Genomic DNA, 50,557 nt, shown 5'->3' on the forward strand with positions numbered 1-50,557 from the left:
AGGCCCGCGCGGCGGAGGTCGGCAGGCTGCTGGCCACCCGGGCGCGCGAGGCCGGGGTCACGAAGGTCGTGTTCGACCGGGGTGGCTACGAGTACCACGGCCGCGTCGCTGCGCTGGCCGACGCCGCCCGCGAGGGCGGTCTGGAGTTCTAGATGACGACACTGCTCTCGATCCACTCGATTCACTCGATTCACACTGAAGGGAACGTCTGATGCCGGGACGTGCACGGCGTGACGGCGGAGGTCCCGGGGGCGGCAGCGGGGACAACCGCGACCGCCGGGACCGCCGCGACGGGGGCCGTGGCGGGGCGGCCCAGGACAAGACCCCGTACATCGAGCGTCTGGTGACGATCAACCGTGTCGCCAAGGTCGTCAAGGGCGGCCGGCGGTTCAGCTTCACCGCGCTGATGATCGTCGGTGACGGCGACGGCCTGGTGGGCGTCGGCTACGGCAAGGCCAAGGAGGTGCCGGCCGCGATCGCCAAGGGCGTGGAGGAGGCGAAGAAGAACTTCTTCCGCGTCCCGCGCATCGGCGGCACCATCGTGCACCGCGTGCAGGGCGAGGCGGCCGCTGGCGTGGTCATGCTCCGCCCGGCGAGCCCCGGTACCGGCGTCATCGCCGGTGGCCCGGTGCGTGCCGTGCTGGAGTGCGCCGGCATCCACGACGTCCTGTCGAAGTCGCTGGGCAGCGACAACGCGATCAACATCGTGCACGCCACGGTGGCCGCGCTGAAGCAGCTGCAGCGTCCGGAGGAGGTCGCGGCCCGCCGCGGCCTGCCGCTGGAGGACGTGGCTCCTGCCAAGATGCTGCAGGCCCGGGCCGCCGCCGCGGCGGCGTCGAGGGCGTGATCGGCGTGGCTGAATCGACAGGCAAGTTGAAGATCACGCAGGAGCGCAGCTCCATCGGGTGCAAGCTGAACCAGCGCGAGACGCTGCGTGCGCTCGGACTGCGCAAGATCCGCCAGTCGGTGGAGCGGGACGACACCCCGCAGATCCGCGGCATGATCCGGACCGTCCGGCACCTCGTGGCGGTCGAGGAGGTGACCTCCTGATGGCGCCCATCAAGATCCACCACCTGCGCCCGGCCCCCGGGGCAAAGACCGAGAAGACCCGCGTGGGTCGCGGTGAGGGCGGCAAGGGCGGCAAGACCGCCGGTCGCGGTACCAAGGGCACGAAGGCCCGCAAGACGGTCCCGGCCACCTTCGAGGGCGGGCAGATGCCGCTGCACATGCGGCTGCCCAAGCTCAAGGGCTTCCGCAACCGCTTCCGCACCGAGTACCAGGTCGTGAACGTCGGCGACCTGGCGCGGCTGTTCCCGGACGGCGGCGAGGTCGGCCCCGCGGAGCTCGCCGCGGCCGGCGCGGTGCGCCGCAACGAGCTGGTGAAGGTGCTGGGCGACGGTGACCTCGAGGGCGTGGCCCTCACGGTCTCGGCCCACAAGTTCTCCGGCAGCGCCCGCGAGAAGATCGCGGCCGCGGGCGGGAGCACCACCGAGCTGTAGTCGACGGCCGCGCCCGCTCCCCGTGGGCGGGCGCGGTCGGGCGGCTCGTTAGAGTCGGGACCGTTCGGCCCCAGGCCGGCTGCTCCGGCCGCCATGTCAGGAGGATCCACTTGCTCAGCGCCTTCCGGTCGGCCCTGGCCACGCCGGATCTCCGGAAGAAGATCCTCTTCACGCTCGGGATCGTGGCCGTCTACCGTCTCGGCGCAGCCATCCCGTCGCCGGGGGTCTCCTACCCGAACGTGCAGGAGTGCCTGCGCCAGGTCGAGGGTGGCGAGAACTCCAGCGTTTACTCGCTGATCAACCTGTTCTCCGGCGGAGCGCTGCTGCAGCTGTCGATCTTCGCGCTGGGGATCATGCCGTACATCACGGCGAGCATCATCGTCCAGCTGCTCACGGTCGTCATCCCGCGCTTCGAGCAGCTGAAGAAGGAAGGGCAGTCGGGTCAGAGCAAGCTGACCCAGTACACCCGCTACCTCACCATCGCGCTGGCGGTCCTGCAGTCCACGGGCATCGTGGCGCTGGCCGACCGCGGGCAGCTGTTCGGCAACTGCACGCTGCCGATCATCCCGGACTCCAGCGTGTGGTCGCTGTCGATCATCGTCATCGTGATGACCGCGGGCACGGCGGTCATCATGTGGCTGGGCGAGCAGGTCACCGAGCGCGGGATCGGCAACGGCATGTCGCTGCTGATCTTCGCGTCGATCGCGGCCCGCATCCCGGCCGAGGGTGCGAACATCCTGCAGAACTCCAGCCCGCTGGTCTTCGCGGGCGTCTGCGTGTTCGGTCTCGCGATCATCGCGAGCGTCGTGTTCGTCGAGCAGGGCCAGCGCCGGATCCCGGTGCAGTACGCGAAGCGGATGATCGGCCGTCGGATGTACGGCGGCACCTCCACCTACCTCCCGCTGAAGGTCAACCAGGCGGGCGTCATCCCCGTGATCTTCGGTTCGTCGCTGCTCTACCTGCCGGACCTGATCTCACGGCTGGCCGGCGCGACGGGTGGCGGGATGCAGCAGTTCGTGCAGACCTATCTGGTCGATCAGTCCAATCCCGTGCACATCCTGTTGTATATCGCACTGATCATCTTCTTCACCTACTTCTACGTCGGCATCACGTTCAACCCCGAGGAGCGGGCCGACGAGATGAAGAAGTTCGGCGGATTCATCCCGGGCATCCGCCCGGGGCGCCCCACCGCCGAGTACCTGCAGTACGTCCTTTCCCGCATCACGTTGCCCGGATCGCTCTACCTGGGCATCGTCGCGGTGCTGCCGAACTTCTTCCTCGGCATCACCGGCTCGGGCGCCAACCAGAACTTCCCGTTCGGCGGCACCGCGGTGCTGATCATGGTCGGTGTGGGGCTTGACACGGTCAAGCAGATCGAGAGCCAGCTCATGCAGCGTAATTACGAGGGATTCCTGCGCTAACGTCGGTCGTTCCGGCCCTCCGCGACGGTGTGGGCCGCGGTATCCCTTCGGCAACAGGAGGTCGGTCGCGTGCGTCTGGTTCTGGTGGGTCCGCCCGGTGCGGGCAAGGGCACTCAGGCGGAACGGCTCGCCGAGCGGCTCGAGGTCCCGCACATCTCGACGGGTGATCTCTTCCGCGCCAACCTCAAGCAGGAGACGGCGCTGGGCGTCGAGGCAAAGCGCTACATGGACGCGGGAGAGCTCGTTCCGGACGAGGTGACGGTCGGCATGGTCCGGGACCGGCTGGACTCCGGCGACGCCGCCAAGGGCTTCATCCTCGACGGCTTCCCCCGCAACGTCCCCCAGGCGGTCGCGCTCGGCGAGCTGCTGGCGAGCCGGGGCGAGGCGCTCGACGCCGTCGTCGAGCTCCAGGTGCCGGAGGAGCTGCTGGTGCAGCGCCTCCTCGGCCGGGGGCGCGCGGACGACACCGAGGAGGTCATCCGGCGCCGCCAGCAGGTGTACCGCGACGAGACGGCGCCGCTGCTCGCGCACTACCGCGACCAGCTGCTCACCATCGACGCCGTCGGGACGGTCGAGGAGATCACCGGGCGCGTCACGGCGGCATTGGGGCGGTAGCAGGCGGTGCGGGTCATCTCACGTGCGCGAGGGGTCTTCGCCCGGTGGCGCGGGCGCGACATCGAGCTGAAGGCTCCCGCCGAGATCGAGGCGATGCGCGTCGCGGGCGCGCTCGTGGCCCGCACCCTCGCCGCCGTCGTCGAGCAGACCAAGCCGGGCGTGAGCACCGGCGAGCTGGACGAGCTGGCGGAGCAGACGATCCGCGACGGCGGCGGCGTGCCGTCGTTCCTCGGCTACCACGGCTATCCGGCGAGCATCTGCGCATCGGTGAACGAGCAGATCGTGCACGGAATCCCGGCGCGGGAGCGGATCCTCGCCGAGGGCGACCTGATCTCGGTGGACTGCGGGGCGATCGTCGACGGATGGCACGGCGACTCCGCGGTCACCATCGGAGTGGGCACGGTCTCGGAGGCCGACCGTGCGCTCTCCGCCGCCTGCCGCGCAGCCCTGGACGCGGGGAGCGCCGCCGTCCTCGCGGGCGGGCGGCTCACCGACATCTCCCACGCCGTGCAGACGGCGGCGATCGATGCCGGCCGCCGCGACGGCGTCACGTACGGGATCGTCGCGGAGTACGGCGGGCACGGCATCGGCACGTCGATGCACATGGACCCGTTCCTGCCCAACCACGGCGACCCGGGACGCGGTCCGCGGCTGCGGCCCGGCATGGCCCTGGCCGTCGAGCCGATGCTCACGGCGGGCGACCCCGAGGCGCTGGAGCTGGCGGACGGCTGGACGGTCGTGACGGTCGACGGCAGCCGGGCCGTCCACTGGGAGCACACCGTCGCCGTCACCGAGGACGGTCCGCGGGTCCTCACCCTGCCGTAACGGCCAGGAGTGCTGGGCCACCTGCACGGTACGTTCCGGGACTTCCTGCACTAGGTTCCTGCCATGACCGCTGATCCAACTGTCGTCGGCGTGCCCCGGGAATCGGGTGCGGGCGAACGCCGCGTGGCGCTGGTGCCCAAGGTGGTGGAACGCCTCCGGTCGCGGGGCGTCGCCGTCGTCGTGGAGCCCGGCGCGGGCGAGGGCGCGTTGATGCCCGACGCCCTGTACGAGCAGGCCGGCGCGACGATCGGCGACCCGTGGTCGGCGGGCGTGGTGGTGAAGGTGGCCCCGCCCACCGCCGAGGAGATCGCGAACCTGAAGCAGGGCACGGCCTACATCGGGTTCCTGGCCCCGCTGACGTCGCCGGAGACGGTCGCGGCGCTCACGGACGCCGGGATCGTCGCGTTCGCGATGGAGGCGATCCCGCGCATCTCGCGTGCGCAGTCGATGGACGCGCTGTCCTCGCAGGCCAACGTCGCGGGCTACAAGGCCGTGCTGCTCGCCGCCGAGCGCTCGACCCGGTTCTTCCCGATGCTGACCACGGCGGCGGGCACCGTGAAGCCGGCGACGGCGCTGGTGCTCGGCGTGGGCGTCGCGGGCCTGCAGGCGCTCGCGACGGCGAAGCGGCTCGGCGCCCGCACCACCGGCTACGACGTGCGTCCCGAGGTGGCCGACCAGGTGCGCTCGCTGGGCGCGCAGTGGCTGGACCTGGGGATCGAGGCGGCGGGCGAGGGCGGGTACGCGCGCGAGCTGACGGAGTCCGAGCGGGCCGAGCAGCAGAAGCGCCTGGAGGACGCGATCACCGGGTTCGACATCGTCATCACGACGGCGAACGTGCCCGGCCGCAAGGCCCCGACCCTGGTCACGGCGGCCGCGGTCGAGGGCATGAAGCCCGGCAGCGTCGTCGTCGACATGGCGGGGGAGAGCGGCGGCAACTGCGAGCTCACCGTGCCGGGCGAGACGATCGTGCGCCACGACGTGACGATCGCCTCGCCGCTGAACCTGCCCGCGACGATGCCCGAGCATGCGAGCGAGCTGTACGCGCGCAACGTGTCGGCGCTGCTGGAGCTGATGCTCGACGAGAACGGCGCCGTCGCACCGGACTGGGACGACGAGGTGCTGGCGAAGTCCTGCGTGACCCGAGGGGAAGGCTGATGGATCACATGCTGCTTGCCGCTGCGGCGGAGGCGGGGGACTCCTCGGAGCTGCTGTCGAACATCGCGATCCTGGTGCTGGCCGGGTTCGTCGGGTTCGCCGTGATCTCGAAGGTGCCGAACACCCTGCACACGCCGCTGATGTCGGGAACCAACGCCATCCACGGCATCGTGCTGCTCGGCGGCATCATCGTCCTGGGGGAGCTGGAGAACCCGGGCGTGGCCGACGCGATCATCCTGGTGGTCGCGATCGCGTTCGGCATGATCAACGTCGTCGGCGGCTTCCTGGTCACCGACCGGATGCTGGGGATGTTCAAGGGCGGGCCCGCCCGCGGCGCGGGGAAGGGTGGCGAGTCCTGATGGACGTCCTGGTCCCGATCCTCTACATCGTCGCGTTCTCGCTGTTCATCTACGGCCTGATGGGGCTGACCGGCCCGAAGACGGCCGTGCGCGGCAACAAGATCGCCGCGGTCGGTATGACGATCGCGGTGCTGGCGACGCTGCTGCTCGTCACGCACAACTGGTTGCTGATCATCGTCGGCCTCGTCGTCGGGACGCTGCTGGGCGTGCCGTCGGCGCGACAGGTGAAGATGACGGCGATGCCGCAGATGGTGGCGCTGTTCAACGGCGTCGGCGGTGGCGCGGTCGCGTTGATCGCGTGGTCGGAGTTCCGCTCCACGGACGGGTTCGCCGAGGAGGCGCTCTACGTCGTCATCGCGTCGCTGTTCGCCGCGATCGTCGGCTCGGTGTCGTTCTGGGGCTCGCTGATCGCGTTCGGCAAGCTCCAGGAGCTCCTGCCAGGGCGCCCGATCGGGTTGGGCAGGGCGCAGCAGGGGGTCAACGCCCTGCTCCTGGTGGCGGCCGTGGTGTCTGCGGTCCTCTCCTACCGCAGCGGCGCGGAGCTGTGGATCATCGCGCTGCTCCTGCTGGCGGCCCTGCTCGGCGTGCTGGTGGTGCTGCCGATCGGCGGCGCGGACATGCCTGTCGTGATCTCGCTGCTCAACGCTCTCACGGGCCTGTCGGCGGCTGCGGCCGGTCTCGCCCTCGACAACACCGCGATGATCGTCGCGGGCATGATCGTCGGCGCCTCGGGTTCCATCCTCACCAACCAGATGGCCGTGGCGATGAACCGCACGATCCCCGCGATCGTCGCGGGCGGTTTCGGTGGTGGCGGGCTCGTCGCGTCGGACGACGGCGTGGAGCGCACCGTCAAGTCGACGAGCGCGTCGGACGCGGCGATCCAGATGGCCTACGCGTCGCAGGTGATCGTCGTGCCCGGGTACGGCATGGCGGTCGCGCAGGCCCAGCACGCGGTGAAGGACATGGCGAAGCTGCTGGAGGCCAAGGGGGTGGAGGTCAAGTACGCCATCCACCCGGTGGCCGGGCGCATGCCCGGCCACATGAACGTGCTGCTGGCCGAGGCCGACGTGCCCTACGAGCAACTCAAGGAGATGGACGACATCAACGGCGAGTTCGCCCGCACCGACGTCACGCTGGTGATCGGGGCGAACGACGTCACGAACCCGGCGGCGCGCAAGGACTCCAGCAGCCCGATCTACGGGATGCCGATCCTCAACGTGGACGAGTCCCGCTCGGTGATCGTGCTGAAGCGGTCGATGAACTCCGGGTTCGCCGGGATCGACAACCCGCTGTTCTACGCCGACAACACCGCGATGCTGTTCGGGGACGCGAAGAAGTCGGTCGGGGAGGTCACCGAGGAGCTCAAGGCCCTCTAGGACCCGGACCGTGGCAGCAGCCGGCCGGACCGCTCCCGAGGCGGTCCGGCCGCGTCCGGCGACGGGGGCTGTCGGGATGCGGAACTCGGCCTGATGGATTGCCCAACTCGGGCTGATGGATTGCGGAACTCGCGGGTCAGGCGGCGGGAACCGGCGCCTCGGCGACGAGGACCCGGCCGGTCCGTTCGGCCAGCACCGCGTCCACCTGCTCGATCCCGCGCCACACCGCGGTGAGCAGGAAGAGCGCCCGGCCGTCCGGCCCGCCGAGGGCGGTGGCGAAGCAGCTGTCCTCCACCGGGACGCGGTCCAGCACCGTGCCGCCTTCGCGCACCCGGATCGCCGCGTTGTCGACGGGCACACCGTCCGGATCGAAGCCGCCCGCGGCGCCCGTCCAGATCGCGCCCTCGGCGTCCAGGCTGATGCCGTCCGGGGCGAGGCCGTCCGCCCACACCCGCCGGTGGGCGAGGCCGCCGTCCGCCTCGATGTCGAACGCGGTGAGGCACCCGGCGAAGGACTCGGCCACGACCATCGTGCGCCCGTCCGGGGTGAGGACCATCCCGTTGGGGAAGTGCACGTCGCGCGCGACGATCCGGGCGCGCTCGTCCGGGGTGACCAGGGCGATCACGCCGGGCTCGGGGGCGGCCCCGCCGAGGAAGTCGAACCCGAAGCCGTTGACGTAGACGCTGCCGTCCGCGGCCACGGCGATCTCGTTCCAGCCGTGGTCGGCGACCGTGTGCAGGTCGCCGTACGGGCGGACCGTGCCGTCCGGTTCGTGCACGACGAGGCGCTCGCCGCTGACGAGCAGCCGCCCGTCGGGCAGGTGGTCCACCGACCAGCCCAGCCCGGGCGGGCCCTCGGCGACCACCTCGCTGCGCCCGTCGAGGTCGACGGCGATGATCTCGCCCGCGCCCCAGTGGGCGAACCAGAGCCGGCCGTCGTGCCAGCGGGGCGACTCGACGTAGGCCAGGCCGTCGAGCAGGACGCGCGGGTCGTCCATCTCTCTCCTCCTCCTCCGACCGGGTACCGGACCCTACGACGGGGCGGACCTCCTCGCGGACCTACGGGTGGGATCGGGTGCCGGTCAGGGTGAGGAACTCCTGACGGGAGCGGGGATCGTCGCGCAGCTGCCCGAGCAGCGCCGAGGTGATGGTGCGGGCGCCGGTGGCGCGGACCCCGCGCATCGACATGCAGTGGTGCTCGGCCTCGATCACGACGCCGACGCCGCGCGGGGCGAGGTGCTCGTCGAGCCAGTCCGCGACCTGGCGGGTGAGGCGTTCCTGGACCTGCAGGTCGCGGGCGAACAGCTCGAGCACCCGGGCGAGCTTGGAGAGCCCCAGGATCCGCTCGCCCGGCAGATAGCCGATGTGCGCGACGCCGGAGAACGGCAGCAGGTGGTGCTCGCACAGCGACTGGACGGGCAGGTGGGTGGCCAGGACGAGCTCGTCGTAGCCCTCGTCGTTGGGGAAGGTGGTCAGGTCGAACTGCCGGGCGGTGAGCAGCTCGAGGTAGGAGTCCACGACGCGGCGCGGGGTGTCGGCCAGGTGCGGCGACTCCGGGTCCCGGCCCAGCGCGCGGAGCAGGTCGGCGACCGCCTCACGGGCCGCTGCGACGTCGATGCCGGTGCGGTCGCGGACGATGCGCAACCGCAGCGGGGAGTCGACCTGCCGTGCGGGCCGGATCACGAGCGGGACCCCGGCGCGAGCCGGTGAGGGGCGGGACGCGCCGCCGGAAGGGCGGCGGCCGGGTCGGGCGCCATCGGGGCCTCCTTCGGGAACCGACGATGGCTAGGAGTAGATCCCCTGCGGCGGCATATTGTCAATCAGAATTGTTTTTAGAGAGCAGTACGCAGCACCGGTCGGGGTTCGGCGCCGGCCGGGCGGTGAGGCCGGTGGGCGCGAGCGCGTCCAGGAGGCCGGCGAGCAGCTGCAGGTTCATCCCGCAGACGAGCTCGGTGTGCGCGTGGGCGAGGGCGTGGAACGGGCAGTTGGTCAGCATGATGTCGCCGTCCTCGACGACGGGGGCGAAGCCGCTCTCCTCCAGCGTCGTGATGAGCTCGGTGCCGGCCGCGCCGAGCTCGCGACCGCCGCGATAGGCCCGCTCGTCCAGAACGGCGCGCGGAGACGACCCGGAGCGCTCGGCCTCGACGACCGCGTCCGCGAGCAGCCGGGCGGCGAGCTCGTAGCGGCGCTCGGGCACGGACACCGCCACCTGGCAGCCGGACCGCCGGTAGAGCTTGCTCGGCCGGCCAGCACCCGGGCCCGACCGGCCCGTACGCCGCCCGAACTCGACGCCGAGCAGGCCCTCGTCGACGAGCCGGTCCAGGTGGAACGCCGCGGTGGTCCGCGCCAGCCCCAGTGCGCCGGCGGCCTCGTCGCGGCTCACCGCCTCGTGCTGCCGCACGACGTGGTCGTAGAGACGGCGGCGGGTCGGTTCGGCGAGCGCAGCGATGGCATCGAGTTGCGCTGCGCGTTCGGGGTTCACGCCATCACTCTAGAACCAATGTGCGTTGGAGATAACGTCGTCGCTCACTCGGGGCCGTGCCAGGCGGGCAGTGCGAGGGCCGAGTTCATCCGGCGCAGCTCGTCGCGGTGCAGCGCCGCCAGTGCGGTCAGGACGCGCTCGCCGCGCGCGGTGGGGACGATGCGGACGGCGCGCGCGTCCTCGGGATGGTCCGCGCGGTCGACGAGTCCCTGGGTCTGCGCCCGGTTGACGAGCTCCACGACGCTGTGGTGGCGCAGCTGCAGCCGCTCGGCCAGCTCGCGCACCGTCGCCCACTCCCGCTCGGGGAAGCCCTTGAGGGCGAGCAGGAGCTGGTACTGCTGCGGCGTGACGCCGTGGCGGCGCACCGTCTCCTCGCTGAAGCGCAGGTAGCGACGGATCGCGAAGCGGAACCGGGCCAGGGCTTCGAAGTCCTGCTTGGTCAGCGGGGCCTGGTCTGCTCGACCGTCCTGCGTCACCGCGTCATGACACCACATCGGCCCGCCTTTCCGTGCCCGCACTTTCATATCGTGTTACGATATTTCATCCTCGGTGCGACGGTCCTCCCCGTGGCGGAGGGAGCGAGATGATCACAATCGTGGCGATCGCGGTGATCGGGGTGCTGGCGGCGGTCCTGCTCCTCCTCGGCACCAGCGTCCGCGTGGTGCGTCAGTACGAACGTGGGGTGGTCCTGCGCTTCGGCCGGGTCCGGCCGCACGCCCTGGGGCCGGGGCTCGCCGTGCTCGCGCCGATCGCGGACCGGCTCTACAAGGTCAACATGCAGATCGTCACGATGCCGGTGCCCGCCCAGGAGGGGATCACGCGCGACAACGTCACCGTCCGCGTCGACGCGGTCGTCTACTACCGCGTCATCGACCCGGTGAAGGCCGTCATCGACGTGCAGAACTACGAGTCGGCCATCGGGCAGGTCGCGCAGGCGTCGCTGCGCTCGATCATCGGCAAGAGCGAGTTGGACGACCTGCTGTCCAACCGGGAACGGCTCAACCAGGGACTGGAGCTGATGATCGACAACCCGGCGCTGGAATGGGGCGTCCAGATCGACCGCGTCGAGATCAAGGACGTCGCGCTGCCCGAGTCGATGAAGCGGTCCATGTCGCGGCAGGCCGAGGCGGAGCGCGAGCGGCGGTCCCGGGTGATCACCGCTGACGGCGAGCTGCAGGCTTCCCAGACCCTCGCCCGCGCCGCCCGGGCCATGGCCGAGCAGCCTGCGGCGCTGCAGCTGCGCCTGCTGCAGACCGTCGTCGAGGTGGCGGCGGAGCGCAACTCCACGCTCGTGCTTCCGTTCCCCGTCGAGCTGCTCCGCTTCCTCGAACGTGCCACACCGGGGGAGACGGGTGGTGGGTCCGGTGCCCAGGCGGCGGGCGGGCAGGAGCCGGTCCGCGAGCCGGGGGCGTCCGACGGGGTCGGGCCGGCCGACCGTGCCGATGCCGGGGCCGATGCCGGCTATCGGAGTGTGAGCGCTCCGGGCAGTCCGTCGAACCACTCCAGCACCGCGCGCTCGTAGCGGCGGCCGAAGTCGAGCACCGCGCGCGCGTACGGGTCCGCGCCGGGATCCGCAGCGTCGTACCCCGCGAGCCGCTCGGCGTGCGCAGCCCGCTGCCCGGCCAGGACCTCCGCGAGGCGCTCCGGCGGGAGGTGGCGGCCGAAGAGCACGGTGAGCAGCAGCGGGAACCGGATCGTCTCCGCGCCCGGACCGCGCTCCAGCCACGCGGCGAACGCCGCGCGCCCGTGCGCGGTCAGCGTGTATGGGCGGGCGTCGCGCCGCCCGCGCGGGCCCGCCTCCAGCAGCCCGGCGGCGGTCATCGCGGAGAGCTCGCGGTAGACCTGGCTGCGGGTGAGCGACCAGAACGGGCCGATCGCCGTCTCCGCGGTCGACACCAGCTCCCAGCCCGTCATCGGACCGCCGTGCAGCAGCCCCAGGAGGGACGCGGCGGTCGGGTTGAGGGCGTCGGTCGCGGTCGTCACCTGTCTATCTTGACATGTCGAAGTGGAAGGTGGAAGGTGGGTGCAGGCGACCAGGGGGAAGGTGCGCGATGAACCAGCCGGTCCGTCCCGAGGACGTTCGTATCGGGGACAGCGACCGTGAGGCCGTGGCCGGCCGGCTCGGCCGGGCACAGGCGGAGGGGCGGCTCGACCTCGCCGAGTACGACGCGCGCCTGCAGGCGGCGTACGCCGCGCGCACGGCCGGGGAGCTCGCCCGCGTCACCGCGGACCTGCCAGCCGAGCGCGGCCCGCAGGCCGTGCAACCTGCGCGGCCGGGAAAGGCGGAGCGCAGACGCACCGCCCAGCGGGCCGCCGTCGCCTCGTGGGCGTCGGTCAGCACGGTCACCCTCCTCATCTGGGCCGTCACCTGCATCGCCAGCGCCTCCTGGATCTACCCGTGGTGGATCTGGGTGGCCGGGCCGTGGGGCGCGGTGCTGCTGGCCGGGTGGATCGGCGGGCGCGTCGCAGGCGTGGGCCCCGACCGGCGCTGACGGCTCACGCCGCCCCCGTGCGGACGGGGGCGCCGGTCTCGCTCTCGGTGTCGAGCGGGTGCGCGATCTCGTCCGCGGGCAGCCGCCAGATGAGGATCGCGGCCACGCCGAGGAACACGGGCACCACACCGGCCAGCACGAACGTCGGGCCCAGCCCGATCGCCTCGCCCACCGGGCCCGCCGCGGCCATCGACACCGGTAGCAGCGCCAGCGACACGAAGAAGTCCAGGCTCGACACGCGACCCATGAGGTGCGGTGGCACGCGCCGCTGCAGCAGCGTCCCCCAGATCACGATCGCGGCGCCGCCCGTCGCGCCGGCCACGAAGGCGGCCACCGCCATGAGCCACAGCCGTTCGGTGTAGCCGATGACGGCGATGGGCGTGATGCCCACCGCCCAGAGCAGGATCATCCACGTGAGGTAGCGGCGCGGGAGCTGCATCGACGACACCGCGAGCGACCCGAGCGCCCCGCCCACGCCGAACGCGCCCAGCACGAGCGCGTACCCGCCGGCGCCTGCGCCCGTCTGGTCGCGCACCGCGAAGGGCAGCAGCACCTCGATCGGTCCCATGAGCACCAGCACGTACAGCGATGCGAACGCCAACGTCGCGAACAGCCAGCCGGTGCGGAACATGTACGCGAAGCCCTCGCGCAGGTCGCCCAGCACCGACCGGGCGACCTCCGGAGCGGGCACGGGCGGAGTGCGGATCAGGGCGACGAGCACGAGTGCGACGAGGTAGAACCCGCCGGCCGCGGCGAGCGCCGCGCCCGGGACGAAGGCGCCGACGACGGCACCCGCGACGGCGGGGCCCAGAGCGTTCTGTGTCGCCGGCCGCAGCGCGCCCTCCACACCGTTCGCGGCGAGCAGCTCGTCCCGGGGCAGCAGTGTGGGCAGCAGCGCCGTGTAGGCGGGGAAGAAGAACGCCTCGGCGGCCCCGACCAGGAAGGTGATCGCCGCGAGCTGCCAGATCTGCAGCTCGCCCAGGAGCGCAAGGCAGCCCGCCCCGAGCGCCGTCACCACGCGGACGCACTCCACCACGACGAGCAGCGCCCGCCGCGACAACCGGTCCGCCGCCACGCCGCCGACCAGGATCGCGCCGAGCATCCCGACGCTCGTCGCCGTGGCGACCACCGACAGCTCCGACGGCGTCCCGCCCATCGCGACGACCTGCCACACCACCGCGACGATCCACATCCCGCTCGCGAACAGCGACAGCGCCATCGAGCCGATGAGCAGCCGATAGTCGCGATGTCGGAAGGGGCGCAACGCCCGTGGGAGGCGGGTCACGCGCGACATGTGACCACCTCGAGGCGGGTTCAGGTCAAGCGTGTTTCCGGCGGGTTCGCCGCCGTCGCAGGCCTCGTCGAGGCCTAGGGTGGCCGCGTGCGCGATCTCGCCCCGCTGCTCGACGTGGCCCTCGACGAGGCCCGGGCCGGCCTCGCCGCCGGCGGTATCCCGATCGGCGCCGCCCTGTTCCGCGCCGACGGCACGCTGCTCGGGCGCGGTCACAACCGCCGCGTCCAGGACGGGGACCCGTCCATGCACGCCGAGACGTCCGCGTTCCGCGCGGCCGGACGCCAGCGCGACTACCGCACCACGATCATGGTGACGACCCTGTCACCCTGCTGGTACTGCTCCGGGCTGGTGCGCCAGTTCGGCATCGGCGCGGTCGTCATCGGCGAGGCGCGCACGTTCCACGGTGGGCACGACTGGCTCGCCGAGCACGGCGTCGCCGTCACGCTGCTCGACGACGAGCGGTGCGTCGCGCTCATGACGGACTTCGTGCGGGAGCACCCCGCGCTGTGGAACGAGGACATCGGCGAGCCGAGCTGACGGCCGGGCTCTGCCGGGCTCTGCCGCCCGGGAGGGCCGGCTCCCGGGGGCGTGTCGATCCCGGCGGTTCGGGCCTGCGGGGTGCGGCGTGGCTCGGCGGGTCGGGGCGTCGCGGGTCACGGCGCGTCGCGGGGTCGGGGCGCTGCGGGTCCGGGGCGCGTCGCGGGCGGTGCCTCGCAGCGGCTTGGTGCGCCTCGCAGAGACTGAGTGCGCGTCGCAGAGGCTGCAGCGTCTGCGAGGGGTGTGCAGGCTCTGCGAGGCGGGCCGGGGGCGTCTGCGAGGGGTGTGCAGGCTCTGCGAGGTGGATCCGCGACCGCCGCGGCGGGATTCTGCCGCGCCGTCGGCGGTGACCCGGCGGATCGGAGACCGAACCGCCGGGTCACCGACCGGCCTCGGGGCTAGCTCATGTCGCCGGGAGGGGTGTCGGTGCCGGGCAGGCCCATGTCGCCGGGAGGGGTGTCGGTGCCCGGGTCGCTCATCGGGTCGTGGCCCGGGTCGCCCATGGGGTCGCTCATCGGGTCGTGGCCCGGGTCGCCCATCGGATCATGGCCCGGGTCGCCCATGGGGCTGGTCTCGTGGCCAGGGTCCGGCTGGTACTCGCCCGGGTCCGGCGCCGGCGCCTCGCCGGAGCCCTCGTATTCGACCGGTGCGGGACCCGGGTCGTCGGACGCCGCGGCGAGCGGATCGCCGACGTCGCAGGTCGCCGCCGGGATGCCGTCGCCGTCCACCAGCACCTCGGTACCGGCGGGCAGGTCGGCCTCGTGCGGGGCGTAGCCGCCGTCCTCGTAGGTGAAGCGGGTGAACGCGGCGTCGCCGTCGAGAGCCACCGGGCTCAGCGTGACGAGGTACCCGCCCGCCTCCTCGGGGGCGATCCCCCGCACGCCCGCCCATGCGGCGGCCCGCTCCGGGTCCTCGGTCAGGGCCGTCGCCAGCGCGGCGACGTCGCAGGCCTGCTCGGGGCTCTCGCCGCCGGAGTCGGTGACACCGGAGGCGTCGGACACGAGGTGCAGGCCGCCGGTCGACGCGGCGGGCCCGCCGGCGAGGCCGAACGCGGCGAAGGCGGCCGTCGCCGCGAGCGCGAGCGTGAGGCCGGGTACGCGGCGGGCGGTGGGCGCGGCGGGGCCGCGGCCGGTGAGGGTCGTGCGGGTCGGCCTGGGGGTCATGGCTGTGGGCTCCTCGGGAGGCTCGGTCCGCCTCTGGAGGCGGCCCACCCAGCGTCGCGATCCCCGCCGCGCGTCACGATGGTGCGCGCACCCGCGCGGCCACCGGCGTCCCCCCGAACCTGCCGCGGGTCCACCCCGGGTGCGGGCCCCACCCCATGTGCGGGGGCCCGTGCAACCGACGTACACTGGTACTTCGCGCGCGCCCGATGGCGCCGGTTCCGTCGTGCCCTCCAGCACTTCGCGGTCCGGGGAGTGCTGTGTCCACCACAGTGCCGTAGGTCTGTCAGGCGTGTCGAACCGACAGAAGCACGCACACCGTCTGCAGGAACGCGGAGGACATGGCCAAGAAGGACGGGGCGATCGAGGTTGAGGGCCGGGTCGTCGAACCCCTGCCCAACGCGATGTTCCGCGTGGAACTGGAGAACGGACACCGGGTCCTCGCGCACATCAGCGGCAAGATGCGGCAGCACTACATCCGGATCCTCCCCGAGGACCGGGTCGTGGTGGAGCTGTCGCCGTACGACCTCACCCGCGGCCGCATCGTCTACCGCTACAAGTAAGAGAGAACAGGGACGTGAAGGTCAAGCCGAGCGTCAAGCCGATCTGCGACAAGTGCAAGGTGATCCGCCGCCACGGGCGGGTCATGGTGATCTGCGAGAACCTGCGCCACAAGCAGCGCCAGGGCTGATCACCCGCACCTCGTCGGCGGCGCGCGTTCCCCGTGGACGTGACGACCGCGGGCAGAGCGGCAGCACCACCAGAGCAACATCCAGAGCAACACCGAGGACCCCGACGCACCTCCCGCGCCACACGGGCGCGGGTCACCTCCGGAGCCAGGCCGGAGCCCGGGAACGAGTCACCCCGGGGCGGGCGTCGGCCAGACCTGGTGAGGACACGACAGGAGAACACGCCTACATGGCACGACTCGTCGGCGTCGACCTCCCCCGCGACAAGCGGATGGAGATCGCGCTCACCTACATCTACGGGGTCGGACGCACCCGCTCCCTGGAGATCCTGAAGGCCACCGGCATCGACCGGGACATGCGCTCGAAGGACCTGACCGAGGACCAGCTCGCCGCCCTGCGCGAGTACATCGAGGCCAACCTCCAGGTCGAGGGCGACCTGCGCCGCGAGGTGCAGGCCGACATCCGCCGCAAGATCGAGATCGGCTGCTACCAGGGGATCCGGCACCGCCGGGGCCTGCCGGTGCGCGGCCAGCGGACCAAGACCAACGCCCGCAGCCGCAAGGGTCCGAAGAAGACCGTCGCCGGCAAGAAGAAGGCAGGTAAGAAGTAATGCCGCCCCGCAGCCGTCAGCAGGCCGGGCCGAAGAAGGTCCGCCGCAAGGAGAAGAAGAACGTCGCGCACGGCCACGCGCACATCAAGAGCACCTTCAACAACACCATCGTGTCCATCACGGACCCGACCGGTGCGGTGATCGCGTGGGCGTCGGCCGGGCAGGTGGGCTTCAAGGGTTCCCGCAAGTCCACGCCCTACGCCGCGCAGATGTGCGCCGAGAGCTGCGCCCGCAAGGCCGCCGAGCACGGCATGAAGAAGGTCGACGTGTTCGTCAAGGGCCCGGGCTCCGGCCGCGAGACGGCGATCCGCTCGCTGCAGGCCGCGGGCCTGGAGGTCGGCACGATCTCCGACGTCACGCCGCAGCCGCACAACGGGTGCCGCCCGCCCAAGCGGCGCCGGGTCTGAGGGGGTAGAGAACATGGCTCGCTACACCGGACCCATGACCCGCAAGTCCCGCCGGCTGAAGGTCGACCTCGTCGGCGGCGACCAGGCGTTCGAGCGCCGTCCCTACCCGCCCGGCCAGCACGGCCGGATCCGGATCAAGGAGACCGAATACCTCCTGCAGATGCAGGAGAAGCAGAAGGCCCGATTCGCGTACGGCGTGCTGGAGAAGCAGTTCCGCCGCTACTACGAGGAGGCCAACCGGCGCCAGGGCAAGACCGGCGACAACCTGCTGCAGATCCTCGAGTCGCGCCTGGACAACGTCGTCTACCGGGCGGGGCTGGCCCGCACCCGGCGGATGGCCCGCCAGCTCGTCAGCCACGGGCACTTCCTGGTCAACGGGCAGAAGGTCGACATCCCGAGCTACCGCGTGTCGCAGTACGACGTCATCGACGTGCGGCCCAAGTCGCTGTCCACCGACCCGTTCATCATCGCCAAGGAGCTGCTGGGCGACCGGCCGATCCCGGCGTGGCTGCAGGTCGTCCCGTCGAACCTGCGCATCCTGGTCCACCAGCTGCCCGAGCGTGCGCAGATCGACACGCAGGTCACCGAGCAGCTGATCGTCGAGCTCTACTCGAAGTAACCGTCGCGAGGGCTCGCGAGCAGTTCCCGGAGTGCTCCGGCACCCCGGTCCCCCCGCTCTGCAGTGGGGCGGGGGGCTCACTGCGGCATCAAATAGTGGTTGCCGCGGCACCCGAAGGAGTCACGTTCCATGCTGATCTCTCAGCGACCCACCCTGACCGAGGACCCGGTCGTCGACACCCGTTCCCGGTTCGTCATCGAGCCGCTGGAGCCGGGCTTCGGCTACACCCTCGGCAACTCCCTGCGCCGCACCCTGCTCTCGTCCATCCCGGGCGCGGCCGTCACCAGCATCCGCATCGACGGCGTGCTGCACGAGTTCACCACCGTGCCGGGGGTCAAGGAGGACGTCACCGACATCATCCTCAACCTCAAGGAGCTCGTCGTGAGCTCCGAGGAGGACGAGCCGGTGACGATGTACCTGCGCAAGCAGGGCCCCGGCCCGGTCACGGCGGGCGACATCGTGCCGCCAGCCGGCGTCACCGTGCACAACCCGGACCTGCACATCGCCACGCTCAACGACAAGGGCCGCCTCGAGGTGGAGCTCGTCGTCGAGCGGGGCCGTGGCTACGTCCCGGCCATGCAGAACAAGGCCACCGGCGCCGAGATCGGCCGCATCCCGGTGGACTCGATCTACTCGCCGGTGCTCAAGGTCACCTACAAGGTCGAGGCCACGCGTGTCGAGCAGCGCACGGACTTCGACAAGCTCGTGCTGGACGTCGAGACCAAGCCCTCGATCACCCCGCGCGACGCGCTGGCCTCGGCCGGCAAGACGCTCGTCGAGCTGTTCGGCCTCGCCCGCGAGCTGAACGTCGACGCGGAGGGCATCGAGATCGGCCCGTCGCCGCAGGAGGCCGACACGATCGCCGCCTTCGCGATGCCGATCGAGGAGCTGGACCTCACCGTCCGCTCCTACAACTGCCTCAAGCGCGAGGGCATCCACACCGTGGGCGAGCTGGTGGGCCGCAGCGAGGCCGACCTGCTCGACATCCGCAACTTCGGCGCCAAGTCGATCGACGAGGTCAAGATGAAGCTCGTCGGCCTCGGCCTCGCGCTGAAGGACAGCCCGCCCGGATTCGACCCGTCGTCCGCGGCCGTCGACTTCGGTACCGACGGCGGCTTCGACCCCGACCGCTTCGGGGACGACGGCCAGGACTACGCAGAAACGGAGCAGTTGTAGCGATGCCTCAGCCCACCAAGGGGCCCCGCCTCGGCGGCTCGCCCGCGCACCAGCGGCTGATCCTGGCCAACCTGGCGACGGCGCTGTTCGAGCACGGACGGATCACGACGACCGAGGCCAAGGCCCGGCGCCTGCGTCCGTACGCCGAGCGCCTGATCACCAAGGCCAAGAAGGGCGACCTGCACAACCGGCGCGAGATCATGAAGGTGATCCGCGACAAGTCGATCGTGCACAAGCTGGTCGTCGAGATCGGGCCGTTCTTCGCCGACCGCAACGGCGGCTACACCCGCATCACCAAGACGCTGCCGCGCAAGGGCGACAACGCCCCCATGGCCGTGATCGAGCTGGTGTCGCAGAAGACCGTGACGAGCGAGGCGGAGCGCGCCCGCAGGGTCGCCGCGTCGCAGTCGTCCGCCGCCGCGGCTCCGGCAGCGGAGTCCGCGCCGGCGGCGGAGGACACCGCCGCCACGACGGAGCCCGCCGTCGAGACCGCGTCGGAGTCCACCGAGCCCGCCACGGACGCCGCCGACGCCGCCACCGACGCCGCCACCGCGGTCGCGGTCGAGGAGAGCGCCTCCACGGCCGACGCCCCCTACGGCGAGGGCAGCCACGCCCCGCTGGAGGACCCGGCGGAGGTCCCGGAGGGCTTCCCGGTGAAGGGCAACGAGGACTCGAAGCTCTACCACACGCCCGAATCCCCGCACTACGACCGCACCGTCGCCGAGGTGTGGTTCGCCTCGCCGGAGGCTGCGGAGGCCGCCGGGTTCTCGGCGCCGAAGGGGCAGCAGAACGATTCCGCAGACTCCGCCGAGGACGAGTCCTGATCCCAGCGCACGATCCGCACGAGCCCGCCGTCGCCGCCGACGGCGGGCTCGTGCGTCTGCGGCTGGACCTCGCCTACGACGGCACGGACTTCTCCGGATGGGCCGCGCAGCCCGGGCGGCGCACGGTGCAGGGCGTGCTCACCGAGGCGCTCTCGACGGTGCTGCGCACACCGGTGGCCGTGACGGTCGCGGGGCGCACGGACGCGGGGGTGCACGCGAGCGGTCAGGTGGCCCATCTCGATGTGCCGGTCGCGGTGTGGGGCGGCCTCGGGTCGCCAGGGCCCGCCAACGAGCGGCGCGTTCGTCCAACTCAGTTGGACGAACGCGCCGCTCGTTGCGTGGGAGGTGTGGGGTCCGTGGATGCTGCGGGGTCCGAGGCCGGGGAGTGGCTGGTGCGCAGGCTCGCCCGGCTCCTCCCCGAGGACGTCCGGGTGCGTGCGGTCGCCGTCGTGCCGGACGCGTTCGACGCCCGGTTCAGCGCGCTGCGCCGCCGTTACCGGTACCGGCTCGCCACCGGGCCGTCGGGCGCCGATCCGCTGCGGGCCCGCGACACCGTCGCCTGGCCGTACACGATCGACACGGTGGACGTCGCACGCATGCAGGCGGCGTCGCGGGAGCTGCTCGGCGAGCACGACTTCGCCGCCTTCTGCCGCCACCGCGAGGGCGCCACCACGGTCCGCGAGCTGCAGCGCTTCGACTGGACGCAGGCGGGTGAGCTGCTCGTCGCCGAGCTCGGTGCCGACGCGTTCTGCCACTCGATGGTGCGCAGCCTCGTCGGGGCGCTCCTCGACGTCGGCCGCGGCCGCCGCCCGGACGGCTGGCCCGCCGCCCTGCTCGCCCGCACGGCCCGCGCGAGCGAGGTGCCCGTCGCCCCGGCGAAGGGGCTCACGCTCGTCGGCGTCGACTACCCGCCCGTCGACGAGCTCGCCGCTCGCGCCGCCGTCACCCGCCGCGTCCGGGGCGAGCTGCGCCAAACCGCCCCGCGAAGGTGATCACGGCCGTTAACGTCGCCGCGTGACCGGACCCGTTCGTGGCCTGCGGGCCCCCGCCACCCGCGACCAGGTGGACGCCCACCGCTTCGGCCTGCGGCGCCTGGAGTCGGCGCTGGTCCGCGGCGACGCCGTGCCGCTGCACGAGCCGCTGCGCACCCAACGGCGTGCCGCGGCGGGCGGGATCCTCCTCGCGGCCCTCGCCGTCGCGGTCTCCGCGGCCGTCGCCCTCGTCGCGCCGCGCCCGGACTGGAGCAGGCAGGCCGTCGTCGTCGGACGGGAGTCGGGCGCGATGTACGTGGTGGCGCGCGGTCCGGACCGGCTCGTGCCGGTCGCCAACCTCGTCGCCGCACGCCTGGTGCTCGGGGCGTTGCAGCGCGGGGGCTCGGCCGGCGGGGAGGCCGCCACGGCCGTCCCCGTCGTGGTGCCGGACGAGGCGCTGGCCGCCGCACCCCGCACCGCGGCCGCCGGGGTGGCCGGGGCCGAGTCCGTGCGGCTCGACGCCGCTCCCCTCCCGTCGCGGTGGGCGGTGTGCGACGAGGTCGAGGCCGGAACCGGCGGGCGTGTGCGGCTGACCGGCACCACCGTCGTGGCCGGTGCGCCGCCGCTCGCCGAACCCGCAGGCGAGGGCGTGCTGCTCCGCGGGCCGGACCGTGCGGTCTGGCTGGTCGCGGGCGGCGTCCGGCACGAGATCGACGTGCGCGACGGCCTGGTGCTCGCGACGCTCGGCCTCACGGGCGCGGTCGCGCGGCCTGCCTCCGCGGCGCTGCTCTCGGCGCTGCCGGTCGGCGTGCGCCTGAGCAGGCCCGCGATCCCCGGCGCGGGGCGGCCCGGTCCCGCCGGGCGCACCGTCGGGGACGTCGTCGCCGTCCGCGCCGCCGGGGGCGCACCGCGTGCGTTCGTCGTGCTCCCCGACGGGCTGCAGCCGGTCTCGCCCGCGCTCGCGGCGTTGCTGGCCGGGCGGGCACCGCGGGAGGTGGACGCCGTCGCGGTGGCGGGGGTCCCGGTCGTGGAACGGCTCGACGTCCGCGGCTGGCCCGACGCGGCACCCCGGCTGGCCGATCTCGTCGCGGCGCCCGTCGCCTGCTGGACGTGGTCGGGGGAGGAGCGCCCGCAGGGCCGGGTGCTGCTCGGCAGGGCCGTCCCCGCACCGCCGGAGGCCCGGACGGTCGACCTGGCTCAGGCGGACGGCGCCGGGCCGTTGCTCGACGCCGTCGTCCTCGGCGGTGGTGGCGGGCCCGTGCGGTCGGTGGCGGCGGCCGGCCCGCTGGACTCGGGCGGGCTCGCGCTCGTGTCCGAGACCGGGGTCGTCCACGGCCTTGCCGACGCCGACACCGCCCGGGCGCTCGGGATCGACGCCGCGTCCCCGGCGCCGCGGGAGGCGCTGGACCTGCTGCCGGCCGGGCCGCGGCTGGACGTGCGGCAGGCCGGAGCGCTGGTCGACGTACCCGTTCCGGCGGGGGGCTGACGCTCCGTCCGTGCGTGACGGCGATCCCGGGCCGACGGGGCTCCGCGGCAGGCGGTGAGGCGCGCGCTCAGGAACGGTCGGGACGCCGGCGCAGCGCCGCGACCCCGGAGCACGCGGCTGCGGCCAGAGCGGCGACGGCGAGCAGCTCCACGGGCGGATCCGGCTCGGCGGGAGCGCCCACCGGCTCCGTCCCGGCGAGCACGGCGGAGCGCGGGCCCGCCGGTGCGTCGGGCCGCAGGCGGGCGGGGACGGCCGTCAGCGCGGCGAGCGGGTCGACGACGCCGTGACCGACCAGCGGGTCGCGACCACCGGCGGGACGCCGCGCGGTGGCGAGGACCCGGTCGACGACCTCGGCGGCCGTCAGCTCGGGGAACCGCTCCCGCACGAGGGCGACGAGCCCGGCGACCCAGGGTGTGGCGAAGCTCGTGCCGTCCAGGCCGCCGCGCAGCCCACCGCCCGCGGCGAGTGAGCGCAGGCCGGTACCGGGAGCGGCGACGTCGACCCACGGACCGGGCACGGTGAACGCCGCGGGCGCGCCGTCGGGCCCGCTCGCGCCGACGGTCAGGACGTCCTCGGCGAACCAGCCGGGGAGGGCGATCTCACCGGCCGGGGCGCCGCCGGTGCAGCCACCGACGCCGAGGTTGCCCGCAGCGGCGACCACGACGACGTCGCGTCGCGTCGCCGCCCGCAGCGCCGCGCGGAGGTGGGCGCCGTCCCGCTCGGCCCGTTCGGCGGTGAGGCACGCGGCCTCGGAGAGGTTGACGACGGTCGCCCCGGCGTCGACGGCGAGCGTGACGGCGCGGGCGAGCGAGTCGACGTCGCCCGCCGGACGGCCGTCCGCGCCGGTGCCGGTCTGGCGGATCGTGATCAGCCGGGCTCCGGGGGCCATCCCGACGAGGTCGTCAGCGCGGCCCGGCGCGGCGGCGAGGAGCCCGGCGACGGCCGTGCCGTGACCGTCGCAGTCGGCGCGGCCGTCGCTCCTGCCCTGGGCGGTGGCGATCAGGTCGCCCGCCCCGCGCAGCCGGGTGCCGAGCCGGGGATGCGGCGCCACCCCGGTGTCGACGACCGCGATCGTCTGGCCGGCACCGGTGGCGAGCCGGTGCACGGCGTCGAGGTGCAGCAGTCGGGCTGCGTCCGTGGTGGCGGCGACGGCGTCCGCCGGCGGGGGCCGGCAACCGGCGGGCAGCGCCGTGCGGTTCGCTGCCGCGAACGGGGCCGGCTGCGGCGCGGACGGTTCCGCGGAGCCGGCGCCCGCCACGACGGCGTGTGCGATCGTGAACGCCGTGTGCGGCGGCCCCGGCTGTACCCCCAGGGGCACGGCGGGGCAGGTCAGGAGCGTCCCCGCCGCCGCGAGCGCGGCGGGCCAGCGCCTGCGGCGGGGGGTCACCGGGCGCGGACCACGGTGTCCGTGACCGCGGCCCTCCGGCGGGCCCTGCGGGCCGTCACAGCGCCCGGACCAGCGCGTAGACGTCCATCACCGCCAGCGCCAGTGGCACGGACGCGGCGAGGAGCGTGCTCTCCAGGAGGTCGACGGCCCGGCGCATCCCAGGACCCCCGACCGGCTCCTCCCGGCCGGTCAGGACGACCGCAGCCGTCGCCGCGGTGGTGAGGACGGCGGCGACGAGCAGCCGGACCACCGTCCCGCCGTCGACGGCGAGGACGGTCGCGACGCCCACGGCCCCCGCGAGCGCGGCGACGAGGCACGCCCGGGCCGACACGACGTCGGCGAACCCGCGAACCCGCAGGCCCACGACCGCCAGGACGACCAGCGCCGTGACGGGCCCGGACCAGCCGGGCGCGGCCGCGATCGGGACGGCGGCCCCGGCGGCCACCGCCGCGCACGCACCGGCGAGACCGGCGAGGAAGCCCCGGGCGAGATCGGTGCGATCGGCGAGCTCGGGGGCGGACAGCCGGTCCAGGCGGTCCTCGGTGACGAGCTCCGCGGCATCCGTCGCCACGGTGGGCCGGGGCAGGCCGGCGAGCCGCAGCGCGGCCCGTGGCAGCGCGGGGCCCGCGGCCAGCGCGAGCGCGGCCGCACCCGCGGCGAGCGCGGCGGGCCCCACCTCGAACCACAGGCGCACCACCGCGAGCCCGGCCAGCGCCGCCGCCGTCGCCACCGCCCCGACCAGCACCGGAGCCACCACCCGGACGAGGACCTGCCCGACCGCCGCGACCGTGCCCACGGCGGCGGCCGCGACCAGGAGCTGCCCGGCGCCGGGCGGGCCGGGCACCGCGATCCAGCCTGCTGCCGCGGCGAACGGCACCGCGCACGTCGCGGCTGCTGCGGCGGCGAATCCGGCGCGTTCGCCCGCACCGTCGTCGCCCGCGGGTCCGGGCAGGCCGGCGGAGGCCGCACCGTGCGCGAGGGCGGGGTCGTGCCCGTTGCGGCCCCGCACGGCGCCGGCACCGGGGGGCGGACCGCCGTCGCGTTCCACCGGCCGCCCGGCCGGGTCCGTGCCGGAGGCGGCCCGCCGTGCCCGCGCGTCGGCGACCCTGGCGGCGGCCGATGCGGCCGCCAGGCACGCCACCACCGCACCGACCGCCGGCAGGAGCGCCAGCAGCACCGATGTCCCCTCGGCATCCCGCGCCGCGAGGCACAGCAGGGTCGCAGCCAGCACGGACGCCGCCAGCGCCGCGGCGGCCCGCACCCGCGGCCCCGCCGCGCCGCCGGATCCGGCGCGGGCGGCGACGGCCTCGACCGGGTCGTCGACCACCGGCGCCGCCGGTGCCGGGACGTGCGGGCCCAGCCGCAGCAGCTCGCCGTCCGGCACGCCGAGCGCGTCCAGGGTCGTCGACGGCGGGAGCGGGGCGCCGGTGACCCGGCTGAACCGCCATCCGGCCGGGCCGTGCGGCGTGCCGAGGAGCTCGCGCACCATCGGCACGAGCTCGGCCAGCGGGAGGTCCGCGGGCAGCGCGACGTCCACGCGGTGGCGCGGGGTGATCAGGGTGACCCGGCAGAACGCCCGCCGGTCGAGGGCCGCACGCATCGTTCGCTCCTGGGAGGTGGATCTCGCCATTCGGCCCCGGCGGGGCGCGTCGGCTGCCTACTCTCGCCGCCGCGACCCGCTCCGTGGGCCGCTTTGGTGAAAGTCGGGGGGAGCAGATGCCGCGCACCGTCGTCGTCGCGAGGCCGCCGCGGGCCGTGCCGCGCCCACCGTCGGGTCGGCTCCAGCTGGAACCACCCCCGGAGCCGGAGCGGGTGGTGCCGACCGGGCTCGTGCAGCGGCTGCTGCCGGTGGTGATGATCGCGGGCTCGCTGGGGTTCGTGGCCGTCCTCGGTCCGTCGAACCCGACGTCATGGCTGTTCGGGGGCATGTTCGCGCTCTCGACGCTCGGGATGCTGCTCTCCGGCGCCGGACGCGGCGGCGGGGGTCGGCGGGCCGGGCTCGACGAGGACCGGCGCGACTACCTGCGCTACCTCGCCGTCCAGCGCAGGCGGGTGCGGGCGGTGGCGAGCGAGCAGCGGGCCGCGCTGGACGCCGTCCATCCCGACCCGGCGGCGTGGCCCGCGGTGCTCGCCGCGGGCCGGGTGTGGGAGCGCCGGGCGGACGACCCGGACTTCGGGCACGTCCGCATCGCGCGGGGCCCGCAGCGGCTGGCGGTGGAGCTCGTGGCGCCGCAGACCGGGCCCGTGGAGGGTGTGGAGCCGGTGACGGCCCGGGCGCTGCGGCGCTTCCTGGTGCGCAACGGGGTTGTCGAGGACCTCCCGGTGGCGCTCTCCCTGCGCGGTGGGATCGGCGGGGTCACGGTCTGGCTGGAGGAGGGCGATCCGGAGGCGGTGCGGGGGAGCGCCCGCGCCGCCGTGGCCCAGTACGTGCTCTGGCACGGTCCGGACGACGCGCTCGTCTGCGTGCTGGCATCCCCGGACCGCATGGCGGACTGGGACTGGGTGAAGTGGCTGCCGCACGCCGCGCACCCCGACCGCCGCGACACCCTCGGCCCGGTACGGATGATCACCTGCGATCCCGACGAGCTGCGCCGGTGGTGGGCCGGTGGGCGCGCGGCCACGCACCTGCTGATCGTGGTCGACGGGGTGGCCGACGGACCCGGCCCGTGGGCGTCGGCGGCGGGGATCTCGGTGCTGCGCGTCGGTACGCCGGTGGGGCGGCGGCCCGCGGCGTCGGTGGTGCGCGTGACGGTCGGGGCGGGGCGGCTGGAGCGCGCGGGTGGAACGTGGCTCGGGCGCCCGGACGCGATGACGGCGGCGGAGGCGCTCGCCCTCGCGCGGCGGCTGGCCCGGCTGCAGCCGGAGGGGGTGGACCCGACCGCCGAGGCACCGCGGGAGCGGGGGCTGCCGTCGCTGCTCGGCCTGGAGGGCACGGACGTCGCGGGGTTGCGCGCCCGCCGGGTGCCCGCGGACCGGCTGCGCGTGCCCGTCGGCGTGGACGAGCACGGTGCCCCCGTCCTGCTGGACCTCAAGGAGTCCGCCCACGGCGGCAGCGGGCCGCACGGGCTCTGCGTCGGCGCCACCGGCAGCGGGAAGTCCGAGCTGCTCAGGACGCTCGTGCTCGGTCTCGCCGCCACCCACGCCTCCGACGAGCTCAACCTCGTGCTCGTCGACTTCAAGGGCGGTGCCACGTTCCTCGGCCTCGCCGGGCTGCCGCACGTCTCCGCGGTGATCACGAATCTCGCCGAGGAGCTCACCCTCGTCGACCGCATGGGCGACGCCCTCGCGGGCGAGATCACCCGCCGCCAGGAACTGCTGCGGGCCGCGGGCAACCTCACCGGGGTCGCCGAGTACGCCGCCGCCCGCGCGCAGCGCCCCGACCTGCCGCCCCTGCCCGCGCTGCTCGTCGTCGTCGACGAGTTCTCCGAGCTGCTCGCGCAGCGGCCCGAGATGGTCGATCTCCTGGTCACCGTCGGGCGGCTGGGCCGCTCGCTCGGCCTGCACCTGCTGCTGGCCTCCCAGCGGCTGGACGAGGGGCGGCTGCGGGGGCTCGAGTCGCACCTGTCCTACCGGATCGCGCTGCGGACGTTCTCCGCCGCGGAGTCGCGCGCCGTCCTCGGGGTGCCGGACGCCCACCACCTGCCGCCGATGCCGGGGGCGGCGTTCCTCGCCACCGGCACGGACGAGCTGGTGCGCTTCCGGGCGGCGTACGTGTCGGGGGCCGCGGGCGCCGACCTCCCCGGCCCGCCGGGTCGTCGCAGGGCACATCTGTTCACGGCGGCTCCCGTGCCGTTGCCCGAGGAGACCCCGGACGGGCGGGCCGCCGGGCCGTCCGTGCTGGAGGTCCTCGGCGGGGCGCTCGCGGGCGGGCCACCCGCGCACCGCGTGTGGCTGCCGCCGCTCGACGAGCCCCCCGCGCTGGACACCCTGCCGGCCGCCGGCGGGGGTGGCCTGCGCGTCGCCGTCGGGCTCGTCGACCGCCCCTACCTGCAACGCCACGACCCGCTCGCGCTGGACCTCTCCGGGGCGGCCGGCCACCTCGCCGTCGTCGGCGGCCCGCGTTCGGGACGTTCGACGGCGCTCGCGACGGTGCTGCTCGGCCTCGCGCTCACCCACGATCCCGCCGAGGTGGGCGCGCACGTGCTGGACCTCGGTGGCGGCGTGCTGCGCGGGCTCGCGGGCCTGCCGCACGTCGGCACCGTGGCGGACCGCCAGGAGCCCGAGCTCGTCCGGCGCGTCGTCGCAGAGGTCACGGCGGCCGTGGACCGCCGCGAGCGGCTGTTCCGCGACGCCGGGGTGGCGTCGGTCGAGGAGTTCCGCGCCCGGCGGGCCGCCGGGGCGTTCGCCGACGAGCCGTGCACGGACCTGCTGCTCGTCGTCGACGGTCACCCGGTGCTGCGGGCCGAGTTCGAGGACGTCGAGGCGCGGCTGCTGCCGCTGGCCGCGAAGGGGCTGTCCTACGGGGTGCACCTGCTGCTCTCGGCGAACCGGTGGACCGACCTGCGGCCGGCGCTCAAGGACCTCCTCGGCAGCCGCGTCGAGCTGCGGCTCGGGGAGCCCGCCGAGTCCGAGGTCGACCGCCGCCGCGCCGCCGCCGTGCCGGCCCGCCCCGGGCACGGGCTGGCCTGCGACGGCGCACCGATGGTCCTCGCAGCACCGCGCACCACCGGCGCGGACACCGCCATGCTCGTCGCGAGCCTCGCCGAGCGGGCCGGGTCCGGGCTCGACCCCGTGCGGCTGCTGCCGGAACGGGTCGCCCCGGACGCGCTGCCGGCGGGCTCCGGCATCCCGCTGGGCCTGGACGAGGAGCGGCTCGGCCTCGTCGAGCTCGACCCCGCCGAGCCCCACCTCGTCTGCTACGCCGACGCCGAGTGCGGCAAGACGACGCTCCTGCGGCTGGTCGCCCGCGGGATCGTTGAGCGGTTCTCTGCCGAGGAGGCGCGCGTGGTCGTCGTCGACCACCGCCGCGGGCTGCTCGGCGCCGTCCCCGAGTCCCACCTGATCGGGTTCGCGAGCACCCCTGAGGCCACGGCCGCCGCCGCCCGCGACCTCGCCACGTCGTTGCGCAAGCGTCTACCCGGGCCCGGTGTCACCCCTCGTGAGCTGCGGGAACGCAGCTGGTGGAGCGGGCCGGACGTGTACCTGCTCGTCGACGACTACGACCTCGTCGCCCCGGCGGGTGCCGCCGCCGCGCATCCGTTGCTTCCGGTCGTGGAGCTGCTCGCGCAGGCCAAGGACGTCGGCCTGCACGTGGTGGTCGCCCGGCGCAGCGGCGGGGCGGGCCGGGCGATGTTCGACCCGGTCCTCGGGCGGCTGCGCGAGCTCGCCGCGCCGACGCTGGTGATGAGCGGCAGCCCGGACGAGGGTCCGCTCGCCGGCACCGTCAAGCCCGTCCCGCTGCCGCCCGGGCGGGGCACGCTGGTCGACCGCCGCCGCGGGACCCGGCGGGTGCAGCTGGCCTGGCTCGACCCGGACGACGGCGGTGGGGCGCGGTGAGCGGGATGCGGGTCGCGGTGCAGCCCGGCGCGTCGGCCGTGCGGATCGCGGCCGTCGACGACGGGGAGCCGTACGTGCTCGCCGAGGTGCCGGGGCCGGGCACGCGTGCCCGGGTGCGGGAGGTGCTGGCAGAGCTGCTCGGGCCGGACGTGGAGGAGCCGGACGGTCTCGTCGTGGTGCGCGACGGAGCGGACCCCGGGCGGCCGCTCCTGGCGGGTGCCCGGGAGGTGCAGGCCGCGTGGGCGGCCGTGTGGGGGACCGGGTCCTGCGAGGAGCGGTCGACCGGCCCCGGCCCGTGGCTCGTCGTGGACGGCGGTCATTCCGGGTCGACCGCGACCCTCGTCACGGCGGACGGCCGCTGCACGTCCCGGCGCTGCGATGCCGGTGGGGCGCGGCTCGACGAGGCGGTCGCGGCGATGCTGCGCACGCCCGGCGGGCCGGAGGTGCCGGTGGCCGTCGCGCGGCGGGCCCGGGAGTCCCTGTCGCTCCTGCCCTCGGTGTCCGTGCGCCCGCCGTCGGGCTCGCCGGTGCGGCTCTGCGCGCTGGAGGTGCGGGCCGTGCTGCGGCCGTTGCTCGCCGAGGTGGTCGCGACGGCGGTCACGCAGGCGGGTGCGGCGGCGGGCGCGCGGCCGGTGCCCGTGCTGCTCACCGGCGGGTTGGCCCGGACACCGCTGCTGGCGGAGATGCTCGACGCCGCCGGGATCGGGCCCGTGACGGTGGCGCGCCAGCCGGACGCCGTCGCGGTCCTCGGGGCGTTGCGGGCGGTCCCGGTCCCGGTCCCGGTCCCCGTCCCGGGCGCCGGACGCGCAACCGCGCCGGCACGGCGGCGGTTGGCGGGCGCGTGGCCGGGGTCCCCGCGGGGCGTGGGGACTCCCGCCGCGGGCCCGCTGCTGCGCTGGCTGCCTCCGCCTCCGCGCCGCCGTCATCGCGGGCCGACCGCGGTCGTCGCCGCCGTCACCGCGGTCGTGGCCGTGGCACTGCTCACCGTGCCGTCCGACCAGGGCGTCCCGGCCGGTGACGTCGTCGTCCAGTACGGATACGCGGTGCGCCTGCCCGAGGGCTGGGTGCACGCGGGCGGGCTCCCCGAACGCCGCCGGACCCTCCTCGCGCCTGCCGAGGCACCGGACGGATCGGACGTCGTGACCGTCGAACGCACCGTGCTCGGCTACGACCCCGTCGCCGAACCCGGGCGCGCCCTCGCGGACCTGCGCGCCGCGTTCGACGCCGCAGCGACCGCCGGTGCGCCGCTCGCGGACTTCGTCGCATCCGGCCGGTACGCGGGCCGCCCCGTCGCGACCTACCACCAGCACGGCCCGGACGGCCCCGTCGACTGGTACGTCCTGCTCGACGTCGCCGACCAGCTCAGCATCGGGTGCCGGCACACGCCCGCGGGCGCGGAGGCGGTCGCGCGCGCCTGCACGACGGTCGTCGGGTCCGCCCGGATCGGGGAGCGGACCGGCTGACCGTTCACGACCGCGAACCCTCGCGTCGCGAAACGCCGTGCCGGGCAGGCCCCGCCTGCGAGGTTGGGCCCGTTCCCGACCGGGGGCATCGGAGCAGAAGGAGCGGCGATGTCGCAGTTCACCACCACGACCGAGGAGATGGCGCAGGCCGCGCGGCACGTCAGAGCGGTCGACGAGGCCGTGCAGGGCGACCTCGCGAGCCTGCGCGGGCAGCTCGCGCCACTGGCCGGGGCTTGGCAGGGCGCGGCCGCCACGGAGTTCACCCGCCTGATGGCGCGCTGGGACACCAGTGCCGCCCAGCTCAACCAGGCGCTGCGCGACATCGGCGAGTCCATCGAGGGTTCGGCACGGGTGTACCAGGCCCAGGAGGACACGCAGGCCGCGAGCATGTCGACGATCACCGCCGCACTGGGCTGACGCTCCTTCGAGACGAGAGGACACCGACCGATGTCGACGATCAAGGTGACGTTCGCCGAGCTCGCGAACGCCCAGACCAGCCTCGCCGGCGCCGCCGGCCGCATGAACAGCCAGCTCGACGATCTCCGCGGCTACCTGCAGCCGCTCGTCGCCACGTGGCAGGGGCAAGCCGCCGAGCGGTACGCCGAGGCCCAGCGTCGCTGGGACGCCGCCGCGGCGGACCTCACGGCGGTGCTCGCCCGCATCGGCGGCGCAGTGGGGGCGGCGAACGACAGCTACCAGGAGGTGGAGCGCGCCAACGCGGCCCGCTGGGCGTGATGCGGGGTGCCCGCCGGTCCAGCAGGGGGCGTTGTGCACCCCGCCCGGACCGGCGGGTACCCTCGTAACTCGACGTGCGGCGGGTGGAAACCTGCGGCCGCTCCCACGCGGCTCGTCGGCCCGTTCTCGGACGGCGCCCAACCCTTCGCACCACGATCGGAAGCGATCACCCGGGCGAGTGTCGTCCGGGGGCTCGCCTCCGCCGCAGTACTGAGCCAGAGTGCCGATCGAGATTGCGACGAGGTAGGTCCGTGTCCACGTACAGCCCCAAGCCCGGCGACATCACGCGCGCCTGGCACGTGATCGATGCCACGGACGTCGTCCTCGGCCGTCTCGCCACCCATGCGGCCACGCTGCTGCGCGGTAAGCACAAGCCGACCTACGCCCCGCACATGGACACCGGCGACTTCGTCGTCATCGTCAACGCGGAGAAGATCGCGGTGTCGGGCAACAAGCGCACCGACAAGTTCGTGTACCGCCACAGCGGCTACCCGGGCGGCCTGCGCCAGCGCTCCGTCGGCGAGATGATCGAGAAGCACCCGGACCGGCTGGTCGAGAAGGCCGTCAAGGGGATGCTGCCGAAGAACCGGCTCGGCCGGGCGATGGGCAAGAAGCTGAAGGTCTACGCCGGCCCCACGCACCCGCACGGCGCGCAGAAGCCTGTCGAGTTCCAGATCACCCAGGTCGCGCAGTGACCTCGCCGACCGCCCAGCCAGAAGAGGGACAGCCCGTGAGCACGCCCGAGTACGAGTACGAGGCCGACGCGGAGGCCGTCGACGTCCCGGTCGAGGAGGTGGCTGACGCCCCGGCTGAGGACGTGGCTGACGCCTCGGTCGAGGAGGTGGCTGACGCCTCGGTCGAGGAGGTGGCTGACGCCCCGGTCGAGGACGTGGTCGAGATCGAGGTCGTCGCCCCGGTCGTGCTGTCGGGTCGCCCCGTGCAGACCGTCGGCCGCCGCAAGGAGGCCGTCGTCCGGGTGCGCCTGCTCCCGGGCACCGGCAAGTTCACGCTGAACGGCCGCACGCTGGAGCAGTACTTCCCGAACAAGCTGCACCAGCAGCTCGTCCGGGAGCCGCTGGTCACCGTCGAGAAGACCGAACGGTTCGACATCTTCGCCAACCTCACCGGCGGCGGCACGTCCGGCCAGGCCGGCGCGCTGCGCCTGGCCATCGCCCGGGCGCTCATCGAGGTCGACCCGGAGGACCGCCCGCCGCTGAAGAAGGCGGGCTTCCTCACCCGCGACCCGCGGGTCATCGAGCGCAAGAAGTACGGCCTCAAGAAGGCCCGCAAGGCACCGCAGTACAGCAAGCGCTGAGGGTGCGCAGGCTCTTCGGCACCGACGGCGTCCGCGGGCTCGCGAACGGCGAGGTCCTCACCCCGGAGCTCGCCCTGGGGCTTGCGGCGTCGGCGGCCCGGGTCCTCGCGGCGCACGACCGGTCGCACCGACCGGTCGCCGTCGTGGGGCGCGACCCGCGGGCCAGCGGCGAGATGCTGGAGGCGGCGGTCGTCGCCGGGCTGGCCTCGGCCGGTGCGGACGCGCTCCAGGCCGGTGTCCTGCCGACCCCGGCCGTCGCGTTCCTGGTGGACGCGCTGGGTGCCGATCTCGGTGTGATGATCTCCGCGTCGCACAACCCGATGCCCGACAACGGCATCAAGCTCTTCGCGACGGGCGGCCACAAGCTGCAGGACGCGTTGGAGGCCGAGGTCGAGGCGGGGCTCTCCGGGGTTCACGAGCGCCCGACCGGTGCAGCCGTCGGCCGCGTCCGCGAGCTGCCGGACGCCCTCGACCGCTACGTCACCCACCTGCTCGCCGCCGTCCCGACGCGCCTGGACGGGCTGACGGTCGTCGTGGACTGCGCACACGGGGCGGCGTCCGCCGCCGCGCCCGAGGCTTACCGCCGGGCCGGTGCGCAGGTCGTCGCGTTGCACGCGGAGCCGGACGGGCTCAACATCAACGACGGAGTGGGGTCCACGTACCTCGGGCCACTGTGCGCGGCCGTGCGAGCCCACGGCGCCGATCTCGGCATCGCGCACGACGGCGACGCGGACCGCTGCCTCGCCGTGGACGCCACGGGAGCAGTGGTCGACGGCGACCAGATCATGGCCGTGCTCGCCGTCGCGATGCGCGAGGCCGGGGAGCTGGTCGCGGACACCCTCGTCGCCACCGTGATGAGCAACCTGGGGCTGCATCTCGCGATGCGCGAGGCCGGGATCGCGGTGCGCACCACCGCCGTCGGGGACCGGTACGTGCTGGAGGAGCTGCGCGCGGGCGGGTTCTCGCTCGGCGGTGAGCAGTCCGGGCACGTCGTGCTGCCGAGCTTGTCCACCACCGGGGACGGCCTGCTCACCGCGCTGCGCCTGATGGCGCGGATGGCGGCCACCGGGTCGTCGCTGGCCGAGCTGGCCGGGATCGTCACCCCGCTGCCCCAGGTGCTCGAGAACGTCCGGGTCGGCGACAAGGCGGCCGTCGCGGCGTCCGCGGACGTCCGGGCCGCGGTGGCGGCCGCCGAGGCCGAGCTGGGCGACACCGGACGGGTTCTCCTGCGGCCGTCGGGCACCGAGCAGCTCGTGCGGGTGATGGTGGAGGCGCCGACGCCGGAGCAGGCGAAGGCGACGGCCCTGCAGTTGGCCGAGGTGGTCGCCGCGGCGGGCTGACCGCCGGGGAGGTCGGTGGCTCGTCGGCGCGCGGCCGCCGAGCGTGACCTCAGTCGATCCCCGTCCTGCGCGGGTGCACGGTCGATGGTTCCCCGGCCGGTGGGTGGTGGATTCGGCGCGAGTTCCGCCGTTCCGCCCCGCGGTCGGCACCCGGTGCGCCACGATCCGGCCATGAACCGCCCCGATGTCCACCGCGACCCCGACGAGATCCGCGCAGCCGCCGCGGCTGTGGCTCGCGTGCTCGACGAACTCCGGCCCCTGCTGGCCGTCCGGCCCTCGCCCTGCGAGGGTCCGGTCGCCGCCGCCGGGCAGGAGCAGGTGCGCGTCGTGGCCGGGCACGTCGTGGCGGAGCTGGAACTGCTGGAGGCCGTGGCGCGGCACTGCGCCGGTGCCGCCGTCGCCGACCACGACGCCGCGCGGTCCATGCGCATGCTGGACCAGCCGTGATCGATCCGGACGACGTGGTCGGATGGCTGCGGGAGTGCAGCGTCCGGCTGATGCGGGCCGCGGAGGAGATCGGACGGATCGCCGACCGCGTCGAGCGGTCCTGGGCGGACGAGCAGGGCCGGGAATGGGGCGATCGGGCGGGGCTCGTCCGGCGCCGGCTGGACCGCGAGGCCGTCGCCTGCCGGGAGCTGGCCGACCAGGTCGCCCGCACGGAGCCGGGTGAGGAGGGTGCCGGCCCCGTCCTGGGGTCGACGGCGGCGCGGCGCGTGGACGCCGGCCGGGGGATGCGGATCGCCGTGCTCGGCGACGCCGACCGCGGTGTCCGCGGGGGCTGAGCGCTGCTCCGGCGGACCGAGATGTGCGCGGGCCGGCGTGCTGCGCCGGTGGTGGCGACCGCGACGTCCACCAGGCCGGGCGGGCTGGCGGGATGCGGAACTCGCGGTGGTGAGATGCGCAACTCGCGCTGGCGGGATGCGCAACTCGCGGTGGTGAGATGCGCAACTCGCGGGTCAGGCCGGACCGGCCGGTCAGGCTGTGGCGACCCGAGCGGCCGGGTGGTGCAGCACCGTGCCGGAGATCTTGCCGTCGACCAGCGCCTCGGTGCGCCGCTCGCCGCACAGGTGGGTGAGCAGGAACGCGGTGACGAGCGCGCGCGTGAGGGCACGGACCTTGGCGTTGGGCTTCCCCGCGAGCACGAGGTCGCTCCAGTGGACGCCGTCGAGGAAGCCCGTGTGGCTCGCCTTGGTGATGGTCCTCAGCCAGACGGGTCCGCCCGCCGCGGCGGTGATGGGCTCGGCGTGCCCGGCGGGCGGGGTGACGGTGTCCTTGCCCGCGGCGATGTGCAGCGTCGGCACCGTGACGGCGCGGGCGGCGTCCAGCGTCCCCGGGTGCGTGTACGCGGGCGCGAGCGTGACCACGGCGGCCACCCGCGGGTGCCCGGCTGCCGCCATGAGGGCGGCACCACCGCCCAGGCCGTGGCCCGCGAGGGCGGTACGCCGGGCGTCCACGCTGATGTGGCCGTCGCCGAGCCGGACACCAGCGCAGACCTCGAGGGTGGAGCGCAGGTCCGCGGCGAAGGCGTGGTGGCTGGGCATGAGACCGCGGTGACTGTTCGGCGCGGCGGCGACGATGCCCCAGGACGCGAGATGGCGCAGGAGGTCGACGTAGCGATCGGCGGGCTGCAGCCAGTCGTGGCCGAACGCGACGGCGGGCAGCCCGTAGCCCTCCGCGGGGGCGAAGAGGATGCCGGGGATGCCGACGATGCCGAGATCGCCGCGGAGGACCTCGAGAGGCCCGGGGCGCGCGAGCGTTGCGACGGCGTCCTTGATGGAGCTGGCCTCGGGGGGCCGGATCGACGCGCGCGTCCTGGTCACAGCCAGGCACCGTAGTCCCGCCGAGAAGGGGGCGCCTACTGTGGTCGCCGGTAACACCGCCGGACGTCACCGCGATCGACGAACCGTCCGGCGTACGGGACGAAGGATTGCCATGCTGACGACCTGCTCGATCGGCCCAGCGATCGGCCGCACCGCTGTGGCCCTGTGCCTGGTGCTCGCGTTCGCCGGATGCGGCCGCGACGCGGTTCCCGCCCAGCAGATCGAGCAGGAGATCCACAAGCTGGTGCTGCGCGCGGACGGCCGCCCGGCCGCGGACGTCAGCTGCCCCGAGCCCTTGCCCACGCGGTCGGGCAGCTCGATCCGCTGCATGGTGCGCCTCGACGACGGTCAGGTCTACGGGGTGACGGTCAAGCTGCGCTCCGTCGAGGGCAACCGGACGAACTACGACATCGAGGTCGACGAGACGCCCACCACCACCTGAGGGTCTCAGGGCCGCAGGATCACGCAGCTGCTGGTGGCGTGGGCGCACAGCCGTCCCTCGCCGTCGGTGAGGCGGGCTTGTGCCAGGGCGGTGCGGGCGCCGAGGTGCAGCACCGTGCCCTCGCACCGGACGGTGCCGCTGCCACTGCGCAGCGGCCGCAGGAACTTCACCGAGAGGTCGAGGCTGGTGTAGGCCACCCCGGCGGGGAGCATGCTGTGGACGGCGCAGCCCGCCGCGGAGTCGAGCAGGGTGGCGTAGACGCCGCCGTGCACGGAGCCGATGGGGTTGTAGTGGTGGTCGGCCGGATCGAGCCCGAAGACGACGCGGCCGGGCTCGACCTCGAGCAGCGTCATCCCGAGGGTGGTCGCGATCGGGGCCGGCGGCAGCTCGCCCGCGGCGAGGAGGCGCAGGAACGTCACGCCGTCGAGGTCGCGTGCGGCGGCGGCGGTGATCGCCGGATCCCGCCATTCGTGGCTGCGACGGTGCACCCGGTCGTCGATCGAGGTCATGGACGGCCACGGTACGTGTCCTGAGTTTCTTTGTGCAACCCACGACGGGTAGGCTGCACGCATGGATCCGCGCGACCTCGAGAGCACCCGCTGCTCGATCGCCCGCACTGCCGCGCTGGTCGGTGACGCGTGGACGGTGCTCGTCCTGCGGGACCTGTTCAACGGCATCCGCCGGTTCGACGATCTCGCCCGGCACCTGCGCATCGCCCGCAACGTCCTCACCCGCCGGCTCGCCGCGCTCACGGCCGCGGGGTTCGTCGAGCGCGTCCCGTACCGCGAACCCGGCCGCCGCGAGCGCCACGAGTACCGCCTCACCCCGGCGGGGCGCGACCTGCGGCCGGTCCTGATCGCGATGCTGGAGTTCGGCGACCGCCATCTCGCGGGGGACGACGGCCCGCCCGTCACGATCGAGCACGCCGGCTGCGGCGCTGCCGTGCACGTCGAGCTGCGGTGCGCCGAGGGGCACCTCGTCGAGCCGGCCACCAGGCTGCGGACGCTGCCCGGTCCGGGAGCGCTCGTCGGCTGATCGGTACGGCGCGCGGGGGGTAGCGTCCGCCGGGTGCGTGGAGTGTGGACGTCCGGGCAGGTGCGCGAGGCGGAGGAGGTGCTGCTCGCCCGCACGCCCGAGGGGGCGCTCATGCGGCGCGCGGCGTTCGGCCTGGCGGTGCGGGCGCGGCGGATGCTCGCCCGGTCCGGCGGGCAGCAGGTCGCGCTGCTCGTCGGGGCCGGGAACAACGGCGGGGACGCGCTGTGGGCCGGGTACGAGCTGCGCCGCCGCGGGATCGCCGTCACGGCGGTGCTCCTCGACCCGCAGCGCGCGCACCCCGCGGGACTCGCTGCGCTGCGCCGGGCCGGGGGTCGGGTCGTGGCGGCGGACGGCCCCGGTGCGGGCGGTGGCCGTGGCGAGGGCGGTGGCCCTGGCGAGGCGCGCGAACGGCGCGAACGGGAAGACCTAGCTCCAGTACGTGCCGTTCGCGCGGGCGTGGCGGGTGCGGGCGTGGCGGGTGCGGGCGTGGCGGGTGCGGGAGGCCCGGGTGCGGCCGCCGGGGTGCTGCGGCGCGCCGATCTCGTCGTCGACGGCATCGTCGGCATCTCCGGGCGCGGGCCGCTGCGCGAGCGAGCTGCCACCCTCGTCGCGGCCGTGACGGCGCCGATCCTCGCCGTCGACCTGCCCAGTGGGGTCGATCCCGACACGGGCGCCGTCGACGGGCCCGCGGTGACCGCCACCGAGACCGTGACGTTCGGCGCGCTCAAGCCCGTGCACGTGCTGGCGGCGGCGCGCTGCGGCCCGGTGCACCTGGTCGACATCGGGCTGGCGCCGCACCTGCCGACGCCGCATGCCGAGGTCCTGGAGGCGGCGGACGTCGGTGCGCGCTGGCCGGTGCCGGGACCGGCGGACGACAAGTACACCCAGGGCGTCACCGGGATCGCCGCGGGCTCGGCGACCTACCCCGGTGCCGCCGTGCTCGCCACCGGCGCGGCGGTGCTCGCCACCAGCGGCATGGTGCGGTTCGCGGGCAGCGCCGCGGACGGCGTGCGGGCCGCCTGGCCGGAGGTCATCGCCACGGACTCGATCGCGGCGGCGGGCCAGACCCAGGCCTGGACGGTCGGCCCGGGCTCGGGCACCGGGGACGACGGCGCCGCCCTGCTCGCCGCCGTCCTGGAGCACGACGTCCCGGCCTGCGTGGACGCCGACGCGATCACGGTGCTCGGTACGCACCCCGCGCTGCGGGAGCGGATCCGGGGCCGGGAGATCCTGCTGACGCCGCACGACCGGGAGTTCGCGCGGGTCGCGGGGGAGGTCGGGCCGGACCGGATCGCGGCGGCCCGCCACGCTGCGGCGCAGCTGGGGGTGACCGTGCTCCTCAAGGGCAACGCCACCGTCGTCGCGGACCCGGACGGGCGGGCGCTCGTCCACCCGTCCGCGACGTCCTGGGCCGCGACGGCGGGTTCGGGGGACGTGCTGTCGGGGATCGTCGGCGCACTGCTCGCGGCCGGGCTTGGCCCGTGGTGGGCGGGTGGCTGCGCGACCTACCTGCACGGGGTGGCGGCCGCCCTCGCCGCCGACGGTGCGCCCGCCCCGGCGTCGGCGATCCAGCACGCGATCCCGGCGGCGATCCGCCGGGTCCGCCGGGCCGACGGCGTCCACCCCGTCCACGACGTGACAACATGGACTAAGCGCTAGACTAAGTCCATGGCGGAGTTCGGCGTCCACGAGGCGAAGACGCACTTCTCGAAGCTGCTGGAGCGGGCGCTCGCGGGCGAGGAGATCATCATCACCCGGTCGGGTGAGCCGCTGGTGAGGCTGGTGCCCGCGCAGCGCAAGAAGAAGCCGAACTTCGGTTTCGCCAAGGGCACGGTGCGCATGGCCGACGACTTCGACGAGATCCCCGAGGAGTTCGGGCCGTACCTCACATGAGACTGCTCCTCGACACCAACGTCGTGCTGATGCTCTCCGACGATCCCGCGCTGCTGCGGCCCGAGGTCGTGGAGCTGCTCGAAGCGGACGAGACGGTCATGCTGCTCTCCGCCGTCGTCCCCTGGGAGGTGGCGATCAAGTGGCGGATCGGCAAGCTCGAACTGGCGCATCATCCTCGTGACTGGACACGAGCGGTGCGTGACGGGTTCGGCGTGCGGCCGGTGCCGATCACGTACGAGCACGTCGTCGGGGTCGCCGACCTGCCGCCGCACCACAGCGACCCCTTCGACCGGCTCCTGATCGCCCAGGCCCGGGTGGAAGGTGTGCCGATCGTCACGGCGGACCGCAACATCCCGAGGTACGACGTGGAGACCCTCGCCGCCGTCTGACCGGTCACCGCGGCGTGTCGGTGCCGGATGCCATGATGGCGGCCATGACCGAACCGGCTGCTGAGGCGGTCGTCGACCTCGCGGCCGTCCGGCACAACGTCGCGGTGCTCGCCGAGGCGGCCTCCGGCGCCGCGGTGATGGCCGTGGTGAAGGCGGACGGCTACGGCCACGGCGCCGTCCCCGTGGCGCGGGCCGCGCTCGCGTCGGGCGCCTCCTGGCTCGGCGTCTGCACGCTCGACGAGGCGCTGGACCTGCGCGAGGCGGGGATCACCGCGCCCGTGCTGTCGTGGCTGCACCTGCCGGGCGAGGACTTCGCGCCCGCGGTGGCCGCCGGGGTCGACCTGTCGGTGTCCTCGCGCGCGCACCTCACCGCCGTCCTGGCCGGGGCGGGCGCGGCGGGCCGTCCGGCGCGGCTGCACATCAAGGTCGACACGGGGCTCTCGCGCAACGGCGCACAGCCCGGCGACCTCCCGGCGCTGCTGGACGACGCCGCGAAGGCGGCCGCGGACGGGTCGGCCGAGGTCGTCGCCGTGTGGTCGCACCTCGCGCACGCCGACGCGCCGCACCACCCCACCCTGGACGTCCAGGCGGCCCGGCTCGACGCCGCCTGGCAGGCCGCCCGCGAGCGCGGGCTCTCGCCGATGCGCCATCTCGCGAACTCCGCGGCCACGCTCACCCGCCCGGACCTGCACTTCGACCTGGTCCGCCCGGGTATCGCCGTCTACGGGCTCGATCCGCTGGCCCGCCCGGTCACCGAGACGCCGTTGCGCCCGGCGATGACGTTCCGCACGCGGGTGGCGCTGGTCAAGCGGGTCCCCGAGGGCGAGGGCGTGTCGTACGGCCACGAGTGGACCACGCCCACCGAGCGCACGCTCGCGCTGCTCCCGGTGGGATACGCGGACGGCGTCCCGCGTCGACTCGCCGCGCGGGGCCGGATGCGCGTGTGGCTCGCGGGCCGGTCGCGGCCGGTGGTCGGCCGGGTGTGCATGGACCAGGTGGTCGTGGACTGCGGGGACGGCGGCGACGAGGTGCGCCCGGGCGACGTGGCGCTGCTGTTCGGCACGGGCGAGCACGGCGAGCCCACCGCCCAGGAGTGGGCGGACGAGCTCGGCACGATCCACTACGAGGTGGTCACCGGGGTGCACGGGCGGCGGGTGCACCGCACCGTTCTGGGGTCGCCGTGAACCGCCTCCTCTGGGGGGTGGTCGCCGGCGTGGCGGGCGCCGTGGGCGTCGCCGCCGGGGCGGCGGCCCACCATCAGGGCAAGATCGTCTCGGAGCGCCGCAGGCTGGCCACCGAGCTCACCCTGGGCGGCGAGGAGCCGGGCACGCAGCCGCCGGGCGAGCAGTCCTCGGTCACCGCGGACGACGGGGTCCGCCTCGCCTGCGAGGAGATCGCGCCCGCTGGCGGGCGCCGCCCGGTGGTCACGGTCGTGCTGGTGCACGGGTTCGCGCTGGACCGGCGCACCTGGCACTTCCAGCGCACGCTGCTCGCGGACCTGGCAGAGCTGCCGGTCCGCCAGGTGCTCTACGACCAGCGCAGCCACGGACGCTCCGAACGTGCCCCCCGCGAGAGCTGCACGATCGACCAGCTCGGCCGCGACCTGGACGCCGTGGTCCGCGCCCTCGCACCGGAGGGCCCGCTGGTGCTGGTGGGCCATTCCATGGGCGGTATGACGATCATGGCGCTGGCCGAGCAGCGGCCGGAGCTGTTCACCGACCGGGTCGTCGGGGTGGCGCTGGTGGCGACGTCGGCGGGCGAGGTGATCGGCGGCGGGCTGCAGAAGGCGCTGCTGTCGCACCGCAACCCGCTGTTGCGCGGGGTGGGCCTGCTGGCCCGCGTGCAGCCGTCGCTGGTGGAGTTCGTGCGCCGGGGCCTGAGCGACATCATCTGGGTGATCACCCGCAGCTACGCCTACGGCGACCGCACGGTCGACGGCTGGCTGGTCGACCTCGTCGACACGATGATCAGCGCGAACGCCGTGGACGCGCTCACGGACTTCGTCGACGCCGTCGGCAGCCACGACCGCGTCGCGGCGTTGCCCGCGCTGGCGAGCTGCGAGGTGGTGGTGATCGCGGGTGACGCGGATCGCGTCATCCCGTTCTCGCACAGCGAGGTGATCGCGGCCGAGCTGCCGCGGGCGCGGCTCGTGCGGGTGCCTGGGGTCGGACACATGCCGATGCTGGAGCGCCCGGCCGACGTGGACGAGGCGCTGGTGGAGCTCTTGCGACGCAGCGGAAGGCGGACGGGGTCGATCGTGCGGCGATGGCGGAGGCGGGCGTGAGCGGGTTCGACTCGGCGGCAGAGCTGCCGACCCCGGAGGACACCGAGGAGCTGGGCGCGCGGCTGGGCGCCACGCTCACGGCGGGCGATCTCGTGGTCCTCTCCGGGCCGCTCGGCGCGGGCAAGACGGTCTTCGTGCGCGGGCTCGCCCGGGGCCTGGGCGTGACCGGCGCGGTGACGTCCCCGACGTTCGTCATCGCCCGCGAGCACCGGCCCGCCCCCGGGTCGCGGGGGGTGCCGCTGGTGCACGTGGACGCGTACCGGCTCGGGATCGCCTCGGGGACGGGCGGTGGCGCGGCCATCGCGGACGAGCTGGACGACCTCGATCTCGACACCCCGCTCACCGGCGCCGTCGTCGCCGTGGAGTGGGGGGAGGGCGTGGCCGAGCGGCTGTCGGCCGAGCACGTGCTCGTGCGGCTGGAGCGGCGGCCCGACGACGTCCGGGTCGCCACCGTGGAGCGCGTGCGGGGCTGAGCCCTGCGCGCCACCGGAGCCGGGCCCTCGGAACGCCGCGGCCGCCGCGGCGGCCGGTCGGGGGCAGCGCGCAGCCTCGCAGGGTGGTGGTGCGCGTCGCAGGGTGGTGGTGCGCGTCGCAGGGTGGCGCTACCCCTCGCAGGGGCTGCGGCCTCTGCGAGGCGTGTCTGGGGCCTGCGAGCATCGCTGGATCGGGCCTGGCCGGGGCCCGCGGCCAGGCGTCCGGCCGGACGCTCGTAGGCTCAACGGTCGTGTTCGTCCTGGCCATCGACACCGCCACCTCCGCCGTCGTCGCCGGCATCGTCGAGCTGACCGGCTCCGGGCTCGCGGTGCGGGCGGAGAAGGTCGCGCACGACACCCGCAAGCACGGTGAGCTGCTGGTCCCGGGCCTGCTGGCGGCGTGCGCGGAAGCCGGGATCACGCTGCGGGACGCGGGCGCGGTCGTCGTGGGGCGGGGGCCGGGTCCGTTCACGGGCCTGCGCGTCGGGATGGTGACCGCTGCGGCGCTCGGGGACGCGCTGGACGTCGGGGTGTACGGGGTCTGCTCGCTCGACGCGATCGCCTGCGACGTGCCCGCCGCCACGGGCCCGGAGCGGTTCGCCGTGATCACCGACGCCCGGCGGCGTGAGGTCTACTGGGCCGTCTACGACGGCGGCAGGCGGCTCTCCGGCCCGCACGTGGATCCGCCGGCCGTGGCGGCCCAGGAGATGGCGGAGCTGGAGGTGGCGGCCGCGGCGGGCTCGGTCGCGCACGTCGAGGCGCTGGGGCTCGCGTTCCTGGAGCCCGCCTTCCCCTCGCCCGCGGGTCTCGTCGGGGCGGCGGCGTCCGTGCTGCGGTCCGGCACGCCCCCGCAGCCGCTCGTTCCGCTCTACCTGCGCCGTCCGGACGCCGAGGTGCCCGGCGAGCGCAAGCGGGTGACGGCGTGAAGGCGACGGTGATCGTGGACGCGCTGACCCCCGCCGACGCCCCGCGGTGCGCCGAGCTGGAACAGATCTTGTTCCCCGGCGACGACCCGTGGAGCGCCCGCGCCTTCCTGGACGCGCTGGCGTGGAGGCACCCGTATCTCGCGGCGCGGAGCGCAGGCGGAGCGCCCATCGGCACGGCGCGGAGCGCAGGCGGAGCGCCCATCAGTACCGCGCGGAGCGCAGGCGGAGCGCCCATCAGTACCGCGCGCGAGGGCGACCTCCTCGTCGGCTACGCGGGCATCGGCTTCGTCGCGGGTCCCCCGGACGCCGAAGCCGAGGTGCACACGATCGGTGTCGACCCGGCGTTCCAGGGGCGCGGCATCGGCCGCGCCCTGCTGCGCGGGCTGCTCGCGATCGCTGACGAGGCGCACGCCACGGTGTTCCTGGAGGTCCGCACCGACAACGACGTGGCGCGGGGGCTCTACGAGTCGGAGGGGTTCGCGGTCGTGGGGCTGCGGCGCCGCTACTACCGCCCCAGCGGGGCGGACGCGCACACGATGCGGAGGGACGCCCGGTGATCGTCCTGGGGATCGAGACCTCGTGCGACGAGACCGGCGTCGGGATCGTGCGGGTCACCGACGGCGCGCCGGAGCTCCTGGCCAACGAGATCGCCTCCTCGGTGGACGAGCACGCCCGCTTCGGCGGGGTGGTCCCGGAGGTGGCGTCGCGGGCGCACCTGCAGGCGATGGTGCCCACGGTGCACCGGGCGCTGGAGAAGGCCGGGCTGCGCGGCCGCGACGTCGGCGCCGTCGCCGTGACGGCCGGGCCGGGGCTCACGGGAGCGCTGCTGGTCGGGGTCGCGGCGGCGAAGGCGTACGCCGCGGCGTGGGACGTCCCGCTCTACGGGGTCAACCACCTCGCGGCCCACGTCGCCGTCGACACCCTGCAGAACGGCCCGCTGCCGCCGTGTCTGGCGCTGCTCGTCTCGGGCGGGCATTCGAGCCTGCTCGACGTGCCGGACATCGCCGGGCCGGTCACGCCGCTCGGCGCCACGATCGACGACGCGGCGGGCGAGGCGTTCGACAAGATCGCCCGCCTGCTCGGGCTCCCGTTCCCCGGCGGCCCGCACATCGACAGGGTCGCGCAGGAGGGCGACCGGGCGGCGGTCGCGTTCCCGCGCGGGCTCACCGGCCCGCGCGACGCTCCGTTCGACTTCTCGTTCTCGGGCCTGAAGACCGCCGTGGCCCGCCACGTCGAGACGCTGGAGCGCGACGGCGTGCCGATCCCCGTGGCGGATGTGGCGGCAAGCTTCCAGGAGGCGGTCGTGGACGTGTTGACCGCGAAGGCGGTGCGTGCCGCCCGGGAGCGCGGGACGGGGACGCTGCTGCTCGGCGGCGGGGTGGCGGCGAACTCCCGGTTGCGGGCGCTGGCCCTGCAGCGCTGCGAGGCCGCCGGGATTGTCCTGCGGGTGCCCCGGCCGGGCCTGTGCACGGACAACGGCGCGATGGTGGCCGCGCTCGGCGCGCACCTCGTGGCGGGCGGGGCGGCGCCGTCCGCGCTGGACCTGCCCGCGGACTCGTCCCTGCCGGTCACCGAGGTGCTCGTCGCCCCATGATCACCGTCTCCGGTGCAGGACGCTCGGATGCGAACGCTGTGCACCGCTCACGGTGATCATGCTCGGAGCAGCGGGTGCGGCTCGTACGCCGTCGGGATCGAGACGATCGGCTCGTCGGGGGTCACGTCCTCGCGGCGGTGCGCGACGGCGCGCACGTAACCGAGCGTGCGGCCGCAGTCCGCGGTGAGCGCGGCGATCTCGACATGGTTGTCCGGCGCGACGGTGTGCTGCCAGTCCAACCAGCGCCGCCAGCCCCCGGTCATCGTGTCGGCGAGCGCGACGTCGACCAGCCCGCTGCGCTCCCAGTGCGTTCGCCACCAGTCCGCGGAGTGCAGGCAGGCCATGCTCGGCTCCCACCAGTCGCGCAGGTGGGACGGCACCTCCGCGATCTCGTGCGTGAGCCCCGCGCCTGCGATCGCGATCGGCCCGCCGGGGACGACGAACCGCGCGAGGGAGTTGAGGTAGAGGTCGTCGGTGCCGTAGTAGACGAACGAGTCGATGCTGACGACGGCGTCGAAGAACCCGGCGGCGAACGGCAGGCTGCGGGCGTCGGCGTGGATCGGGAAGACGCCGTCCGCGACCCCGGCGTCGCGGATCCGCGCGGCCCGCTCGTCGACGCCGAACCAGAGATCGACCGCCCACACCTGGACGCCGAACTCGCGGTGCAGGAACACCGAGGACCCGCCCCGGCCGCAGCCGAGGTCGAGCACGCGCATCCCGGGCCGCAGCTCCAGTGCCTCGGTGAGCCACTCGGTGAGCCACAGGGAGTTCGCGCCGCCGCTGACGGCCGCGGTGATCCAGGTGGGGTCGTAGCCGGAGCTTCGGGGGAAGTCGGGGTGGCGGAGGAGGTCGTCGGTCACGTCTGTTCCTCGCTGACGCTCGTCACCGCCGTGCCCGGCGGTGCTGTGTCTGATGGCGACCTCGCAAGCATGGTCACATCCTGGGGAACGGTGCGGGGCGATCCCTGGTTCACGCAGGGCGCAGCCCCGGCCGCCCGTCCGCCACGGCGAAGGTGGCCGCCGTCGCCACCGGGGCGCCCGGCCGGGAGACGTAGGGCAGCGTCCGGAACTCCACCCGCACCTCGGTGGGCGTGAACCGGGTGCGGACGTAGCCGCGGCGGTCGGCGAAGTACCGCAGGTGCGGGTTGAGGTGCAGCCACGACGGCGGGACGTCGGAGCCGTCTCCGCCGGAGCTGATCGACGTCGTCACGATCTCCGACGCGACGACCGGCGCCGGGACGTCCCAGCGGCGATGCACGTCGGCGGCCCGGCACGAGTGCACGTCCCCGGTGAGGATGACGGCGTTGCGCACACCGGCGAGCGCGTCCGCGATCCGGTCCCGGGACGCCGGGAAGCCGTCCCAGGCGTCGGGGTTGCCGGTCCGGGAGGGCTCGGCGAGGCGGGCGAAGAACACCTGCTGGGCCAGCACGTCCCAGCGGGCGGACGAGGCGGCGAGGCCGTCGGTGAGCCAGCGTTCCTGCGCGGGCCCCAGGAGGTCGCCCGGCGTGCGGTACCGGCGGGTGTCGAGCAGGTGCACCGTCGCGAGCGCCCCCCAGCCCATCCGCCGGTACAGGACGCTCGACGGCCGCAGCGGCAGGTTCTCCCGGTAGGCCTGCAGGCCCGCCGTGCGGCGGGCGGCGAAGCCCGGGTCGGGGACGGCGGGCCGGTCGCCCGCCCAGTCGTCGGCGACCTCGTGGTCGTCGTACACGGCGAGCCACGGCGCGGCGGCGTGGGCGGCCTGCAGGTCCGGGTCGCTGCGGTACTGCGCGTGGCGCACCCGGTAGTCCGCGAGCGTGCGCGCCTCCCCGCCGGTGTGCAGCCGGACGCTCCCGCTCGCCACGCGGTACGCCCCCGGCGCCTCCTCGTAGATGTAGTCCCCGAGGTGCAGGACGAGATCGGGCGCGTCCTGCGCCAGGTGGCGGTAGGCGGTGTAGTAGCCGTGCTCGTACTGCGCGCACGACGCGACGCACACCGTGAGCGGCGTGAGCGAGCCGGGTGCGGGCGTCGTGCGGGTGCGACCCGCGGGCGAGAGCGCGCCACCGGCGCGGAAGCGGTAGAAGTACTCGCGGCCCGCCGAGAGCCCCGCGACCTCGACGTGCACCGCGTGCCCCCGCTCCGGCCCCGTCGTCGCGGTCCCGGAGGCGACGACGCGGGCGAAGCGGTCGTCCTCGGCGAGCTGCCACTGCACGTCCGTGCGCCGTGCCCCGAGCCCGCCGAGGCCGTCCGGCGCGAGCGGGTCGGTGGCCAGCCGCGTCCAGAGCAGGACGCCGTCCGGGGTGGGGTCGCCGGACGCGACGCCGAGGGTGAACGGATCGCCCGCCGCGCAGCCCGCGAGCACCAGGAGAGCAGCGGCCCGCAGCACCGTCCGCCGTCCCACCCGAGGCGCTCCCACCGCCGCGAGCGTGCCATGCCTGCCAGGTTTCGGGGGTGTTTCGCCGCGCAGGTGGACGGGGTTTGAGACGTTGGCACTCGCATGGGTAGAGTGCCAAGCGCACGGCCGGACCCGGCCCCCCGACACCGCGACGGCGGGTGGCCGCGGGGTCCGGTCGCGAGTACCCATACAGCCCGAGAAGCACGCACCCCAGGAAGGGGAGGTCATCAAGTGGCGAACATCAAGCCGCTCGAGGACAAGATCGTCGTCCAGGCCAGCGAGGCGGAGACCACCACGGCGTCCGGGATCGTCATCCCCGACACCGCCAAGGAGAAGCCCCAGGAGGGCAAGGTGCTCGCGGTGGGCCCGGGCCGCGTGGACGACAACGGCAAGCGCATCCCGCTCGACATCAGCGTGGGTGACGTCGTCATCTACTCGAAGTACGGCGGCACCGAGGTCAAGTACAACGGCGAGGAGTACCTCATCCTCTCCGCCCGCGACGTCCTCGCGGTCGTCAACTAGTCACCGCCTCCGCCGCCCCGCGCGGTCCGACCCACGGGCCGTCCGGGGCGGCGCCGTCCGCCTGAAGGAAGGCAGCAGATGGCGAAGCAGATCAGCTTCGACGAGCAGGCGCGGCGGGCGCTGGAGCGCGGGGTGAACCGGTTGGCCGATGCGGTCAAGGTCACCCTCGGCCCCCGCGGCCGTCACGTCGTGATCGACAAGAAGTTCGGCGCGCCGACCGTCACCAACGACGGCGTGACCATCGCTCGCGAGATCGACCTCGAGGACCCGTTCGAGAACCTCGGTGCCCAGCTCGCGAAGACCGCCGCGACGAAGACGAACGACGTCGCGGGCGACGGCACCACCACCGCCACGGTGCTCGCCCAGGCCCTCGTGGCCGCCGGGCTGCGCAACGTGGTCGCTGGTGCCAACCCCATGGCCCTCGGCGCGGGCATCGCGAAGGCCGCCGAGGCGGTCAACGAGTACCTCGCCAAGAAGGCCACCCCGGTCGAGGGCAAGACCCACATCGCGCAGGTCGGCACCATCGCCTCGCGCGAGTCCGAGATCGGCGACCTGATCAGCGAGGCCCTCGAGGCCGTCGGCAAGGACGGCGTCATCACGATCGAGGAGGGGTCCACCCTCGCGACCGAGATGGAGCTGACCGAGGGCCTGCAGTTCGACAAGGGCTACCTCTCGCCGTACTTCGTCACCGACACCGAGTCGATGGAGGCCGTGCTCGAGGACGCCTACGTCCTGCTGCACCGCGAGAAGATCTCGGCGATCACCGACCTGCTCCCGGTGCTGGAGAAGGTTCTCGCCGACGGTCGGCCGCTGCTGATCGTCGCGGAGGACGTCGAGGGCGAGGCGCTGTCGACGATCGTCGTCAACTCCATCCGCAAGACGATCAAGGTCGCCGCGGTCAAGTCGCCGTTCTTCGGCGACCGGCGCAAGGCGTTCATGGACGACCTCGCGATTGCCACCGGCGGCACCGTGATCAACCCCGATGTCGGCCTCAAGCTCACCGAGACCGGGCTGGACATGCTCGGCCGGGTGCGCCGGGCCGTGATCACCAAGGACACCACCACCCTCGTCGAGGGTGGCGGCTCCAAGGACGCGGTCGACGGCCGCATCGCCCAGCTCAGGGCCGAGATCGAGGCGTCTGACTCCGACTGGGACCGCGAGAAGCTGCAGGAACGGCTGGCCAAGCTGGCCGGCGGCGTCGCGGTGATCAAGGTCGGCGCGGCCACCGAGACCGCCCTCAAGGAGCGCAAGCACCGCATCGAGGACGCGGTGTCGGCCACCCGGGCCGCGGTCGAGGAGGGCGTCGTCCCCGGCGGGGGCACGGCGCTGGTGCACGCCATCGAGGCGCTGGAGGGCAACCTCGGGCTCAGCGGTGACGAGGCCACCGGCGTGGGCATCGTGCGCACGGCGCTCACCGCGCCGCTGCACTGGATCGCCGCCAACGGCGGGCTCGAGGGCCCGGTCGTGGTGTCGAAGGTCGCCGAGCAGGAGTGGGGCCAGGGCTTCAACGCCGCCACCCTCACCTACGGCGACCTGGTCGCCGACGGCGTGATCGACCCTGTCAAGGTCACGCGTTCGGCCGTGGTGAACGCCGCGTCGATCGCGCGGATGGTGCTCACGACCGAGAGCGCCGTGGTCGACAAGCCCGAGCCGCCCGCCCCCGCACCTGCGGGCGGTCACGGCCACGGGCACGGGCACTGACCCGCCCGGGACAGAGATCACCCATTCGAGCGGCATTCCGTTCCGGATTCCACCGGAACGGAGTGCCGCTCGGTCGTTACTCACTGTGTGGAGCTACTTGACGCTGCGTTCGGGGGTGTTCCCGGCGCGGTGGTGACGCCGCCCCCCGGGGCTGCGCCGGACCGGCGTTGGCTCGCTGCCGTGGTGCTGGGCGGGCAGGGGCGCTACGCCGCAGCAGCCACCCTGCTCGGCGGGCTCCTCGCGGACCGCACCGTACCGACGGCGCTCGCCGCGCACGCCGCCGTCACGCTCGGGGCGCACCGGCGCCAGCTGGGCGGCCACGCCGCGGCGCGGCGCTGGGACGCCCTGGGGCTTCGGCTGGCCGTGGCGGCGTGCCGGGACGGGCGCGACGCCCGCCCGGGTGCCTGCGCGTCCCTCGCGGGCCCGGGTGCGGGCCCGTCGGCGGCGGGCTCGCGCGCAGGCCTCGATGCGGGCTCGGCCCGGATCGACGCGCTCGTCGGTCTCGCCGCCGACGCGCTGGGCGCCCTCGACCTCACCGGCGCACGCCGCCTGCTCGCGGCCGCGGACCGGCTGCTCGCCGAGGTGCCGCCCGGTCTCCCCGCACCGGCCGCCGGAGCGGCGGTCCCCCGGCCGCGCGCGGCGCCGGGCTCTCCCGTGCCTGGCTTCCGCGTGCCCGGCCCTCCCTTGCCCGGTTTCGTCGCGCCCGGTTTCGTGGCGCCCGGCTCCGGCGTGGCCGGTTCCCCGGTGCCGGCGTCACAGACCTGGCGCCCCCGCATCCGGGCGCACTGGGTGCTGGCCGAGCTGGCACTGCTCGAGGGCCGCGCCGCGGAGGCGGTCGCGCCGGCGGAGGCGGCCCTGGCCGCGGCACGCGGGGCGGGCGCGCTGCGCCATGTCCTCAAGTCGCGGATCGTGCTCGCGGTGGCCCGCGCGGCCGCCGATCCGGCGTCGGTCCCGGACGCGGTGGACGAGCTCACCACCGCCCGTGACGAGGCGGCCGATCACAGACTGCTGCCACTCGTGTGGCCCGCCGCTCTCGCGGCCGCGGATCTCCTGCGACACGCGGATCCGCAGGCCGAAAGTGGCATGCGTCACACCGCAATGCACACGGTGAGCGTCCTGAAGGGCTACGCCGACCCGGTCGGCAGGCGCCTGATGGGGGAGTCCGTGTGGGTTCCGCGAGTGGCAGTGGGTAGTCTGACTGCTCCATTCGGACTCTCGTCACCCACTTGACGAGTGCCGCTCGGCGACGGGTTCTCGAATGGAGGGCACATCAGCGCCCTGATCGTGTCAAGGTAAGGCCAGGTCACCCGCCGATGGGGGGTGACACATCACCCGGCTGCAGGAAGCTGCAGGAAGGATTCCTCGTGACGACGGTA

The 50,557-nt window shown here is 74.5% G+C and carries 57 protein-coding genes and 1 pseudogene; 45 read left to right on the top strand and 13 right to left on the bottom strand.

Annotation, left to right across the window (positions count from 1 at the left end; translation table 11 throughout):
- The 10 genes from AB7J25_RS13850 to AB7J25_RS13895 form a co-directional block, all read left to right on the top strand.
- A partial coding sequence (locus tag AB7J25_RS13850) for a 50S ribosomal protein L18 (RefSeq protein ID WP_428509005.1) occupies positions 1–152 on the top strand: 152 nt, incomplete at its 5' end.
- 59 nt (positions 153–211) lie between these two features.
- Positions 212–847 (top strand): 30S ribosomal protein S5, encoded by a 636-nt coding sequence (gene rpsE, locus AB7J25_RS13855; protein WP_428508905.1) that lies wholly within the window; start codon positions 212–214, stop codon positions 845–847.
- 5 nt (positions 848–852) lie between these two features.
- Positions 853–1,050, top strand: coding sequence for a 50S ribosomal protein L30 (rpmD, locus tag AB7J25_RS13860; protein ID WP_428508907.1), 198 nt, complete (start codon positions 853–855; stop codon positions 1,048–1,050).
- Positions 1,050–1,499: a 50S ribosomal protein L15 gene (gene rplO / locus AB7J25_RS13865; protein ID WP_428508909.1), complete on the top strand. Its 450-nt coding sequence runs from the start codon at positions 1,050–1,052 to the stop codon at positions 1,497–1,499. The genes rpmD and rplO overlap by 1 nt, the downstream gene beginning before the upstream one ends.
- A 110-nt stretch (positions 1,500–1,609) precedes the next feature.
- Entirely contained in the window at positions 1,610–2,920 is a 1,311-nt protein-coding gene (secY, locus tag AB7J25_RS13870; protein ID WP_428508911.1) for a preprotein translocase subunit SecY, read from the top strand.
- 69 nt (positions 2,921–2,989) lie between these two features.
- A complete protein-coding gene (locus AB7J25_RS13875) occupies positions 2,990–3,535 on the top strand; it encodes an adenylate kinase (protein ID WP_428508913.1) in 546 nt (181 codons plus the stop codon).
- Between the two features lie 6 nt (positions 3,536–3,541).
- Positions 3,542–4,360 carry a type I methionyl aminopeptidase gene (map, locus tag AB7J25_RS13880; protein WP_428508915.1) on the top strand — a complete coding sequence of 273 codons (819 nt, stop codon included), beginning with the start codon at positions 3,542–3,544 and terminating at the stop codon, positions 4,358–4,360.
- Positions 4,361–4,423: 63 nt separating this feature from the next.
- Complete coding sequence (locus AB7J25_RS13885) at positions 4,424–5,515, top strand: Re/Si-specific NAD(P)(+) transhydrogenase subunit alpha (RefSeq protein ID WP_428508917.1); 1,092 nt, start codon at positions 4,424–4,426, stop codon at positions 5,513–5,515.
- Positions 5,515–5,874 (top strand): NAD(P) transhydrogenase subunit alpha, encoded by a 360-nt coding sequence (locus AB7J25_RS13890; protein WP_428508919.1) that lies wholly within the window; start codon positions 5,515–5,517, stop codon positions 5,872–5,874. Before AB7J25_RS13885 ends, AB7J25_RS13890 begins: the two co-directional genes overlap by 1 nt.
- The gene (locus tag AB7J25_RS13895) at positions 5,874–7,250 is read left to right on the top strand and encodes an NAD(P)(+) transhydrogenase (Re/Si-specific) subunit beta (protein WP_428508921.1); all 1,377 of its coding nucleotides are present in this window, start codon (positions 5,874–5,876) and stop codon (positions 7,248–7,250) included. Before AB7J25_RS13890 ends, AB7J25_RS13895 begins: the two co-directional genes overlap by 1 nt.
- Before the next feature lie 136 nt (positions 7,251–7,386).
- Here the strand turns inward: AB7J25_RS13895 and AB7J25_RS13900 are convergent, their stop codons facing one another.
- From AB7J25_RS13900 to AB7J25_RS13915, 4 genes are all read right to left on the bottom strand, one after another.
- Positions 7,387–8,247 (bottom strand): SMP-30/gluconolactonase/LRE family protein, encoded by an 861-nt coding sequence (locus tag AB7J25_RS13900; protein ID WP_428508923.1) that lies wholly within the window; start codon positions 8,245–8,247, stop codon positions 7,387–7,389.
- Positions 8,248–8,308: 61 nt separating this feature from the next.
- Positions 8,309–8,899, bottom strand: a complete 591-nt coding sequence (folE, locus tag AB7J25_RS13905; RefSeq protein WP_428509007.1) for a GTP cyclohydrolase I FolE — start codon at positions 8,897–8,899, stop codon at positions 8,309–8,311.
- A gap of 166 nt (positions 8,900–9,065) precedes the next feature.
- Positions 9,066–9,731, bottom strand: a complete 666-nt coding sequence (locus AB7J25_RS13910; protein WP_428508925.1) for a helix-turn-helix transcriptional regulator — start codon at positions 9,729–9,731, stop codon at positions 9,066–9,068.
- Positions 9,732–9,775: 44 nt separating this feature from the next.
- Positions 9,776–10,207, bottom strand: coding sequence for a MarR family winged helix-turn-helix transcriptional regulator (locus tag AB7J25_RS13915; RefSeq protein ID WP_428508927.1), 432 nt, complete (start codon positions 10,205–10,207; stop codon positions 9,776–9,778).
- A 107-nt stretch (positions 10,208–10,314) separates the two neighbouring features.
- Between AB7J25_RS13915 and AB7J25_RS13920 the strand changes: the two genes are divergently transcribed.
- Positions 10,315–11,253 carry a slipin family protein gene (locus AB7J25_RS13920; RefSeq protein ID WP_428508929.1) on the top strand — a complete coding sequence of 313 codons (939 nt, stop codon included), beginning with the start codon at positions 10,315–10,317 and terminating at the stop codon, positions 11,251–11,253.
- Here the strand turns inward: AB7J25_RS13920 and AB7J25_RS13925 are convergent.
- Positions 11,193–11,714, bottom strand: a complete 522-nt coding sequence (locus AB7J25_RS13925; RefSeq protein WP_428508931.1) for a PadR family transcriptional regulator — start codon at positions 11,712–11,714, stop codon at positions 11,193–11,195. The two genes, AB7J25_RS13920 and AB7J25_RS13925, sit on opposite strands and share 61 nt — an antisense overlap.
- Before the next feature lie 68 nt (positions 11,715–11,782).
- On the opposite strand from AB7J25_RS13925, the gene AB7J25_RS13930 reads away from it, so the two are divergent.
- Positions 11,783–12,223: a DUF1707 SHOCT-like domain-containing protein gene (locus AB7J25_RS13930; protein WP_428508933.1), complete on the top strand. Its 441-nt coding sequence runs from the start codon at positions 11,783–11,785 to the stop codon at positions 12,221–12,223.
- Between the two features lie 4 nt (positions 12,224–12,227).
- On the opposite strand, the gene AB7J25_RS13935 is transcribed toward AB7J25_RS13930, so the two are convergent.
- Positions 12,228–13,517 carry an MFS transporter gene (locus AB7J25_RS13935; RefSeq protein WP_428508935.1) on the bottom strand — a complete coding sequence of 430 codons (1,290 nt, stop codon included), beginning with the start codon at positions 13,515–13,517 and terminating at the stop codon, positions 12,228–12,230.
- 87 nt (positions 13,518–13,604) lie between these two features.
- On the opposite strand from AB7J25_RS13935, the gene AB7J25_RS13940 reads away from it, so the two are divergent.
- On the top strand, positions 13,605–14,054 hold the full coding sequence (locus tag AB7J25_RS13940; protein WP_428508937.1) for a nucleoside deaminase: 450 nt from the start codon (positions 13,605–13,607) through the stop codon (positions 14,052–14,054).
- Positions 14,055–14,452: 398 nt separating this feature from the next.
- Here the strand turns inward: AB7J25_RS13940 and AB7J25_RS13945 are convergent, their stop codons facing one another.
- The gene (locus AB7J25_RS13945) at positions 14,453–15,217 is read right to left on the bottom strand and encodes a DUF6777 domain-containing protein (RefSeq protein ID WP_428508939.1); all 765 of its coding nucleotides are present in this window, start codon (positions 15,215–15,217) and stop codon (positions 14,453–14,455) included.
- A 338-nt stretch (positions 15,218–15,555) separates the two neighbouring features.
- On the opposite strand from AB7J25_RS13945, the gene infA reads away from it, so the two are divergent.
- From infA to eccB, 9 genes and pseudogenes are all read left to right on the top strand, one after another.
- Positions 15,556–15,777 carry a translation initiation factor IF-1 gene (infA, locus tag AB7J25_RS13950; RefSeq protein WP_028929190.1) on the top strand — a complete coding sequence of 74 codons (222 nt, stop codon included), beginning with the start codon at positions 15,556–15,558 and terminating at the stop codon, positions 15,775–15,777.
- Positions 15,778–15,791: 14 nt separating this feature from the next.
- The gene (rpmJ, locus tag AB7J25_RS13955) at positions 15,792–15,905 is read left to right on the top strand and encodes a 50S ribosomal protein L36 (RefSeq protein ID WP_015883600.1); all 114 of its coding nucleotides are present in this window, start codon (positions 15,792–15,794) and stop codon (positions 15,903–15,905) included.
- Between the two features lie 227 nt (positions 15,906–16,132).
- Positions 16,133–16,513 carry a 30S ribosomal protein S13 gene (gene rpsM / locus AB7J25_RS13960; RefSeq protein ID WP_428508942.1) on the top strand — a complete coding sequence of 127 codons (381 nt, stop codon included), beginning with the start codon at positions 16,133–16,135 and terminating at the stop codon, positions 16,511–16,513.
- Positions 16,513–16,920, top strand: a complete 408-nt coding sequence (gene rpsK, locus AB7J25_RS13965; RefSeq protein WP_428508944.1) for a 30S ribosomal protein S11 — start codon at positions 16,513–16,515, stop codon at positions 16,918–16,920. Before rpsM ends, rpsK begins: the two co-directional genes overlap by 1 nt.
- A gap of 13 nt (positions 16,921–16,933) precedes the next feature.
- Positions 16,934–17,539: a 30S ribosomal protein S4 gene (rpsD, locus tag AB7J25_RS13970; RefSeq protein ID WP_428508946.1), complete on the top strand. Its 606-nt coding sequence runs from the start codon at positions 16,934–16,936 to the stop codon at positions 17,537–17,539.
- Positions 17,540–17,668: 129 nt separating this feature from the next.
- Positions 17,669–18,715, top strand: a complete 1,047-nt coding sequence (locus AB7J25_RS13975; RefSeq protein ID WP_428508948.1) for a DNA-directed RNA polymerase subunit alpha — start codon at positions 17,669–17,671, stop codon at positions 18,713–18,715.
- A 2-nt stretch (positions 18,716–18,717) separates the two neighbouring features.
- Positions 18,718–19,257: pseudogene (gene rplQ, locus AB7J25_RS13980) on the top strand (50S ribosomal protein L17); the annotation flags it as partial.
- Between the two features lie 338 nt (positions 19,258–19,595).
- The gene (truA, locus tag AB7J25_RS13985; RefSeq protein ID WP_428509009.1) at positions 19,596–20,531 is read left to right on the top strand and encodes a tRNA pseudouridine(38-40) synthase TruA; all 936 of its coding nucleotides are present in this window, start codon (positions 19,596–19,598) and stop codon (positions 20,529–20,531) included.
- A gap of 22 nt (positions 20,532–20,553) precedes the next feature.
- Positions 20,554–21,996, top strand: coding sequence for a type VII secretion protein EccB (gene eccB / locus AB7J25_RS13990; protein WP_428508950.1), 1,443 nt, complete (start codon positions 20,554–20,556; stop codon positions 21,994–21,996).
- A 67-nt stretch (positions 21,997–22,063) separates the two neighbouring features.
- On the opposite strand, the gene mycP is transcribed toward eccB, so the two are convergent.
- Positions 22,064–23,383, bottom strand: coding sequence for a type VII secretion-associated serine protease mycosin (gene mycP, locus AB7J25_RS13995; protein ID WP_428508952.1), 1,320 nt, complete (start codon positions 23,381–23,383; stop codon positions 22,064–22,066).
- 55 nt (positions 23,384–23,438) lie between these two features.
- The gene (locus AB7J25_RS14000) at positions 23,439–24,983 is read right to left on the bottom strand and encodes an EsaB/YukD family protein (RefSeq protein WP_428508954.1); all 1,545 of its coding nucleotides are present in this window, start codon (positions 24,981–24,983) and stop codon (positions 23,439–23,441) included.
- 116 nt (positions 24,984–25,099) lie between these two features.
- Between AB7J25_RS14000 and eccCa the strand changes: the two genes are divergently transcribed.
- The 9 genes from eccCa (at position 25,100) to AB7J25_RS14045 (ending at position 34,514) form a co-directional block, all read left to right on the top strand.
- The gene (eccCa, locus tag AB7J25_RS14005; RefSeq protein WP_428508956.1) at positions 25,100–28,879 is read left to right on the top strand and encodes a type VII secretion protein EccCa; all 3,780 of its coding nucleotides are present in this window, start codon (positions 25,100–25,102) and stop codon (positions 28,877–28,879) included.
- A 5-nt stretch (positions 28,880–28,884) separates the two neighbouring features.
- On the top strand, positions 28,885–30,342 hold the full coding sequence (locus AB7J25_RS14010) for a type VII secretion-associated protein (protein ID WP_428509011.1): 1,458 nt from the start codon (positions 28,885–28,887) through the stop codon (positions 30,340–30,342).
- 108 nt (positions 30,343–30,450) lie between these two features.
- Positions 30,451–30,759, top strand: a complete 309-nt coding sequence (locus tag AB7J25_RS14015; RefSeq protein ID WP_428508958.1) for a WXG100 family type VII secretion target — start codon at positions 30,451–30,453, stop codon at positions 30,757–30,759.
- A gap of 30 nt (positions 30,760–30,789) precedes the next feature.
- On the top strand, positions 30,790–31,077 hold the full coding sequence (locus AB7J25_RS14020; RefSeq protein ID WP_428508960.1) for a WXG100 family type VII secretion target: 288 nt from the start codon (positions 30,790–30,792) through the stop codon (positions 31,075–31,077).
- A gap of 251 nt (positions 31,078–31,328) precedes the next feature.
- Positions 31,329–31,772 carry a 50S ribosomal protein L13 gene (gene rplM / locus AB7J25_RS14025; protein WP_428508962.1) on the top strand — a complete coding sequence of 148 codons (444 nt, stop codon included), beginning with the start codon at positions 31,329–31,331 and terminating at the stop codon, positions 31,770–31,772.
- A 194-nt stretch (positions 31,773–31,966) separates the two neighbouring features.
- A complete protein-coding gene (gene rpsI / locus AB7J25_RS14030; protein ID WP_428509013.1) occupies positions 31,967–32,392 on the top strand; it encodes a 30S ribosomal protein S9 in 426 nt (141 codons plus the stop codon).
- A gap of 2 nt (positions 32,393–32,394) precedes the next feature.
- Positions 32,395–33,732, top strand: coding sequence for a phosphoglucosamine mutase (gene glmM / locus AB7J25_RS14035; RefSeq protein ID WP_428508964.1), 1,338 nt, complete (start codon positions 32,395–32,397; stop codon positions 33,730–33,732).
- 171 nt (positions 33,733–33,903) lie between these two features.
- Positions 33,904–34,179 carry a hypothetical protein gene (locus AB7J25_RS14040; RefSeq protein ID WP_428508966.1) on the top strand — a complete coding sequence of 92 codons (276 nt, stop codon included), beginning with the start codon at positions 33,904–33,906 and terminating at the stop codon, positions 34,177–34,179.
- Positions 34,176–34,514 (top strand): hypothetical protein, encoded by a 339-nt coding sequence (locus AB7J25_RS14045; RefSeq protein WP_428508967.1) that lies wholly within the window; start codon positions 34,176–34,178, stop codon positions 34,512–34,514. The genes AB7J25_RS14040 and AB7J25_RS14045 overlap by 4 nt, the downstream gene beginning before the upstream one ends.
- 192 nt (positions 34,515–34,706) lie before the next feature.
- On the opposite strand, the gene AB7J25_RS14050 is transcribed toward AB7J25_RS14045, so the two are convergent.
- The gene (locus AB7J25_RS14050; protein ID WP_428508969.1) at positions 34,707–35,552 is read right to left on the bottom strand and encodes a dienelactone hydrolase family protein; all 846 of its coding nucleotides are present in this window, start codon (positions 35,550–35,552) and stop codon (positions 34,707–34,709) included.
- 112 nt (positions 35,553–35,664) lie between these two features.
- Here AB7J25_RS14050 and AB7J25_RS14055 point away from each other — a divergent pair, with 112 nt between their 5' ends.
- On the top strand, positions 35,665–35,994 hold the full coding sequence (locus AB7J25_RS14055) for a DUF4333 domain-containing protein (protein ID WP_428508971.1): 330 nt from the start codon (positions 35,665–35,667) through the stop codon (positions 35,992–35,994).
- A 5-nt stretch (positions 35,995–35,999) separates the two neighbouring features.
- Here AB7J25_RS14055 and AB7J25_RS14060 read toward each other — a convergent pair whose 3' ends face one another.
- Positions 36,000–36,503 (bottom strand): PaaI family thioesterase, encoded by a 504-nt coding sequence (locus tag AB7J25_RS14060; RefSeq protein ID WP_428508973.1) that lies wholly within the window; start codon positions 36,501–36,503, stop codon positions 36,000–36,002.
- Positions 36,504–36,564: 61 nt separating this feature from the next.
- On the opposite strand from AB7J25_RS14060, the gene AB7J25_RS14065 reads away from it, so the two are divergent.
- From AB7J25_RS14065 to tsaD, 10 genes are all read left to right on the top strand, one after another.
- The gene (locus AB7J25_RS14065; RefSeq protein ID WP_428508975.1) at positions 36,565–37,029 is read left to right on the top strand and encodes a winged helix-turn-helix transcriptional regulator; all 465 of its coding nucleotides are present in this window, start codon (positions 36,565–36,567) and stop codon (positions 37,027–37,029) included.
- 33 nt (positions 37,030–37,062) lie between these two features.
- A complete protein-coding gene (locus AB7J25_RS14070; RefSeq protein ID WP_428508977.1) occupies positions 37,063–38,688 on the top strand; it encodes a bifunctional ADP-dependent NAD(P)H-hydrate dehydratase/NAD(P)H-hydrate epimerase in 1,626 nt (541 codons plus the stop codon).
- 9 nt (positions 38,689–38,697) lie between these two features.
- A complete protein-coding gene (locus tag AB7J25_RS14075) occupies positions 38,698–38,922 on the top strand; it encodes a type II toxin-antitoxin system Phd/YefM family antitoxin (RefSeq protein ID WP_428508979.1) in 225 nt (74 codons plus the stop codon).
- Entirely contained in the window at positions 38,919–39,311 is a 393-nt protein-coding gene (locus tag AB7J25_RS14080; RefSeq protein WP_428508981.1) for a type II toxin-antitoxin system VapC family toxin, read from the top strand. Before AB7J25_RS14075 ends, AB7J25_RS14080 begins: the two co-directional genes overlap by 4 nt.
- 35 nt (positions 39,312–39,346) lie before the next feature.
- Positions 39,347–40,495, top strand: a complete 1,149-nt coding sequence (gene alr / locus AB7J25_RS14085; protein WP_428508983.1) for an alanine racemase — start codon at positions 39,347–39,349, stop codon at positions 40,493–40,495.
- Complete coding sequence (locus AB7J25_RS14090) at positions 40,492–41,595, top strand: alpha/beta fold hydrolase (RefSeq protein WP_428508985.1); 1,104 nt, start codon at positions 40,492–40,494, stop codon at positions 41,593–41,595. The genes alr and AB7J25_RS14090 overlap by 4 nt, the downstream gene beginning before the upstream one ends.
- On the top strand, positions 41,592–42,068 hold the full coding sequence (gene tsaE, locus AB7J25_RS14095; RefSeq protein ID WP_428508987.1) for a tRNA (adenosine(37)-N6)-threonylcarbamoyltransferase complex ATPase subunit type 1 TsaE: 477 nt from the start codon (positions 41,592–41,594) through the stop codon (positions 42,066–42,068). The genes AB7J25_RS14090 and tsaE overlap by 4 nt, the downstream gene beginning before the upstream one ends.
- Positions 42,069–42,319: 251 nt before the next feature.
- Positions 42,320–42,994 carry a tRNA (adenosine(37)-N6)-threonylcarbamoyltransferase complex dimerization subunit type 1 TsaB gene (gene tsaB, locus AB7J25_RS14100; protein ID WP_428508989.1) on the top strand — a complete coding sequence of 225 codons (675 nt, stop codon included), beginning with the start codon at positions 42,320–42,322 and terminating at the stop codon, positions 42,992–42,994.
- Positions 42,991–43,551 (top strand): ribosomal protein S18-alanine N-acetyltransferase, encoded by a 561-nt coding sequence (gene rimI / locus AB7J25_RS14105; protein WP_428508991.1) that lies wholly within the window; start codon positions 42,991–42,993, stop codon positions 43,549–43,551. The genes tsaB and rimI overlap by 4 nt, the downstream gene beginning before the upstream one ends.
- Positions 43,548–44,588, top strand: a complete 1,041-nt coding sequence (gene tsaD / locus AB7J25_RS14110) for a tRNA (adenosine(37)-N6)-threonylcarbamoyltransferase complex transferase subunit TsaD (RefSeq protein ID WP_428508993.1) — start codon at positions 43,548–43,550, stop codon at positions 44,586–44,588. The genes rimI and tsaD overlap by 4 nt, the downstream gene beginning before the upstream one ends.
- Positions 44,589–44,644: 56 nt before the next feature.
- On the opposite strand, the gene AB7J25_RS14115 is transcribed toward tsaD, so the two are convergent.
- On the bottom strand, positions 44,645–45,448 hold the full coding sequence (locus tag AB7J25_RS14115) for an SAM-dependent methyltransferase (RefSeq protein ID WP_428508995.1): 804 nt from the start codon (positions 45,446–45,448) through the stop codon (positions 44,645–44,647).
- 109 nt (positions 45,449–45,557) lie between these two features.
- A complete protein-coding gene (locus AB7J25_RS14120; protein ID WP_428508997.1) occupies positions 45,558–46,964 on the bottom strand; it encodes an alkaline phosphatase D family protein in 1,407 nt (468 codons plus the stop codon).
- Positions 46,965–47,189: 225 nt separating this feature from the next.
- Here AB7J25_RS14120 and groES point away from each other — a divergent pair, with 225 nt between their 5' ends.
- The 3 genes from groES (at position 47,190) to AB7J25_RS14135 (ending at position 50,411) form a co-directional block, all read left to right on the top strand.
- Positions 47,190–47,480, top strand: coding sequence for a co-chaperone GroES (gene groES, locus AB7J25_RS14125; RefSeq protein ID WP_428508999.1), 291 nt, complete (start codon positions 47,190–47,192; stop codon positions 47,478–47,480).
- Between the two features lie 78 nt (positions 47,481–47,558).
- Complete coding sequence (groL, locus tag AB7J25_RS14130) at positions 47,559–49,181, top strand: chaperonin GroEL (RefSeq protein ID WP_428509001.1); 1,623 nt, start codon at positions 47,559–47,561, stop codon at positions 49,179–49,181.
- Between the two features lie 132 nt (positions 49,182–49,313).
- The gene (locus AB7J25_RS14135) at positions 49,314–50,411 is read left to right on the top strand and encodes a hypothetical protein (RefSeq protein WP_428509003.1); all 1,098 of its coding nucleotides are present in this window, start codon (positions 49,314–49,316) and stop codon (positions 50,409–50,411) included.
- The last annotated feature ends 146 nt before the right edge of the window (positions 50,412–50,557 follow it).

Source organism: Pseudonocardia sp. (assembly GCF_050246655.1).
Classification (GTDB): domain Bacteria; phylum Actinomycetota; class Actinomycetes; order Mycobacteriales; family Pseudonocardiaceae; genus Pseudonocardia.

Bases quoted from the DNA above. Each gene is read 5' to 3' on its own strand.
- rpsE (WP_428508905.1), top strand. From the start codon at position 212: ATGCCGGGACGTGCACGGCGTGACGGCGGAGGTCCCGGGGGCGGCAGC.
- rplO (WP_428508909.1), top strand. From the start codon at position 1,050: ATGGCGCCCATCAAGATCCACCACCTGCGCCCGGCCCCCGGGGCAAAG.
- AB7J25_RS13885 (WP_428508917.1), top strand. From the start codon at position 4,424: ATGACCGCTGATCCAACTGTCGTCGGCGTGCCCCGGGAATCGGGTGCG.
- AB7J25_RS13890 (WP_428508919.1), top strand. From the start codon at position 5,515: ATGGATCACATGCTGCTTGCCGCTGCGGCGGAGGCGGGGGACTCCTCG.
- AB7J25_RS13895 (WP_428508921.1), top strand. From the start codon at position 5,874: ATGGACGTCCTGGTCCCGATCCTCTACATCGTCGCGTTCTCGCTGTTC.
- AB7J25_RS13900 (WP_428508923.1), bottom strand. From the start codon at position 8,247: ATGGACGACCCGCGCGTCCTGCTCGACGGCCTGGCCTACGTCGAGTCG.
- AB7J25_RS13920 (WP_428508929.1), top strand. From the start codon at position 10,315: ATGATCACAATCGTGGCGATCGCGGTGATCGGGGTGCTGGCGGCGGTC.
- AB7J25_RS13930 (WP_428508933.1), top strand. From the start codon at position 11,783: ATGAACCAGCCGGTCCGTCCCGAGGACGTTCGTATCGGGGACAGCGAC.
- AB7J25_RS13935 (WP_428508935.1), bottom strand. From the start codon at position 13,517: ATGTCGCGCGTGACCCGCCTCCCACGGGCGTTGCGCCCCTTCCGACAT.
- AB7J25_RS13945 (WP_428508939.1), bottom strand. From the start codon at position 15,217: ATGACCCCCAGGCCGACCCGCACGACCCTCACCGGCCGCGGCCCCGCC.
- infA (WP_028929190.1), top strand. From the start codon at position 15,556: ATGGCCAAGAAGGACGGGGCGATCGAGGTTGAGGGCCGGGTCGTCGAA.
- rpsM (WP_428508942.1), top strand. From the start codon at position 16,133: ATGGCACGACTCGTCGGCGTCGACCTCCCCCGCGACAAGCGGATGGAG.
- rpsK (WP_428508944.1), top strand. From the start codon at position 16,513: ATGCCGCCCCGCAGCCGTCAGCAGGCCGGGCCGAAGAAGGTCCGCCGC.
- rpsD (WP_428508946.1), top strand. From the start codon at position 16,934: ATGGCTCGCTACACCGGACCCATGACCCGCAAGTCCCGCCGGCTGAAG.
- AB7J25_RS13975 (WP_428508948.1), top strand. From the start codon at position 17,669: ATGCTGATCTCTCAGCGACCCACCCTGACCGAGGACCCGGTCGTCGAC.
- AB7J25_RS14000 (WP_428508954.1), bottom strand. From the start codon at position 24,983: ATGCGTGCGGCCCTCGACCGGCGGGCGTTCTGCCGGGTCACCCTGATC.
- eccCa (WP_428508956.1), top strand. From the start codon at position 25,100: ATGCCGCGCACCGTCGTCGTCGCGAGGCCGCCGCGGGCCGTGCCGCGC.
- AB7J25_RS14010 (WP_428509011.1), top strand. From the start codon at position 28,885: ATGCGGGTCGCGGTGCAGCCCGGCGCGTCGGCCGTGCGGATCGCGGCC.
- AB7J25_RS14015 (WP_428508958.1), top strand. From the start codon at position 30,451: ATGTCGCAGTTCACCACCACGACCGAGGAGATGGCGCAGGCCGCGCGG.
- AB7J25_RS14020 (WP_428508960.1), top strand. From the start codon at position 30,790: ATGTCGACGATCAAGGTGACGTTCGCCGAGCTCGCGAACGCCCAGACC.
- AB7J25_RS14040 (WP_428508966.1), top strand. From the start codon at position 33,904: ATGAACCGCCCCGATGTCCACCGCGACCCCGACGAGATCCGCGCAGCC.
- AB7J25_RS14055 (WP_428508971.1), top strand. From the start codon at position 35,665: ATGCTGACGACCTGCTCGATCGGCCCAGCGATCGGCCGCACCGCTGTG.
- AB7J25_RS14060 (WP_428508973.1), bottom strand. From the start codon at position 36,503: ATGACCTCGATCGACGACCGGGTGCACCGTCGCAGCCACGAATGGCGG.
- AB7J25_RS14065 (WP_428508975.1), top strand. From the start codon at position 36,565: ATGGATCCGCGCGACCTCGAGAGCACCCGCTGCTCGATCGCCCGCACT.
- AB7J25_RS14075 (WP_428508979.1), top strand. From the start codon at position 38,698: ATGGCGGAGTTCGGCGTCCACGAGGCGAAGACGCACTTCTCGAAGCTG.
- AB7J25_RS14080 (WP_428508981.1), top strand. From the start codon at position 38,919: ATGAGACTGCTCCTCGACACCAACGTCGTGCTGATGCTCTCCGACGAT.
- alr (WP_428508983.1), top strand. From the start codon at position 39,347: ATGGCGGCCATGACCGAACCGGCTGCTGAGGCGGTCGTCGACCTCGCG.
- groL (WP_428509001.1), top strand. From the start codon at position 47,559: ATGGCGAAGCAGATCAGCTTCGACGAGCAGGCGCGGCGGGCGCTGGAG.